We start from the raw sequence: 56,929 nt of genomic DNA, 5'->3' as shown, positions 1-56,929 counted from the left end.
TCGTGCTCAAACCCTCGGAGCAGGATCCCCTCACCCCCATGCGGCTGGCCGAGCTGTTCACCGAGGCGGGGGCGCCAGCGGGTATCCTCAGCGTGGTGCACGGGGGCGCCGAGCAGGTGGATGCGCTGCTCGCCCACCCGGACGTGAAGGCGGTGAGCTTCGTGGGCTCGCCCCGGGTCGGGGCTCACGTCTATCGCACCGCCACCGACCACCTCAAGCGTGCCCAGTGTTTCGTGGGCGCCAAGAACCACATGGTGATCATGCCGGACGCCAACAAGGCGCAGGTGCTGAGCAACCTGGTGGGGGCCGGGGTGGGCGCCGCCGGCCAGCGCTGCATGGCCATCAGCGTGGCGGTCTTCGTGGGGAGCGCGAGGGAGTGGATCCCGGAGCTCGCCGCCGAGTTTGCCAGGGTCAAGCCCGGTGTCTGGCACGATCCAGAGGCTGCCTATGGCCCCCTTATCAGCCCTGAGGCGAAAGTCAGGGTAGAGAGCCTGATTGAAGCAGGCATGGCCGAGGGGGCCCAGTGTCTGCTGGACGGGCGTTTTTGCGACGTGCCCGGCTACCCGGTGGGCAACTGGGTGGGGCCGACCCTGTTTCGCGGCGTGACGCCCGAGATGCGCATCTATAAGGAGGAGATCTTCGGCCCCGTGCTCGCCTGCCTGGAGGTGGAGAGCCTGGACGAGGCGCTCGCCCTCATCAACGACAACCCCTATGGCAACGGCACCGCCATCTTCACCGGCTGCGGCGCTGCGGCCCGCAAGTTCCGCCACGAGGTGGCGGTGGGTCAGGTGGGGATCAACGTGCCCATTCCGGTGCCGCTGCCCTTCTTCTCCTTCACCGGCTGGCGCGGCTCCTTCTACGGGGATCTGCACGCCTACGGCAAGCAGGCAGTGCGTTTCTACACCGAGACCAAGACGGTGACCGAGCGCTGGTTCGACGAGGACATCCCCAGCGGCCCCAATATGACCATCCATTTGCGGTGAGGCATGGCTGATGGGCGACGGCATGTCCGCCGGCGCCAACCACGACCATCCACCCGCGTTGAGCGTGGGGCAGATAGACAACAGACAAAGGACATAAGGAAGCGAACAAGATGGACTTTACCCTGACCGAATCCCAACGGGCCTGTGTCGACTCGGCCGGCGCCTTCGCCGATCTGGCGCTCAAGCCCCACGCCGCCCGCTGGGACAGGGAGCACGAGTTCCCCGTCCCCACCATCAAGCAGGCGGCGGCGCTGGGGCTGTGCGGCCTCTACACCCCGGAGCAATATGACGGCCTGGGGTTGAGCCGGCTCGACGCCAGCCTCATCTTCGAGCGCCTGGCCATGGGCTGCACCTCCACCACGGCCTACCTGACCATACACAACATGGTGAGCTGGATGCTGGGCAGCTGGCTGCCGAGTGAGGTGGCGGCAGAGTGGGTACCAAGGCTCGCCAGCGGCGAGCTGCTGGGCTCTTACTGCCTCACCGAGTCGGGGGCGGGATCGGATGCCGCCGCCCTCAAGACTCGTGCGGTGCGCGATGGCGACGATTACCTTATCGACGGCAGCAAGGTCTTCATCTCTGGGGCGGGCAGCACCCAAGTGCTGGTGGTGATGGCCCGCACCGGGGGCGAGGGGGCCAAGGGGATATCTGCCTTTATGGTGCCCGCCGATACGCCGGGTGTGAGCTACGGCAAGGCGGAGGAGAAGATGGGTTGGAACAGCCAGCCGACCCGGGAGGTGAATTTCAGCGCCGTGCGCATTCCCGCCCGCTACCGGTTGGGGGAGGAGGGGGAGGGCTTCAGGTTCGCCATGCAGGCGCTGGATGGGGGGCGCATCAACATCGCCAGCTGTTCGCTGGGCACAGCCCAGCAGGCGCTGGACGACGCCCTGGCCCATGTGCAGCAGCGCCAGCAATTTGGACACCCGATCAGCGAATTCCAGAGCGTGCAGTTCCGCCTCGCCGACATGGCCACCGAACTGGCCGCCGCCCGCCTGCTGGTGCGTCAGGCCGCCGCCAAGCTCGACAGCGGCAGCCCGGACAAGAGCGCCTGGTGCGCCATGGCCAAGCGCTTTGCCACCGACGTGGGTTATCGCGTCTGCGATGAGGCCCTGCAACTCTTTGGTGGCTATGGTTATATCCGCGAGTACCCGCTGGAGCGCTATCTGCGCGACACCCGGGTGCACCGCATCCTGGAGGGCACGAACGAAGTGATGCGGCTCATCATCGCCCGCCGCCTGCTGGGGGATCCCGGTTTGTCGCTGGAGTAGGGAGAGGCGGCTGCGCATCTTCGCCTCCTGCTGAGGGATGGCGGGCTGGCGTCAGGCTTTGTGAGCCAGCCGAATTTCGGCGCCATTCAACTCTGTCATCATGGCGGCAGGTTTAATGACAAGGACAGTGCAATGACAAGGATCAGACTCGAATATCACGGTCACGTGGCCTATATCACGCTCGACCACCCGCCTGCCAACACCTGGACCCTGGCCAGCCTGCAGGCCTTCTTGCAGATGATGGTGGAGCTCGACAGCCGCCCCGACGTGGTGGCCCTGGTGATCCGCGGGGCGGGTGACAAGTTCTTCTGCGCCGGCGCCGATCTCAAGATGTTTGCCGACGGCAATGTAGAGCACGCCCGCGAGGTGGCAGAGGCCTTCGGGCGCGCCTTCGAGGCGCTGACCCGTTTTCACGGGGTGAGCATCGCCGCCATCAATGGCTTTGCCATGGGGGGGGGCCTCGAGGTGGCGCTGGCCTGCGACATCCGCATCGCCGAGCAGCAGGCACTGCTGGGGCTGCCGGAAGCCTCGGTGGGCTTGCTGCCCTGCGCCGGCGGTACCCAGCGCCTCACCGAGCTGGTGGGGCCGGGCTGGGCCAAGCGGATGATCCTCTGCGGCGAGAAGGTGAGCGCCACCCTGGCCAACGAGATGGGGCTGGTGGAGGAGGTAGTGACCGAAGGGCACGCCTGGACGGCGGCGCAGCAGATGGCGCAGCGGGTTGAGCGCCAGAGCCCCAGCGCCCTGCGTGCCTGCAAGCAGCTCATCAATCAGGGGCGCAGCGGCCACAGGGACGCGGCGCTGCCCCTGGAGCGCAGCCTGTTCCTCGCCCTGTTTGACGATGCCAACCAGCGCGAGGGGGTGGCGGCCTTCCTCGAGAAGCGTGCCCCGCGCTGGCGCTATGACAAGAGCGCAGGAGAGTCCCATGACTGACCCCGTGCGTCTGGCAACCCATCCCACGGCGGACGGGCACCTCATTGGCATCCTGACCCTGGACAGCCCCGCCTCTCTCAATGCCCTGAGCCTTGAGATGATCCAGCGCCTGCAAGGGGCGCTCACGGCGTGGGAGCAAGATCCTGCCATTGTCTGCGTGCTGTTGCAGGGGGCCGGGGAGAAGGCGTTTTGCGCCGGCGGCGACATTCGCTCCTTCTATTACCGCCGGCAGGAGGAGAGCGAGCAGGCGCTCTTTGCCTATGCCCGCGACTTTTTTGAGCAGGAATACAGGCTAGATCACCACATCCACACCTACACCAAGCCGCTCGTCTGCGTGGCGGATGGCATCTGCATGGGGGGCGGTATCGGCCTCTTCGCCGGCGCCGATTTTCGGGTGGTGACCGAGAAGAGCCTGTTCGCCATGCCGGAGGTGACCATAGGCCTCTACCCGGACGTGGGGGCCAGCTGGTTCTTGAGCCGCATGCCCGGGCGACTCGGGCTCTGGCTCGGCCTCACCGGTGCCCGTTTCAACGGGGTGGATGCCCTGGGGCTGGGGCTCGCGGATCACGCCATGGCGAGCCGCGAGCGGGCCGAGCTGCCGGCGCGGCTCGCCGCCCTCGACTGGGCCGCACAGGGGGATCCACGCGAGCAGATAGATAGGCTGCTGGGCGGGCTGCACGCCGTGGCCCGCGAGCAGTTGCCGGCCCCCGTGATCCTGCCTCATCAGGCCAAGATCCATGCCCTGCTGGCCGGGCGCAGCCTGCAGGGGGTGCTGGACAGGCTGGACAGGAGCGATCTGGACGAGCCCGATCTGGCCCGGGCCCGCGACACCTGCCGCGCCGGCAGCCCCATCAGCCGCGCCATCCTCTGGCGCCAGTATTGGACGGCGCGCCGCCAGTCCCTGGCCGAGGTGTTTGCCGACGAGCTGGCGCTCTCGGTCAACTGCGTGCTCAAGGGGGATTTCGTGGAAGGGGTGCGGGCATTGCTCATCGACAAGGACAAGTCCCCCCGCTGGCAGCCGCCCCGGCCCGGCACCGAGTGGCTTGAGGATTTCTATCGCTGGCCCGAGGGGACAAATCCCCTGGCCTAGCGCTGCCAGGGGGCGCCAGCCGAGGGGCCGGATAACGAACGGAGCAAGGAGCAAAGCATGACAAGGATTGGATTTATCGGGCTCGGCAACATGGGAGGGCCCATGGCCGCGAACCTCGCCAGGGCGGGCCATGCAGTGCAGGTTTTTGATCTGGTGCCCGAGAGCCTGGAGCGGGCCATCAAGGCCGGTTGCATCGTCGCCGGGGATGCCCGCGAGGCGGTCACCGGCTGCGATCTGGCCATCAGCATGCTGCCGGCCGGCGAGCATGTGTGCGGGCTCTGGCTGTCGGAGGGAGGTGGCCAGGATCTGCTGGGGGCCTTGCCGGCGGGGGCCCTGGTGATCGACTGCTCCACCATAGACGTGGCCTCGGCCCGCGCCGTGGGGGCGGCGGCGAAGGCGCGGGGCATCCGCTTCCTCGATGCCCCCGTCTCCGGTGGGGTGGCAGGCGCCGCGGCGGGCACCCTCACCTTTATCGTCGGTGGCGAGCGCAGCGACTTCGAGGCGGCCAAGCCGGTGCTCGCCTGCATGGGGCAGAACCTGTTCCACGCCGGGGCGCTCGGGGCGGGGCAGATCGCCAAGATGTGCAACAACATGCTGCTCGCCATCCACATGGCGGGCACCGCAGAGGCGCTGGCGCTCGGGGTCAAGGAGGGGCTGGATCCGGGCGTGCTTTCCACCATCATGGGCAAGAGCTCGGGCAACAACTGGAGCCTGGAGCGCTACAACCCCTGGCCCGGGGTGATGGAGAACGCTCCGGCGTCCCGCGGGTATGAGGGGGGCTTTATGACCCGATTGATGGTCAAGGACCTGGGGCTCGCCATGGCGCTGGCCGAGCACGCCCACAGCGCCGTGCCCATGGGGGCGCTGGCCCGTAACCTCTTTAACCTGCATGCGGCGAAGGGGCAGGGCGCACGGGATTTTTCCAGCATCGTCGAACTCTATCTGGACAAGCCCGGGGAGACCTCGGGTCCGCAGTGACCTTGGGTTTCATCTTTGAGGGGGCATTACGTCATCCGGGTCCAGGCAACAAGGAGCCTTTATGGATATCACAGAGAAAGTCATCGCCATTACCGGGGCCGGGCGTGGGCTCGGCCGCGCCATCGCCCTGCGTCTGGCCAGTCAGGGGGCCGTGCTGGCCCTGGTCGACGTCAACCGCGCCGATCTGGAGGTGACCGAGGCCGAGGTGCGCAGCCGGGATGGTCGCTGCGCCCTGTTCGTCTGCAACGTGGCGAGCGAGCCCGAGGTGGAGGCGACCTTTGCCGCCATAGAAGAGCAATTGGGCGCCCTGCATGGCCTGGTCAACTGTGCCGGCATATTGCGGGACGGCATGCTTATCAAGGTCAAAGAGGGGGCGCTGGTGGAGAAGATGAGCCTGGCCCAGTGGCAGGCAGTCATCGACGTCAACCTCACCGGCACCTTCCTCTGCGGCCGCGAGGGGGCGGCATTGATGGCGAAAGGGGGGCAGGGGGGGGTCATCATCAACATCTCCTCCATCGCCCGTGCCGGCAACATCGGCCAGAGCAACTATGCCGCCAGCAAGGCGGGGGTCGCCTCCCTGGTGGTGACCTGGGGGCGGGAGCTGGCCCGTCACGGCATCCGGGTGATGGGCATAGCCCCCGGGGTCTTTGCCACCGACATGACGGCGGCCATGAAGCCCGAAGCGATGGCCCGGATGCAGCAGGCCATTCCGGTCGGCGCCCTGGGGCAGGGGGAGCAACTGGCCCAGACGGTGCAATTTATCCTCGCCAACGACTACCTGTCCGGCCGGATCATCGATCTCGACGGCGGTCTGCGACTCTGACCCCGGCGGCGATCCGCCCATGCCCCTTGCCACTGGCACAGGGGCATTTTTATGGCCGTTTGACCCAAAAGAGCTGGCTGGCGCCCTGCGCGACCCGTTGCATGGACATGCAAGGCTTCTTTGAAAAACAGGGCTGACATCATGGAAAACCGTGAAAGATCAACGGGTCTTTCTGAATTTGAACCAGCTCACAGGCGGGGTGAGTGAGTGCTGTAGAATTGCGCGCGGTCAAGGCGGTGCATGATTGGCACTGCGAAGGATTGCGGTCGGAATAGTCATGCAATATAGTTGCCGCCTTTTTCACGGGGTACGGATTTATCGCCCCTCCCATGTCGCGCGCTGTATGAATACGGATGCTCAGCCGCCGCTTAATAAAACAGGTTTGAGATGGACAAGAAACTAGGGCTCGGCGCCCTCATTTCGCTGGTGATCGGCTCCATGGTCGGTGCCGGGGTCTTCAGTCTGCCACAAAACATCGCAGCGCACGCCAGCGCCGGGGCCGTCGCCCTGGGGTGGGCCATCACCGGGATCGGCATGATCTGCCTCGCCCTGGTCTACCAGAACCTCTCCATGCGTCGCCCGGATCTCGACGGGGGCATCTTCAGTTACGCCAAGGCCGGTTTCGGTGATTTCGTCGGTTTCAACGCCGCCTGGGGCTACTGGCTCTGCCAGCTGCTGGCCAACGTCTCCTACGCCATCGTGGTGTTCAGCGCCCTGAGCTACTTCTTCGACACGCCGGACAACGTCATCTTCGGCGACGGCAACACCCCGGTCGCCATCACCCTCGCCTCCCTGCTCATCTGGTCGGTACACGCCCTGGTGCTGCGCGGCATCCAGGTGGCGGCCCTGGTGAACATAGTCACCACCATCGCCAAGATGGTGCCCCTCATCGTCTTCTGCGTCGCCGTCCTGCTCGCCTTCAACATGGAGACCTTCACCCTGGACATCTGGGGGCAGGGCAACACCGAGCTGGGTTCTGTGATGGATCAGGTCAAGTCCACCATGAAGGTGACGCTCTGGGTCTTCATCGGCATCGAGGGGGCCGTGGTGGTCTCCGCCCGTGCCCGTCATCGCAAGGACGTGGGCCGTGCCACCGTGCTGGCGCTGCTCGGCGCCCTGGCGCTCTACGTCATGGTGACCCTGTTTTCGCTCGGCGTCATGAACCAGCCGCAGCTGGCGGCCCTGAAGAATCCCTCCACCGCCATGATCCTGGAAGCCGTGGTCGGCCCCTGGGGCGCCTGGCTCATCAACATCGGTCTGGTGATCTCGGTGATGGGGGCCCTGCTGAGCTGGACAGTGCTGGCGGCGGAAGTACCCTATATCGCGGGCAAGACCGGGGTCTTCCCGGCCTGGTTTGCCAAGGAGAACAAGAACGGCTCCCCCCAGGTGTCGCTCTGGTGCTCCACCTGCCTGGTGCAGGCTTTCCTCATCATCATCTACTTCCAGAGCAGCACCTACCTGGCACTGGTCAACATCGCCACCTCGGCGGCCCTGGTGCCTTACGTCTTCTCCGGCGCCTATGGCCTCAAGCTGGCGCTGCAGGGCACCACCTACGAGCACCAGCCCCATCAGCGCAAGCGTGATCTGCTGCTGGCCCTGGTGGCCACTGTCTACGGCTGCTGGCTGGTCTATGCCGCCGGGGTGGAGTACCTGCTGCTGGTGGCGCTGCTCTACAGCCCCGGCATCTTCATCTACTGGAAGGCGCGCCAGCACCATGGCCTGCGCAGCCTCAACCGGCTGGAGCAGGGGATGACGGCGGCTCTGCTCGGTTGCGCCGTGCTGGCCTTCTACAAGGTGATGGACGGTACCATTCCCCTGCATTAATCGGCACAATAAAGAGATGGCGCAACGCCATCTCTTTTTTTATGGGCAATGGCGGTCAAGTTGACCGCCATTTAGCTATATAAGGAATTTTTATGCTGTTTGTGGGTTATCTGGTGTTGGGGGCCTTCGCGGGCATGCTGGCGGGACTGTTCGGCATTGGTGGCGGGCTCATCATAGTACCTGTGCTGGTGTTGAGCTTCCATGCCCAGGGGGTGGCCCCGGAGATCATCACCCACCTCGCGCTCGGTACTTCACTGCCCACCATGATCTTCACCGGCTTCAGCTCCCTGCGGGCTCACCAGGAGGCGGGGGCGGTCGACTGGGTGATGATCCGCCGCCTGGGCGCCGGCATGCTCATCGGCGCCTGGCTCGGCGGCATGACCGCCAACCTGCTGAGCGCCAGCACCCTCAACATCATCATCGGTTGTTTCGCCTGGACCATGGCGCTGCAGATGGGGCTCAATCTCAAGCCCAAGGCGGAGCGCCAGATGCCAGGGCCGGTCGGCACCGGTATCGCGGGCACTGTCATCGGCTGGCTCTCGGCGCTGTTTGGCATAGGGGGTGGCTCCATGACGGTGCCTTACCTCAGCTGGAACTCGGTGCCCATGCGCAACGCCGTGGCGGCCTCCGCCGCCTGCAGCATACCCATCGCCCTGGCGGGCAGCCTGAGCTACCTCTATGCCGGCTGGGGTCATGCCGATCTGCCCGAGTGGAGCGTCGGCTACATCTACCTGCCGGCCCTGCTTGGCATAGTGCTGACCAGCACCCAGTTTGCCCGCGTCGGCGCCAAGCTGGCCCATCGCCTCTCCCCCAAGCGGCTCAAGCAGGCGTTCGCCCTGCTGATGCTGCTGGTGGGCGCCAAATTCATGCTGTTTAGCTGATCCATTCGGCAGATTGTTGAAAAATAAGGCGAACGGTTCGTCTCCTGGCAGAAAGCCATTGCATTGGCAGGCCAGTTTGCCTATTCTCCTCGCCGGTGGTCCCATTGGTCCTCTCGCATTGATAACTCGTCAACCTGGTCAGGACCGGAAGGTAGCAGCCAAGGCGGGGGACTCGAGTGCCGGGATGTGGCTGGTGGGGCCACCACCTGTTTCTGCAATTCAATAAGTTAGCCTCCAATACCCCCTTCAGACCTCTTGGTAATCCACTTTGTGTGGATGGATCAGGAGTCTTCAAAGTGAATCTCTGGCTCAGTCCCCACGGCATCTGGTACTACCGGAGAGTCACCACGCTCCCCTGTGGTCGTCGTAAAGAGATCCAGAAATCCCTGCAAACTCTAGCCAAGCTGGCTGCCGTGCCGCGGTAACCAGGCTGCTCGCCCGTACTATCCCCTGTCATACCCTCACTCTCCTTCGTTTCGCCTCCGTCATCTGTCCATGTTTGCCGTTCAGGCCGTCAATGGCCTGCCTGTTTCCTCTCTCTGCAAAAGGTCGTCATGGACAGTTCCTGCATCCGGTGTCGGCCGCCATCGGCGCACCGCATGACGGGCATAAAAGATTGAATACAGCCCCCTGACACAGGGCTATTTCATTCGCCCCGGCGTTCGTCAATTTTGGTATATCCAAGGGATATCTTGTGCTTTGTGCTCCTTGCGTCGACCCCGTAATCTCGGGGGCGTCATCACTTATTGCCAAGGAAACAGCCATGTTGAAAACCATATTTAAATTGACGCCGTTGGTTGCCGCCATCATTGCAGGATATGCCAATGCAGGGGAAACCATACGGCTGGGTATCATGAGCGGAGAGGATGAAGATGTGTGGGCCGTTGCGTCGGCGCAGGCCAAAAAACAGGGGTTGGATATCGAGCTTATCAAGTTCAATGACTATATCTTGCCCAACGAGGCACTGGAAAATGGCGAAATAGATGCCAACGCATTCCAGCACAAACCTTACCTGGACAATCAGGTGAAGAGCCGCGGTTATCATATAGTGCCGGTCGGTAATACGGCGGTGTGGCCCATCGGCCTGTACTCGAAGAAATTCAATGCGGTCAGCGCCTTGCCGGAAGGGGCAATCATAGGGGTGCCCAACGATCCCAGCAATGAAGGGCGTGCGCTGCGGGTGCTGGCGTCGGCCGGAGTCATCAAGCTGCGTCCCGGCTCGGGCATATTGGCGACCACCACGGATATTATCGACAACCCCAAGAAATTGCAGATCAGGGAGCTGGATACCGGCATCATAGGACGCTCAGTGGATGATCTGGATGCCGCCGTGGTCAATACGGACTGGGCATTGAAATCCGGCTTGAGCCAGCAGCAACGTATTTATTCAGAGACCGCCAAAGAGAATCCTTACAATAATTTCATCGCGGTCAAAAGCGGTAATGAAAGCGCACCCTGGGTGAAAACTCTGGTGGCATCCTATCAGAATGAGGCCGTCAAGGCGGCGCTGGACAAATACTATAAAGGGACGGCAATTCCAGCGTGGTAATTAATGGACGGTGATCCATCACTAATGATTTATTGGTTATCGATGCTGCCTTCTATCGGGGCCGCCTTCTCACCGGAGCGCGGCCCCCTATATTGGGTGGCCGCGCAGTGCGGCCATCCAGCCAGATGACGACGATCCGGGCCGACTGTTGACGTGGCCCTTGCAGACATATGCATGAGCAGGATGCACCATGAAGTTTCGTTATTTTCCCCGCAGTGAAGAAGCCAATGGCTGGGCCGCCATCTTGCCCGAGCGGCTTCCCAGTGCGCCTTTGCAGGGGGTGGTCCAGGGGGACTGGGTGGTGGTAGGGGCGGGCTATGCCGGGCTGGCCTTTGCCCATGCGCTGGCCGAGCATCAGCCACAGGCCCGCATAGTGCTGCTGGAGGCGGGTGTGGTGGGGGACAACGCAGCCGGGCGCAACTCGGGGTTCGCCATCGACTTGCCCCACAATATCGGCAGTGGCACCGCCGAGCTGGCCAAGGCCAGCCACTACCGGCAGTTGCTGAAAGGGGGACTGGCCCAGCTGGCGCAGTGGGTCGGTCGTTATCGCATCGATTGCGACTGGCAGCAGAGCGGCAAGTATCACTGCGCCGTCAAGGCCGGATCAGCAGGGCTGCTCAAGCAATACGCCCGCGAGCTGGAGTCGCTCGGCGAAAGCTATGAGTATCTGGAGGGGGCGGCCCTCTCGGCCCGCCTCGGTACCGGCTTCTACCACTCGGCCATCTATACCCCCCATACGGTGTTGCTCAATCCGGCCGCCCTGGTGCGGGGATTGGCCGACAAGCTGCCGGACAATGTGTCCCTGTATGAACGTAGCCCGGCATTGCGGGTGGACAACACAGGCGGCGTTCGCATCACCACGCCCCATGGCGAGGTGGTAGCGGGCAAGGCCATGTTTGCCATCAATGGCGGTGCGGGTCAGCTGACCCCCTTTGCCGGCAAGCTCGCCTCCCTGGCGACTCATGCCACCCTGACCGAGCCGCTGACGCCCGAGCAGCGTGCCAGGCTGGGGGACATTGCCCCCTGGGGGCTGACCCCGGTCAACGCCATCGTCGGTGCCACCTTTCGCTACACCCGGGATCACCGCATCCTGATCCGCCAGCATGTCGCCCATGCGCCGACGCTGCACAGCGATGCCGGGGCCAGGGAAGCCATAGTGCGACGTCACCGCCAGCTGTTTCTGTCCCGCTTTCCCGAACTTGGGGAGCTGGCCTTCGCCCACAGCTGGTCCGGGCTCATCAGCGTGAGTCGCAACGGGGCGCCGCTGTGGGGCCAGTTCGGAACAGATCTCTACGCTGCACTGGGATGCAACGGGGCCGGGATCAGCAAGCAGACCATGGCGGGCAAGGCGCTGGCCGATCTGGTGTGCGGGGTGGAGAGCCCCTGGGGCGAGCAGATGCGCGCCCTGGGCACGGCAAACTATCTCCCGCCACGGCCCTTTCTGGATCTGGGGGTGCAGGGTTATCTCTGGAAAGAGCGGCTGCTGGGGGCGGGGGAATACTAGCGCCTGGCCACCATAAAGGCGTGTTATCGCGGGGCCTGTGCCTGGGTTGATCGGGCCCAGGCCCCGCGATGTTTTCACTCAAGGGGGGCGACGGGGATCTGCCGCTTGAAGGGGGTGGCTTTGTTGGCCTTGCGGTGTTCAGAGACCAGGATCAGCAGACGCTGCAGGGCGATGAAGCAAAACAGCAGCAGACCTATGATGATCTTGGTCCACCAAGAGCTGAGGGTGCCGTCGAAGTTGATGTAGGTCTGGATCAGCCCCTGGATCAGCACCCCGAACAGGGAGCCGAACACTGTGCCCACCCCGCCGCTCAGCAGGGTGCCGCCGATCACCACGGCGGCGATGGCATCGAGTTCCACCCCGACGGCGGCTAGCGGATAACCCGCCGAGGTGTAGAGCGCGAATACTATGCCCGCCAGGGTCGCCAGTGTGGTGGAGAGCAGGTAGATGCGGATGGTGGTGTGGCGCACCGAGATCCCCATCAGGGCCGCCGAGGTGGCGTTGCCGCCGATGGCGTAGACGTTGTTGCCAAAGCGGGTGCGGTTGGCGAGCAGTATGCCAAGCACCACCACCGCCAGCATGATGAGGGCCAGCAGGCTCAGGCGTCCGCCTCCCGGCACCTTCCACGACAGGCTCGACAGGTAGGTGAAGCTGGGGTGGTCGATGGGCAGGGACTGCTCCGAGATGAGGAAGCTGGCCCCTCGCAGGAAGAACATGCCCGCCAGGGTGATGATGAAGGCGGGGATCTTCAGGGTGTCGATGAGCCAGCCCATGAGGGCGCCGAAGCCCGCGCCGAGCACCAGCACCAGGGGGATGGCCAGCACGGGGCTGACGCCCAGCTTCCCGATGAGGGTTGCCAGCAGCACGCCGGTGAAGGCGATGACGGCTCCCACCGACAGATCTATGCCCCCCGAGAGGATGACGAAGGTCATGCCCACCGCCACTATGCCTAGGAAGGCGTTGTCCGTCAGTATGTTGCAGATGATGCGGGTGGACATGAAGGCAGGGAAGGAGGCCAGGCAGAGCAGATAGCCCAGCACGAAGACCATGATGGTCACCATCAGGGGGAGGTTGCGTTTAAACATGGCGAGTCCCTCGCTGGAACAGCTGGTTGAGGGCCGGCGACTGCATGACCAGCACCGCCAGCACCACCATGGCCTTGACGATCTGGTTCCACTGGGGCTGGTAGCCGGAGAGCAGGATACCTGTGTTCACCCCCTGGATGATCAGTATGCCGACCAGGGAGAGGGCGAGGTTGAAGCGCCCCCCCATCAGGGAGGTGCCCCCTATCACCACCGCCAGGATGGCGTCCATTTCGAGCCAGAGCCCGGCATTGTTGGCATCGGCCCCGCGGATGTCGGCGGCGACTATCATGCCGGCGACGGCGGCCATGATGCCGCTCAGCAGGTAGGTGGCGATCACCACCATGGGGGTGTTGAGCCCGGCGTTCTTGGCGGCCCTGATGTTGATCCCCACCGCCTCGATGAAGAGGCCGAGGGCGGTGCGCTTGGTCAGCAGCCAGAGCAGCAGCGCCATCCCCAGGGTGATGATGACGGGGGTGGGCAGATAGAAGAGGGCGCCGCTGCCGATCCAGGCCAGGGCCTCGTTATTGAAGGTGATGATCTGCCCCTCTGTGATGAGCTGGGCTATGCCCCGGCCCGCCACCATGAGGATCAGGGTCGCGACTATGGGCTGGATCTTGAACACCGCCACCAGGAGGCCGTTCCACAGGCCGCACAGGAGGCCCACCCCAAGCACGGAGGCGACAATGACCGGCAGGCTGTGACCGCCGGTGGCCAGGCTGGCCATGGTGGCCCCGCTGATGGCCATCACGGCCCCCACCGACAGATCGATGCCGCCGGTGGCGATCACCAGCGTCATGCCGAGGGCGAGCAGGGCCACGGGGGCGCAGCGGTTGAGGATGTCGATGAGGCTGCCAAACAGCCGCCCATCCTGAATATGGATGGCAAAGAAGTTGTCGGCGACCAGGGCGTTGATGAGCAGCACGCAGAGCAGGGCGGCGCACTGGGCCGTGCCCGTGGGCAGCGCTCTGCGGGGGCGCGCCGGCCCGCCAGGGAGGGGGAGAGTGGATGACGTCATATCAGGCCTCGCATGCAATGGCGTTCATGATGGCAGGGACGCTGAGGGCGTCCGTCGCAAGCTCTGCCACCTGTTTTCTGTCGCGCAGGACAATCACCCGATCGGCATAGCCCACCAGCTCCTCGAGCTCCGAAGAGATGACCAGCAGGGCCAGCCCGTTGGCGCAGAGGGATTCGATGAGGCGGATGATCTCGGCATGGGCTCCCACGTCTATGCCCCGGGTGGGCTCGTCCAGGATCAGGAACTGGGGCTTGGTGAGCAGCCAGCGGGCCAGCAACACCTTCTGCTGGTTGCCCCCGGAGAGAAACTGGATGGGCTGCTCCGGCCCCGGGGTCTTGATGGCCAGCTGCTCGATGAGGCGGGCGGTGATCTCGTCCTGCTCCTTGCGGGGCAAGGGACGCAGCCAGCCGCGCTGGGCTTGCAGGGCCAGCACCATGTTCTCGCGCACCGAGGCCGAGGCGATGATGCCGGCGCTCTTGCGATCCTCCGGGCAGAAGCCAAAGCCATTGGCGGCGGCCTGACGCGCACTGCGGATGGTCACCGGCTTGCCCCGCACCCGGCACTCGCCACTGTCGCTTGACACTATGCCGAACATCAGCTCGGCGGTTTCGGTGCGACCAGAGCCGAGCAGGCCGGCGAGACCCACTATCTCACCGGGCATGACGTCCAGGTCGAAGGGTGCTATGACCCCACGCTTGCCATAGCCCCTGAACGACACCATGGGCTGGTGGCTGCGCAGGGTCTTGCCGGCCCGCTTGAGGGCATTGTCGTCAAGCTCATGCCCCAGCATCATCTTGACCAGCTCCAGTTGTGGCAGCGCGGCGGTGTCGCGGGTGCCGACCAGCTCGCCGTTGCGAAGCACAGTGATGCGATCGCTGATGGCGTAGACCTGATCGAGAAAATGGGTGATGAAGATGAGGCTCACCCCCTTGTCCCTCAGGTTCCCCATCAGGGAGAACAGCATCTGCACCTCGCTGGCATCCAGGCTGGCGGTGGGTTCATCGAGGATCAGGATCCTGGCAGACAGGGAGATGGCCCTGGCGATGGCCACTATCTGCTGCATGGCGACCGAATAGTGACCGAGGGGCAGGGTGACATCCATCTCGAAGCCGTATCCCGCCATGATGGCCCGGGCCTGCCGGGTCATGGCGGCTCTGTCGATGAAACCGAAGCGGCGGGGCTCATGGCCGATGAAGAGGTTGTCTGCCACCGACATGTTGGGCAGGAGATTGACCTCCTGATAGACGGTGCCTATCCCCAGGCGCTGGGCATGGGCTGTGTCCCTCGGGGAGATGGGGACGCCATCGAGTTCGATGTGGCCCCCGTCGGGCTGATAGACGCCGGTGAGGGTCTTGACCAGGGTGGATTTTCCGGCGCCGTTCTCGCCGAGCAGCGCCATGATTTCCCCCCTTCGCAGGGAGAAGTCCACCTGGTGCAGGGCACGCACCCCGGGAAAGGCCTTGCAGATCCCGCGGGCGTTCAACAGGACATCCTGAGTGTTTTCTGACATGAATAGGGGCTCTCCGATATAACGCGCCATATCGCAACCCAGCCGATATGGCGTGTTATTTGACTGGCTGGCTCAGCGGGCGAGCGGTATTAATAACCCATGTCTTTTTTCAGCTCGAGCTGGGCCTCGGCACTGTCAGGCTCGAACAGAATAGACGCCGTCTTGATATGTTTGGGGGGCAGGGCGCCATCCTTTTTATAGGCCAGCAGGGCATCGAAGGCGGGGCCTGCCATATTTGGCGTCAATTCCACCGAGGCATTGGCTTCACCTGCCATCATCGCCTTGAAAATATCCGGCACCCCATCGATGGAGATGATCTTGATATCCTTGCCCGGTTTCAGCCCTGCCTCTTTAATGGCCTGGATGGCGCCGATTGCCATGTCGTCGTTGTGGGCGTAGACGGCGCAAATATTCTTGCCGTTATTTTCCGCCTTGATGAAGCTCTCCATCACCTCCTTGCCCTTGCTGCGGGTGAAGTCGCCGGACTGGGTGCGGATGATCTTGATGGTGGGCACGGCCGCGACGGTGTCGAGGAAGCCCTTCTTGCGATCCAGCGCCACGCTGGCCCCCACTGTGCCTTGCAGTTCCACCACGTTGCAGGGCTTGCCATCCTGCTGCTTGATGAGCCACTGGGCCGCCACTTCCCCCTCGTGGACGCTGTCTGCGGCGACCCCGGTCATGAAGAGGGCGTCATCTTTCACCGTGATGTTGCGATCCAGCAGGAACACAGGGATCTCGGCCTCTTTCGCCTCCTGCAATACCGGATCCCAGCCGGTCTGCACCACGGGGGCAATAAAGATGGCATCCACTCCCTGAGCAATGAAGGAGCGAATGGCCTTGATCTGGTTCTCCTGTTTCTGCTGGGCATCGGCAATTTTCAGGGTGATGCCGCGTTTCTGTGCTTCCGTCTTGGCGACCGAGGTTTCCGCCGCCCGCCAACCGGATTCAGAGCCTATTTGAGAGAAGCCCACCGTCATCTCGGCAGAATATGCAGAGGCAGAGAGAATAAGGGTGCTGATAATGCCCGCCAGTTTCACTTTTTTATACATGTGACACTCCTTTGTGATGCATGGTGAAATAAACCGGAACGCGTCAGGTTTTTATTGTTCGGGTCAAGGTTATAGGCTCTTGGGTTTAACGACGGGAGGTGGCTCACAGAAAATTTTCAGCAGCATGATGCTTCATACAAACAGCAGACAAGTTCATATATGGCGCAATGCATATGCTGATTTCTCTGCATATTTATTTCGGCAACCATGGTGTCCAGCGTCATGCCGCTTTGTCGTCGACATTTCCCCGCAGACGGGAGTGCCTGTCAGCTGTCTGGGGCGCGGTGACCAGGTGAGGCGGCAGTGGGCGGGTCCTCTCCCCTGAGGTGGGCAGCCAGTGCGGCTGCTCACCTCAGGCCCCGGCCTCGGCGAGAAAGGCCCGCATGGCCGGGGTGACGCTGTGTTTTCGGGTGATGAAGGCGATGGTGCCTGCGCTCGCATCGCTCAAGGGGTGGCAGGGCAGCTTGAAGAGCTGCTGGGCGGTGGCGGCGATGCCGGCGCTGACCACGGCGCAGCCCAGCCCGTGGCTCACCCCGTTGGCCAGGTGGAACAGGGAGTCTGTCTCCAGCACCACCCGCAGGCTGAGCTGCTGGCGGGCGGCGGCTTCGTCGAGGTAGCGGCGAAACTGCATGGTGGCGCTTGGCAGTATCAGGGGGAGATCCTGCAAGTCCGCCAGCCTCAGGGGCTGGCTCGGGGCGAGGTGCGGGGGCAGGGGCCCCAGCAGGGCCATGGGGTTGGGGTGGCGAAGCTGGACGTCGAGGGAGCGGCGCTGATGCTCGGTGAGTAGCTCGTCAAAGCCAAGGCCGATGTCGGTCTGGTGCAGATCCAGCTGCTCGAGCAGAGTGGCGTGGGTCATCACCGACAGGCGCAGGCTGACCTTGGGGAAGGCGTCGTTGAAGCGCTTGAGCAGCGGCATGATGTCGATGCTCGACTGGGGCACCATGCCGATGCGCAGGGCCCCCGAGAGCGCGCCGCCAAACAGGCTCAACTCCTGGCGCATGGCGTCCTGCTCCCGCAACATGCGCTCGGCGTGGCGCAGCACCACTTCCCCCGCCTGGGTCAGCGCCACGAACTGGCTGTTGCGCACCACCAGCTCGGTGCCGAGGGATTTTTCCAGGGCCGTGATGCTGGCGGACAGGGTCGGCTGGGTGATGAAGCAGGCCTTGGCCGCCTTGGCGAAGTGGCGGTGCTGGGCCAGCTCGTAGAAATAGTGCAACTGCTTGATGTTCATCGAAGAGGGGCGATTGGCATGGAGGATGGCTGACAAAGTTAATCAATCGACATCGTTATGGCAATAGAGGTTATCTATCGGTGAATAGAATTGTTTCATTGGTTTTGGGGGAGCGACTTATCTAAACTTGAGGCCCGAATACAGCTTATAAGCGTCTCGCATGATCCCATTCAATTCACGGTTGCCCAGGCTGGATGAGCTGGTGGAAGAGGTGGCCGTGTCCGTCAACATCAACGGCATCAACCACGCCGTCATGATGGCCACCCCGGATGATCTCGACGACTTCGCCATCGGCTTCCTGTTTGGCGAAGGTATCATTCAAGGCAACCACGATGTGCACGACATCCAGATCACCCCCTCTGAATACGGCGTGGTGCTCGATATCACCATCGCCAACCGCTGCCTGGCTGCGCTTGGCCAGCGCAAGCGTCGCCTGGCCGGGGCGAGCGGCTGCGGCATCTGCGGGGTGGAGGCCATCGAACATGCGCTGCCCGAGTTGACCCCGCTGACCCCGGGCACCCCCCTGGATACCGAGCGTCTGCGGGACTTGCGTGAGCGCATCGCCCCCTGGCAGAGCAAGGCTCGCCAGAGCGGCGCCCTCCATGCCGCCCTGGCGCTGAATGATCGCGGCGAGATCCTGGCCTGCCGGGAAGACATAGGCCGCCACAATGCCCTGGACAAGCTCATCGGCATGCAGCTGCGCCAGCCGGTGCAGGCCGCCACCCTGGTCATCACCAGCCGCTGCGGCAGCGAACTCATTCACAAGGCGGTGCAATTTGGCGCCGCCCACCTCATCAGCCTTGCTTCTCCCAGCCAGCTCGCGGTGCGACTGGCCCTGAAATACAACCTGACCCTCATTCATGTGCCCAGATCCGATGCCCCGGTCTGCTATGCCAGCCCCGGGCCCCGGGATCAATTCGGAGACTCCCATGTCCAGTCATATTGAGAAACCGGCCAAGGCCGGCGGCTTTTCCTCCCTGCAGTCCACCTTCAAGCAGGTGCTGCAGAGCCAGAAGACCCGGCAAAACATCAAGAACCTGCTGCGGGTCAACCAGACCGACGGCTTCGACTGCCCCGGCTGCGCCTGGGGTGACAACAAGCAGGGGGCCTTCCAGTTCTGCGAGAACGGCGCCAAGGCGGTGGCCTGGGAGTCCACCGGCAAGACGGTGGGGGCGGCCTTCTTTGCCGAGCATTCGGTGCGCCGCCTCTCTGCCCAGAGCGACTACTGGCTCGAATACCAGGGACGGCTGACCGAGCCCCTGCGCTACAACCCGGCGACCGATCACTACGAGCCGATAAGCTGGGATCAGGCCTTTGCCCTCATCGCGAACAAGCTCAAGAGCCTGGCCAGCCCCGACGAGGTGGAGTTCTACACCTCGGGACGCGCCAGCAACGAGGCCTCCTACCTCTATCAGCTGTTCGGCCGCCTCTATGGCACCAACAACTTCCCCGACTGCTCCAACATGTGCCACGAGGCGAGCGGGGTGGGGCTCATCCAGTCTGTCGGGGTGGGCAAGGGCACAGTGGTGCTCGATGACTTCGACGCCGCCAAGGCCATCTTCGTCTTCGGCCAGAACCCGGGCACCAACCACCCGCGCATGATGAACGCCCTGCGCAAGGCGGCGCGCCAGGGTTGCCAGATAGTCACCTTTAACAACCTCAAAGAGGTGGCCCTCGAGCGCTTCGCCAGCCCCCAGAGCCCGGCAGAGCTCTTGACCCCGGCGGCCACTCGCATCAGCCACCAGTACCTCACGCCAAAGCTTGGCGGCGATATGGCGGCCATTCGCGGCATGGCGAAATACATCCTGGAAGAGCAGGGGGGCCGTATCGATCTCGCCTTTATCGAGCAGCACACGGCGCACTTTGACGACTACCTGGCCCAGGTGAAGGCCACGGAGTGGGCGCAGATAGAGGCGCAATCCGGGCTGGATCGCGAGGCGATCACCCGGGCGGCGCAGATCTTCGCAAGCAGCGAGAGCGTGATCAGCTGCTGGGCCATGGGGATCACCCAGCACAAGCACTCGGTCGACACCATTCGCGAAATCGTCAACCTGCACCTGATGTGCGGCCAGATTGGCAAGCCGGGGGCCGGGCTCTGTCCGGTGCGCGGCCACAGCAACGTGCAGGGCAACCGCACCATGGGGATCAACGAGAAACCCAATGCCGCCTTTATCGACCGCCTGGAGCGCCGCTTCCCGGTGGGCCTCAAGCGCACGCCGGGGCACAACGTCTACGAGGCCCTCAAGGCCCTGCACGGCGGCAAGAGCAAGGTGCTCGTCTGCCTCGGTGGCAACCTGGCGGCCGCGGCGCCGGACACCGACTTCACCTATGAGGCGATGCGAAGGAGCGAGCTCAACGTGCAGATCAGCACCAAGCTCAACCGCAGCCATCTGATGGTATCCAAGGATGCCCTGATCCTGCCCTGCCTCGGCCGTACCGAGCTCGACACCCAGCGCGCCGGGGTGCAGAAGATCACCGTGGAGGACACCTTCAGCATGGTGCACGCCTCCACCGGGATGAACGAGCCGGTCTCGCCGCTCTGTCTCTCTGAAATCGACATAGTCGCGCGCATGGCCGAGGCGACACTCGGCAGCGAGCGGGTGGACTGGCTGGCCCTGCGGGACGACTACGCTCTGCTGCGCAACCTCATCGCCGAGACCATCGCCGGCTTTGACGACTTCAACCGCCGCATCGAGGAGCCCAGCGGCTTCCACCTGGAGAACAGTGCCGCCCTGCTGCGCTGGAACACCCCAAGCGGGCGCGCCGAGTTTCGGGCGAGCCGGTTGCCGGACTCCATCCTGCCCCAGTGCACCAGCCATGCCGAGCAGATGGTGGACGAGCCCGTGCTGCTGCTCCAAAGCCTGCGCTCCCACGATCAGTACAACACCACCATCTACGGCATGGACGATCGCTACCGCGGCATCAAGGGGCGGCGCAATGTGGTCTTCATGAACGAGGAGGATGCCCGTCGCCTGGGGCTGGCCGAGGAGCAGCAGGTGGACATGACCGCCATCTGCAACGACGGGCGCGAGCGGGTGGTGCGCGGCTTTAGCGTCATCTTCTACGAGATCCCCAGGGGCAACATCGCCGCCTACTACCCGGAGACCAACCCCCTGGTGGCCATCGAGAGCATAGGGGAGGGCTCCTTCACCCCCACCTCCAAGTCGGTGCCTGTGCTGGTGACCCCAAGCCAGGCACAGGCCGCCAGCCTCGCCGTCAATCTGTAAGCGTCCGCGCTCCGAACCCCTGCCCAGGCAGGGGTTTTTTCATGCCAGGTATTCGCCCGGGCCTCTCGTTTGGCGAAGCTGTACGGCGATTGTATGGCGCACCATCTTGCTGTGGTCGGGGTCGGGGGATGCCGCTATGCTGCGGCCCTCTTCCGGCCCCTGATGCAAGGCGACCGGCAACCTGAACCCCGACGTGCCTGCCGAGCAGGGTGGCCCAGCGCCGCCGCTTTGCCGTGCGCTACCCTGTGCGGAACCCACAGATGCACCATGCAATCTCCCCCCTGATGGCCAGCCTGGCCTTTATCCTGGCGGCCAGCCCCGCGATGGCGGCGGATCCCGCCAAGGAAGAGGCGCAGACGCGTCGTGACGAGCGAAAGGCAAAGGCGACCAAGGCGGGCGAGCGATCCCCCTGGCTGTTCGTGCCCCTGCTGAGCTCCAGCCCCAAGCTGGACACGGCGGCGGGCCTGATGGTGGGTTACCTGCACCGGTTCGATGAAGGCTCGCGCCCCTCGCTGTTCACCCTGTCCGGCAAGTACACCACCTCGGCATCCCTCATCACCAGCGCCTTCGCCAAGACGTCGTTCGGGGCGGATCACCACCGCATCGTCGGTGGCGTCATCCTTGGCGACATCAACAACAGCTATCAGGATTACCTCGGCACCGGCCATGCCCTCGAGACCGAGGACCACTTCCGCTCCGCCTTCCTGCGCTACCTCTATCGGGTGGAGGGGGACTGGTTCGTCGGTGGCATGGCGGCCTACTCCAACTACGAGGTGCAGGGACAGGATCTGGAGTCGGATCAGATCCTGGACGAGCTGGGGCTGGCGGGCTTCACCTCGGGGGGGCTGGGACTGGTGGTGCAGCACGACTCCCGGGACAGCGACTTCAGCGCGACCCGGGGGTGGTATTTGAACGTCAACAACCTGGCCTACCGGGAAGGACTGGGGGGAGAAGCGGATTTTGACATCTACCGGGTCGACTATCGGGGCTACTGGAGTCACGGGGATGGCCATGTGCTCGCCTGGCGCAATCGCAACCAGTTCTCCCACAACGCGCCGAGCGGCTCCTATTCCCCCATCTATCTGCGTGGCTACACCCCGGGGGAGTACCTGGGCCAGCACATGTCGGCGGTGGAGGTGGAGGAGCGCTACCAGCTCGCCGAACGCTGGACCCTCACCGCCTTCGCCGGGGTGGCCTGCCTCTACGGGGACGCCGTGAACGGGGAGTCCCTCGACTGCTCCGACCGCGACAACGTCTATCCCGCCTGGGGGGCTGGGGTGCAGTATCTGCTCAAGCCGGAGGCGGGCATAGTCGCCAACCTCGAGTATGCCATGGGCAAGGACGACAACGGGGGCATCTACCTCAAGATGGGCTACAGCTTCTGACGCCGGGGCGCCTCAGGCACCGGCCACCACCACGCAGTTGCGGCCCCTGTGCTTGGCCTGATAGAGCGCCTTGTCCGCCTGCTTGAGCACGGTACCGAGATCGCTGGCACTCCCGGGCCAGTGGGCAACCCCGAGGGAGATGGTGATGCACCCGGCCTGCACCATCTCGTGGTTCGCCACCGTCATCCGCAGCCGCTCGGCGATCCGCTGCGCCTGCACCAGGGAGACCCCGGGCAGCAGCAGCAGGAACTCCTCGCCGCCGCTTCGGCACAGGGCGGCATCGGCGCGCAGATCCTGCTGCATCAGGGTCGCCAGGGCGACGATGACGGCGTCCCCGACGTCGTGGCCGAAGCTGTCGTTGATGGCCTTGAAGTGATCGATATCGAGGCTGATGACCGCCAGCGGCCGGGGCTGCGCCTGATAGCCGTCCAGTATCTGCTGCATGGCCCGCCGGTTGAAGAGGCCCGTCATGGGATCGGTGTGACTGTCGGTGTGCAGCTGGTCAATCTTGGTGTTGAGCAGCCCCAGCCCCTTGAGGATGGCCTGTTTGAGCTGGGCCGCCTCGAAGTACCAGGCGCGGATGCTGGAGATGTTGGAGACCGCCTCCTGCTGATCCATCAACCTGGCCCGGTTGGCCAGTTGCCGCAGGGGCCGCGAGATGACGGTGGCTGAGAGCCAGATGACGAAGAGGATGAAGAGGGTGACCGGGATCATCCCCTTCAGGATGTCGAGCATCTGCTGATCCAGCCCGGCCAGGGTGGCGTTGGTGGGGCGCTGGGCCACCACCCCCCAGCCTGCACCGGCCACGGGAGCAAAGCCCGTCAGCATCTCTATCCCTTGGGAGTTGAGCACGGCTTGCGCCCCCTGCTTCCCTTGCAACACCTCGTCCACTACCGCATTGTCACCAATCTTCTGGCCGATACGCTTGGGGTTGGGGTGGTAGATCAGGGTCTTCTGCCGGTCGACCACGTAGAGGTAGGAGCCATCCTGATAGTAATGCTGGCCCAGCAGGCTGGAGAGCACGCTGGCGGACTGCAGGTAGATGCTGCCGGCGACAAAGCCGAGAAAGCGCCTGTCCGCCGAAAACACCGGGTAGGAGAGGCTGATGAGGTAGTTGCCAGAAAGGGAGACGAGAGGGTCTGAAATGAGCGGCTGCCGGCTGGCCAGACTCTGGCGGGCGCTGGCAGAGGTGAGCTTGGCCCCCTTCACCTTCAGGGTCTCGGGGGAGACGGCGACTATGGTGGACTCGGTGTTCACGACGGCCACCGAGTTGAAGGTGTTGGTGCGCTCGCGCAACTGGGCCGCCTCCAGCTCCAGTCCCTTGACGTCATTGGCCTGCAGCAGCGGCGCCAGCTGGGTGGCGCTGTAGGCAAGCTGCCCCTGGGCTTCGCTCAGCATGGCCGCGGCGGAGGCGGCCAGCTTGGCGGCATAGACCCGGTTGGCCTCAAGGGTACTGTCGATCAGCAGTTGTCGCTGTGCCTGATGGATGGCGTAGAAGCTGTTGCCGAAGGTGGCCAGCACGCCGAGCACGGCCAGGGCCAGGATGAGGCGATGGAGATCAAACCTCAGCAGCCAGTGAGATAGCATCGGAGAAACGAGTCCTTGTCGGTTGGCGCCGGGCGCCGGGGCCATGGTGCAATTTTACGGGGGCTGGCTGCTCAAAAGCTACCGTTAATGTGGTTCTCGAACGATTCCGTGTTGTGAACGACGGCCATGGCCGCGTCATGACTCTGCACCGCCCTGATCACCCAGGACGGTGAGGGCGGGATCACCGAGCTCGGCCACCGTCTGCCAGAAGGGGGCGATGAGGGGGTTATCCCCTCCCGGCGGGCGAATGAGCCCTATGATCCAGCTCGCCTCGGCCTCCGCCAGGGGCAGGGTGATGACATCCGGGTGCTCTATGGTGGTGGAGGAGGGCACCAGGGTCCAGGCGATGCCCGCCGCCGCGGTGGCGATGCCGGCGGCGAAGTCGTTGACGTACTGGATCTCCCCAAAGCGCAGCCCGCTCTGGGCCAGGTAGTGCACGAACTGATCGTGGAAGGAGGGGGCCTTGTCCCGGCGCAGTATGGCGAGGGGCTTGTCCAGCAGATCCGAGAGCCCGCTCACCCCCTGGTAGCCGGCGGGCAGCACGGCGACGAAATGGGCGCGCACCACGGGCAGCACCTGCCAGCCCTTGGGGGCGGGCAGGCGGCAGAAGCCGAGATCCAGCCTGCCCTCGGCGAGCGCCAGCAACTGGTGATGGGTGGAGAGATCGTTGAGCTCTATGCCGACCCCAGGGCGGTTGGCCCGAAAACGGGCGATGGCCGCAGGCACCAGCAGCTTGGTGGCGACCCCGAAGCCGATGCGCAGGGTGCCGCCATTGCCCGCCAGCACGTCGCGGGCGGTGCGACCGAGCTGCTCGCTCTGGGCCACCAGGGCGCAGGCATCCCCGTAGAGGGCGCGCCCGAGGGGGGTGAGCCGGGTGCTGCTGGCGTTGCGCTCGAACAGCTCGCCGCCAAATTCCCCCTCCAGCCGCCGGATCTGCTTGCTCAGGGCCGACTGGGTGATGTGCTGGCGCGCCGCCGCCTGACCGAAGTGCAAGACCTCCCCCAGGGTGACGAAGGCCTTCAGATCCCGCAACTCCATCACGACTCCTTCATTCCTGATTGGAATATTGAATGTCAAAAATTGTCATTGGACGGAATTCTAGAACTGTTCGATGCTGATGCCAATTCGTTTTGACCCCCGCCCATGCCCCAAGGGGAGAGGCGGCACCATCCTCAAGCAGCAGGAGACAAGCCAGATGCACCATCCCAAGTTCAACGACTTCCCCGCGGATTTCCTCTGGGGGGCCGCCTCTGCCGCCTACCAGGTGGAAGGGGCCTGGAACGAAGACGGCAAGGGCCCCTCGGTGTGGGATCTCTTCACCAAGTTGCCGGGCAAGACCTTCGAGGGCAGCAACGGGGACGTGGCGGTGGATCACTACCACAGGGTGGAAGAGGACGTGGCGCTGATGGCCGAGATGGGGCTCAAGGCCTATCGCTTCTCGGTGAGCTGGCCGCGCATCTTCCCAAGCGGGCGCGGTGAGGTGAACGAGGCGGGGCTCGCCTTCTACGAGCGGCTCATCGACGCCCTGCTGGCCCACGGCATAGAGCCGGTGCTGACCCTCTACCACTGGGACCTGCCCCAGGCGCTGCAGGACGAATACGGCGGTTGGGAAGACAGGCGCATCATCGAGGACTTCGAGCGCTACTGCGTCACCCTCTATCAGCGCTTCGCCGGCAAGGTGAAGTACTGGGTCTCTTTGAACGAGCAGAACTACAACCTGACCAACGCCTACCAGCTCGGCACCCATCCGCCCGCAGTGCAGGACAGGAAGCGCTTCTTCGCCGCCAACCACATCGCGTTCCTGGCCAACGCCCGGGTCATCAAGGCGTTCCGCCAGCATGTGCCAAACGGTCTCATCGGCCCGAGTTTCGCCTACTCCCCGGCCTATCCGGCCTCCTGCGCCCCGAGCGACATGCTGGCGTTCGAGAATGCCGAGGAGTTCACCAACCTCTGGTGGCTGGATGCCTACTGCTTCGGTCGCTACCCCCAGGCGGCGCTCGCCTACCTGAGAGAAACCGGCGAGGCGCCGGAGATACTGCCAGGGGATCTCGAGTTGCTGCGAGAGGGCACCCCAGACTACATAGGCGTCAACTACTACTACACCCTGACCTTCACCGATAATCCCCTCGGCGGCCAGACCATGCAGCGCATCAACACCACGGGGCAGAAGGGCACAACGCCATCGAGCGGCGTTCCCGGTCTCTACAGGACCACCCCCAACCCGCACCTGGAGACCAGCAACTGGGACTGGGCCATAGACCCCACCGGGATGCGCATCGCCCTGCGCCGCCTCTCGTCCCGCTACGGCCTGCCGCTGATGATCACCGAGAACGGCCTCGGCGAGTTCGACAAGCTGACTGCGGACGGCCGGGTACAGGATGACTACCGCATCGCCTATCTGCACAGCCACCTCAAGGCGTGCCAGGAGGCGATGCAGGACGGGGTCGAGCTCATCGGCTACTGCGCCTGGTCCTTCACCGACATCCTGAGCTGGCTCAACGGCTACCAGAAGCGCTACGGCTTCGTCTATGTGGAGCGCGACGAGCAGGGGGGGTCCCTGCGCCGCATCAAGAAGGAGAGCTTCCACTGGTACAGCCAGGTGATCGCCTCCGGTGGCAAGACGCTCTAAGGCGCCCATGCGCCCATGCGCCCAGCGCATGTTCTGCCAAATAAAGAAGGCCCCCTCAACCGAGGGGGCCTTCTGTTTTTGTGTTGTTGGGGCAAGGCGGCCTAGATAAACATGCCCCCAGAGGCCTCGATGCGCTGGGCGGTGATCCAGCGGTTGTCGTCGGAGAGCAGGGCGGCGATGACACCGCCAATGTCGTCGGGCTGGCCGACTCTCCCCAGCGCCGTCTGGCGCGCGAGGAAGGCGTTGACCCCCTTGTCGTCGCGCACCACGCCGCCGCCAAAGTCGGTCTCGATGGCGCCGGGGGCCACCACGTTGACCGCGATGCCGCGAGGGCCCAGCTCCTTGGCCAGATAGTGGGTCAGCACCTCCACGCCCCCCTTCATGGCGGCATAGGCGGCGTAACCCGGCATGGCGAAGCGGGTGAGGCCGGTGGAGAGGTTGATGATGCGCCCGCCGTCACGGATAAGTGGCAACAGCCTCTGGGTCAGGAAGAAGGTCCCCTTGAGGTGGATGTTGAGCAGGGTGTCGAACTGCTCCTCCGTGGTCTGCTCGAAGCTCGCATGAATGCCGATGCCGGCGTTGTTGACCAGGTAGTCGAACTGCGGCCGTTGCCACTCCCGGGCGAGCAGCTGCTTCACCTCCTCTGCGAAGGCGACAAAGGAGGCGCTCACCCCCACATCCAGCGCCAGGGCATGGGCCTGGACCCCGCGGGCCCGGGCCTCTGCCACCACGGCGGCCGCCTCGTCGGCCTGGCTGCGGTAGGTGATGATGAGATCCACCCCCTTGGCCGCGAGGGCGAGGGCGCTGTGTTTGCCAAGGCCACGGCTGGCGCCTGTGATGAGGGCTATGGGTCTGGTCATGGTGTGACTCCTGTCTGGGTGAATGACAAGGGCTCGGTGCGAGCCGACCGGATCACTGTATTGTTCCTTTAATGCCGGATAAATAGCGTGATAATGAAATCACTGTTCCGCTTGAAGAGACAATCAGGTCATGGATCAACTGGATGCGATGAAATTGTTCGTGCGGGTCGCCGAACTCGAGAGCTTTACCCGCTGCGCCGAGCAGCTGGGCATCCCCAAGGCGACCCTCTCCGCCGCCATCCGCCGGCTGGAGGAGCGCATGGGCACCCGGCTCCTGCTGCGCACCACGAGACGGGTGCAGCTCACCACGGATGGCCAGCTCTGCTACGCCAGGTGCCGGGATCTGCTGGCGGACATGGAGGAGTTTGACGGTCTGTTTCGCCAGGGGGGCCAGATCTCGGGGCAACTGCGGGTAGATATGCCAAGCCGGATGGCGCGCCATCTGGTGATCCCGGCGCTGCCCGCCTTCCTGGCGCAGCACCCCGACTTGCAGCTGATGCTGAGCAGCACGGACAGGCGGGTGGATCTGGTGCGAGATGGCTTCGATTGCGTGGTACGGGTCGGGGCGCTGGAGCCCTCCAGCCTGGTGGCGCGGCCGCTCGGCCACTATCGCCAGATCAACTGCGCCAGCGCCGCCTACCTGGCCCGTCACGGGGTGCCGCAGACCCTGGCAGATCTGGCCGGGCACCGGCTGGTCCATTATGGGTCGGGGCAGGGGCGCAGCGAGCCGGGCTTCGAGTACCAGCAAGAGGATGGCAGCCGCGCCCTCTTGCCGATGGCGGGGGCCCTGATGGTCAATGACAGCGAGACCTACCTGGCGGCGGCGTTGGCGGGGCTTGGCATTATACAGATGCCGAGGGTAGGGGTGGAGGGGCTGCTCGGGCGCGGCGAGCTGATAAGCCTGCTGCCCCGGTGGCAGGCGCCGCCGCTCCCCATCCACGCCCTCTATGCCCATCGCCGCCAGCTGGCGCCCAGGGTCCAGCTCTTCATCCACTGGCTGGCGGACCTGCTCGCCGGGGCCCTGGCCGGGGAGTCAGAGCCGGCTGCGCCTTGAGCGGTATTCGCTGGGGGAGAGGGCGAACGCCTCCTTGAAGAAGCGGGTGAAGCTGCTCTGGCTGGCAAACCCGAGGCGCCCGCCCACCTCCTGCAGCTGCAGGCCGGGATCCTGCAGCAGACGGCAGGCCTCTTCTCTTCTGACCTGCTCCAGCAATCCTGAGAAGTGGCACCCCTCCTCGCGCAGGTGGCGGTTGAGGGTCCAGCGGGTCAGCCTGAGGGCCTCGCAGATCCCCGCCAGCAGGGTGGGGGAGTCGACGCTCTCCTGCCAGAGCCGCTGGCGGATGAGCCCGAGCACCCGCTCCCTGTAGTGGCTGCTCGGGCGCAGCAACCGCATCTGGCCGTCGAGCTCCCCCAGCAGCAGGGGTTGCAGGGGGCCGTTGCAGCCCCCGTGGGCGAGATCGAGCAAGGCCGCGGGGAAGCGCAGCTCAAAGCCTTCTCCCCGTTGCAGCCGATCCCCCAACCAGGCCCCCAGCTCGCGCCACAGCCTGGGCCGCACCGGGGTGGGCAGCACCAGTCGGCCCTGGCCTGGGTGGTAGAACTGCAGCAGGGCATAGAGGTGACCGAGGTTGGCCAGGCTGCTCATGGCGATCACGTCCGGGTGATCGGACTCCGAATGGTAACTGAGCCTGGCCTGTCCCTCTTCCTCCCGCAGCAGTATCCGGTCGCACTCGCCGATGAGGGGGCGGTAGGCGAGGAAGAAGTGCAGGGCCTGGCGCAGGGTGGCAGCGTTGCAGCACAGGCTCGCCAGCGGCAGGTAGTCGGCGAAGAGCCCCGAGAGCGAGGGGGGCGACCACTTGTGGGCCATGTCCACATGGGGGGCGACCTGGGTCAGCAGCCGGAAGTGGCGCTGGGCGTCGATCCGCCCCTGTGGGAGCAGCAGCTCTTCTTTGGCAATACCGGCACCTTGCAGGAGCTGGGCCGGATCCCGTCCCTGTCTCTGCCAGTGGTTGAGGCAGTGCAGGGCTATCCGGTTGGAGACTGTCTTCACGGCGAAAATCCTTGTCGGCGGTGGCCCACCATCATCCGCCAACGGCCATGAATTGCCGTGAGCCAGGTTCGGCTTCATGTTTCAGAAATGTAACCAAGGGTAACCCTGCAACCCTTTTCACACTTTTTGAACTTGCTCCCAACCGGCAATTCCCTGCACCCGCAGGGCAAGTGAGGCGGGCCGATTTTGCATAGAGTGGCCACTCCTACACACAAGGAAGATAACAATAATGAAACACCACTCGCTCTCCCGAACCCGCGTCGCCCTCGCCATAGGGGCCCTGCTGTTGGCAGGGTGCAATGACAACGACTCCACCCCCAAGCCGGCGCAGCCCACCCTGGGCCACCGTACCGTCACCCTCATCGAGCAGGACGGCCTGCAATTCAAGGATCTCGATGGCAGCGGTGCCCTGACCCCCTATGAAGACTGGCGCCTCGGCGCCGCCGAGCGGGCCCGGGATCTGGTGGGCAGGCTCTCCCTGGCCCAGAAGGCGGGCCTGATGATGCACGGCACCCTGGTGCTGGACGCAGACGGGCGGGTCAACCTCACCGCCATGGACAAGATGCTGCGGGAGGATGGCGTCAATACCTTCATCACCCGCATGGCGGGGGATCCGGCGGCCATCGCCGACGACAACAACCGGCTGCAGGCCCTGCTGGAAGGGGTGGGGCTCGGCATCCCCATGACGGTGAGCACGGATCCCCGCAACCACTTCACCCATGATCCCAACGCCACCAGCATAGGCGCCGGGGCCTTCTCCCAGTGGCCCGAGACCCTGGGTCTCGCCGCCATCGGCGATGCCGCCCTGGTGCAGCGCTTTGGCGACATCGCCCGCCAGGAGTACAGGGCCGTCGGCATTCACGAGGCCCTCTCTCCCCAGGCGGATCTCGCGACCGAGCCGCGCTGGGGCCGCATCAACGGCACCTTCGGTGAAGACAACCTGCTCGCCAAATCCCTGGTCAAGGCCTACATCGAGGGCTTCCAGCAGGGGAGCGACGGGATCGGCCCGGAGAGCGTGGTCACCGTGGTCAAGCACTTCGCCGGGGCCGGTCCCCAGAAAGATGGCCTGGATGCCCACAACCCCTGGGGCAAGGAGCAGGTCTACCCGGGCGGCCAGTTCGCCTATCACCTGGTGCCGTTCGAGGGGGCCTTCGAGGCCAGGGTGGGGGCCGTGATGCCCTATTACGCCCTGCCCGAGGGGCTGACCCATGAAGGTCAGGCCATCGAGGAGGTGGGCTTTGGCTTCAACCGCCAGATCCTCACCGACTTGCTGAGGGGCCACTTCAAGTTCGACGGCGTGGTGCTGAGCGACTGGGGCATAGTCAACGACTGCAACGCCCGCTGCGAGCAGGGGCTGACCCAGGATGAGGTAACGGCGGGGGTCAGCCCCTGGACTGTGCCCTTTGGCATGTCCTGGGGGGTGGAGAAGCTCACCAAGGCCGAGCGCTACGCCAAGGCCATCGACGCCGGGGTGGATCAGTTTGGCGGCGTGGAAGATCCCGCCCCCCTGCTGGCTGCGGTGCAGAGCGGCCTGGTGACCGAGGCGGCCATCACCACCTCGGCCGAGCGGATCCTGGAGCAGAAGTTCGCCCTGGGACTGTTCGAGAACCCCTATGTGGATACCCAGGCTGCGGTGGCTCTGGTGGGCAAGGCCGAGTTCCAGCAGGCCGCCCAGGCCGCCCAGGCGGCGTCCCACGTGCTGCTGAAGAACGAGGGATCCCTGCTGCCGCTCAAGGCGGACGGCAAGCGGGTCTACCTGCACAACGTCAATGCCGAGGTGGCCGCGGCCAACGGCTACACCGTAGTGACTGAGCTGGCTCAGGCCGATCTCGCCATAGTGCGGGTCAACGCCCCGGGTGAGCAGGATCCCCGCTTCCCGTTTGGCAGCATCCACTTCGGTCAGCTCGGCTTTGCCAGTGCCGATCAGGTGGTGCAGGAGACGGCCCACGAGGGGGTCTACCGCGGGGCGGACGAGTACGCCGCCATCCAGACCATCACGCAGGCCGGGGTGCCCATGGTGCTCTCCGTCTATCTGGACAGGCCCGCCATCCTGACCGAGGTGGCACCGGCGGCCCAGGTGCTGCTCGCCAACTTCGGTGCCCTGGATCAGGCGCTGTTCGACGTCATCAGCGGCAAGGTCAAGGCCAGCGGCAAGCTGCCCTTCGAGCTGCCCTCCAGCTGGCAGGCGGTGCAAAACCAGCACCCGGACGTGGCGAAGGACTCCGCGAACCCGCTCTACCCCTATGGTGCCGGTCTGGCCTATTGAGGCGAGCCCGACATCCATGATCACCAAGGCGCCTGCGGGCGCCTTTTCCATTGCCGCCATCGACAATCCCGGTTTGGCGCAAGGGGCTGGCTTGGGCATAATGACGCCCCATCAGGGTTGCCGCGCCTCGCGACCGCGAGACGGGCGCACCCAGCAAGCGCGCAGAGGAGATGAGATGAAATTTATCGGAGCCCACGTCAGTGCGGCCGGCGGGGTGGAGAACACCATAGCCCGCGCCCAGGCTATCGGGGCCAACGCCTTCGCCCTGTTCACCAAGAACCAGCGCCAGTGGCAGGCGGCGCCACTCTCCGAGGCCAGCATCCGCGCCTTCAAGGCGGCCTGCGAGAAAGCCGGTTTTCGCCCCGAGCAGATCCTGCCCCACGACAGCTACCTCATCAACCTGGGCCATCCCGACCCCGATGCCCTGGCCAAGTCCCGGGATGCCTTCCTGGACGAGATCAGGCGCTGCGAGCAGCTCGGGCTCTGCTACCTCAACTTCCACCCCGGCAGCCACTTGAAGCAGATCCCCGAGGCGGCGAGCCTGAAACTCGTTAGCGAGTCCATCAACTGGGCGCTGGAGCGAAGCCAGGGGGTCACGGCGGTGATCGAGAACACCGCCGGCCAGGGCACCAACCTCGGCTGGTCGTTCGAGCACCTGGCCACCCTGATCGAGGGTGTGGAGGACAAGAGTCGGGTCGGGGTCTGCTTCGACACCTGTCACGCCTTCGCCGCCGGTTACGATCTGCGCACCCCGGCATCCTGCGCCGCCGTGTTCGCCGACTTTGACCGCATCGTCGGCTTTGAGTACCTCAAGGGGATGCATATCAACGGTGCCAAGTGTACCTTCGGTAGTCGGGTCGATCGCCACCACAGCCTGCGGGAGGGGAACCTGGGGGAGGCGGTATTCCACCACATCATGAACGATCACCGTTTCGACGGCATTCCGCTTATCCTCGAGACCATAGACGAGACTCTCTGGAGTGACGAGATACGTTGGCTGCGCAGCCTGCAGCTCGATCAGGCTGCAAGCTGACGGGCCGGTGAGGCTGTGCTTGACCACATCGTGAATGACGCAGGTTTCGACGGCATTCCGCTTATCCTCGAGACCATAGACGAGACGATCTGGGGCGACGAGATAAGTTGGCTGCGCAGCCTGGCCAGGACCTGAGCCGCAGAGCAGCCTGAGCAGAGACCGGTGCCGCGCCTTCCCTCGCCATAAAGGGGGGGGAAGGGCATTACCCATACGAGGAGACGAGATGCAATCACAGGGAACAGCGCCACTGCTGCGCTGGGGGATAGCCGGGGCGGGAGCCATTGCCAGGCGTTTTTGCCGCGACGTCAATCTGTACGCCAGGGGCGGGCGCGTGGTGGCGATCGCCGCCCGGGATCAGGGGCGGGCCGACGAGTTCGCCCGTGATCAGGGGCTGGCGCTGGCCTATGGCAGCTATCAGGCCCTGGCACAGAGCCCCGAGGTGGATGCCGTCTATGTGGCGGTGATCCACCCCGAGCACGCCGCCCTGATCAGGCAGATGCTGCTGGCGGGCAAGCACGTGCTGGTGGAGAAACCGGCGGTGACCCGGGTGGCGGAGTGGGACGCCCTGGTGGCGCTTGCCCATGAGCGCGGCCTGCTGCTGCTGGAAGCCATGAAGGTGATGTGCTTCCCCGCCATGCGGGCCCTGTTGCAGCGGCTGCCCCTGCTGCCCGCGCCCCGCAGCCTGCGCGCGGCGTTCGGCTCGGCCCCGCCCCGGGTCGGCAAGCTGTTCGATCCGTCCCTGGACGGCGGCGCCGCCTGGGATGTGGGGGTCTATCCGCTCTGGCTCTATGCCGCCTTCTGCGAGCGGCTGGGGCTCGCGACCCAGGCCCCCGAGGTGGCGCTGGACAGGGCGCCGGGGGAGGTGGATCTCGCGGCCCGCTTCCGCTTCGGCGGCCCCTTCTCGGCCGAGCTTGGCGCCTCCATCGTCGAGGATCTCGACCGGGACGCCTGGCTCTCGGGGGAGGCGTGGACCCTGGTCATCGAGGGCAAGTGGTGGAACCCCCAGCACATTCGCTGGCAGGGGGATACGCCCCCTGCCGCCTGGCCGGCGGACATCTACCTGCCGGTGCAGGGGGGCGGCATGCAGCACGAGGCGGATCACTTCGCCGATTGCCTGCGCCACCGGCTGCTGGACTCCCCCTGGGTGCCCCATGCCCTGACGCGGCGGGTGCTGGGCTGGGTCGAGGCGGGGTTGCACCGGGGGGGCTGATGGCGCCGCACGTCATCCTGCAAGAGATCCCCGCAACACATTTCCGCAAAACAGAGGGCGCCACGGCGCCCTCTGTTGTTTGACCCTGATCGCCCTTCAGGGGGCGGGCAGGGTCTGGGCGCGGCAGAAGGCGAGGAAGCGGCGCAGGGCCGCGGAGTGGAACTTCTGCTTGTGCCAGACGAGGGAGAGCTGGCGGGGGAAGCTCTGGCTCGGGGTGAGCGCCACCAGACGGCCGCTGTGCAGGCGATCGGAGACCGCGAGGCGGGAGATAAAGGAGATGCCGAGCCCCTTCTCCACCGCCAGCATCACCGCCTCCAGGGTGTTGAGCTCGAGCCCCGCCTGCCAGCGCGGCAGCCTGGGCTGGATCTGCTGCTCGAACTGCTCGCGGCTCCCTGACTGGGGTTCGCGCAGCACCCAGGTTTCGCCTGCGAGCAGGGAAAGGGGGAGCTCCAGCTGCCCGGCCAGGGGGTGCTGGGGTGGGGCAATGATCAGCATCTCGTCTTCGAGCCAGGGCTCGCTCACCAGATCCGGGTGATGGTTCTCCCCCTCGATGAGGGCCAGATCCAGCTCGAAGTGGGCGAGGGAGTGGCACAAGAGGTGGGTGTTGGCGATGGTCACTCTGGGGGCGGCGCCCAGCGCCTGGGCGCTCCCCGCCAGCAGGGCAGGCAACAGATAGTTGCCTATGGTCTGGCTGGCACCCAGGCGCAGCTGGCCGCTCGGCTCGGCGTCCGGGCCAAATAGCTGCTCTATCTCCTGCATCCGGGTCAGCAGCTCCTCGGCGGCCGGTTGCAGCAGGCGCCCCTCGCTGTTGAGCTGAAGCCTCGGATGCACCCGATCGAACAGCGGGGTGGCGAGCTGGCGCTCCAGCTCCTGCAACGACTGGGAGACGGCCCCCTTGCTGAGGCAGAGCTCGCTGGCCGCGCCCCCCAGGTTGCCGTGGCGGGCTATGGTGGCGAACACCTTGAGTTGTTGCAGGGTCAGCTTCATGTCGTTTGATTTTCCTAAACGCTTAGTTCAATTCATTTAGATATCGTAAACGATAGACCCTCTTTATCCTATGCACATCGTCATCAAGTAAGAGGGTACCAGTCATGATCGCACGCACCCGTCGCTCCCTTGCCGCCGCCCCGACCCCCATGGCCGGGCTGGCACTCGGGATCGCCAGCCTCGGCTGGTGTTGGGAAAATGCCGGTCAGTTCGATGGCCGCCTGCAACTGCTGGGGGCCGCCATCGCCGCCGTGCTGCTCCTCGTCCTCACCTTCAAGTTCCTGCTGCACCCGCGTCTGCTGTGGCAGGATCTCGCCCACCCCGTGGTGGGCAGCGTGGTGCCCACCTATGCCATGGGGACCATGGTGGTCTCCAAGGCGGTGGGGCTGCTGGCCCCGACCCTGGGCCAGGGGCTCTGGCTGTTTGCGGTGATCATTCACCTGGCCTTCCTCGCCACCTTTGTCTGGCACAGGGCCAAGGCGTTTGAGATCCACCACATGGTGCCGAGCTGGTTCGTGCCGCCGGTGGGGATCATAGTGGCCGACGTCGCCTACCCGGGTGGCCCCTTCGCCGCCCTGGCCAATGGCCTGCTCTGGTTCGGCATGGCCTGCTACGGTCTGATGCTGCCGCTGATGCTCTATCGCCTCATCTTCAGCCACGAGGTGCCGGATGCCGCCAAGCCCACCATCGCCATCCTGGCGGCCCCCGCCAGTCTGTCGCTCGCCGGCTACCTCACCGTGAGCCAGGATCCCTCCCTGCTGCTGGTGGCCGTGCTGCTGGGGATAGCCGTGCTGATGACAGGCATCATCTACCTGGCCTTCATCAAGCTGCTGCGCCTGCCGTTCTCGCCGGGCTATGCCGCCTTCACCTTCCCCCTGGTGATCGGCGCCACCGCCCTGTTCAAGGTGGGTCAGCTGCTGTCGCAGTGGCCAGAGGCGGCCCACTATGCGGCGCAGATCAATCAGCTGGCCTATCTGGAACTCGGTGCGGCGACCCTGATCGTCGGTTATGTGGCGCTGCGCTACCTGATGTTCTTCCTGCCCCTGGGCCAGACTGACATGCTGGAGCAGCCCCTGCGCCGCTAAGGTAGCAGCCGGTCTCGACCAAGAGCAGACCCCGCCTGGCGGGGTCTGCTGCATCCGGCGCCAGTACAAGGGATGAGCGGCGCTCACTGACTAGGGGTCAGGGGCGCTGTCAATCCGTGAAAAGGCTCAAATAGTCGTTCATTCAGGTGATATTAAGGTGGTTTTCACTGGTATTACCTGTCAGGATTGCCGCAAGTGCCCACTTCTACTCTTTGATAGTACCCATGTCCTCCCAAGATCCCGTGTTTGACTCCGCCTTCCAGACCCGTTTGCTGCACCCGCGTTACTGGTTTAGCTGGCTTGCCCTCGCCGTGCTCGGCGTGCTTGCCTATGTGCCGCCCCGTTTGCGTGACAAGCTGGCGGACGCCCTGGCGCCCCTGGTGCTCAAGATTTCGAAAAAGCAGGTTTACATCGCCAGAACCAACCTCGCCATCTGCTTCAAGGAGCAGAGCGAGGCAGAGCGGGACGCCATACTGATGACCTCGATCCGGGTCGGCCTCAAGAGCCTGCTGGGGTTTGGCGAGTTCACGGTGCGCAGCCCCGAGTACCTGATGAAGCGCATCCAGGTGAGCGGATGGGAACACGTTGAGGCCGAGCAAGCCGCCGGCCGCCCGGTGATCCTGGTGGTGCCCCACAGCTGGCCCATCGATGCGGCGGGCTACTACTTCTCCCAGCGGGGCCTGCCCATGTGCACCATGATGAAGAGCGCCCGCAACCCGGTGTTCGACTGGCACATCAACCGCGAGCGCGCCAAGAATGGCTGCCGCGTCTATGAACGCAGCGCCGGCATCAAGCCGGTGATCAAGGCGGTGAAATCGGGCCTGAGCTTCTTCTACCTGCCGGATCAGGATCATGGGCGCGAGGCGAGCCTGTTCGTGCCCTTCTTCAAGCATCCCAAGGCGACCCTGCCGGCCCTGCCACGGCTGGTCAAGCTGACCGGTGCTCGCGCCGTGCCCGTGCTGGCCTGCTATGACGAGGCGGCGCACTGCTACCGGCTGGAGATAGAGGCCCCCTTCGCCGACTACCCGAGCGATGATCTGGTGGCCGACACCTGCCGCATGAACGACAGCGTGGAGCGGCAGCTGACCCGCCACCCGGGTCAGTACATGTGGTTCCTCAAGATCTTCGATACCCGCGAGGATCAGGAGGGGGAAGACGGCCTCTACGAAGAGGGGATACGTCGCATCCGCAAGGGACTCAGCCCTCATTCCTGAACCGCAACTTAATGCGCGATTGCAAGTGGCCCCATGTGGGCCACTTTTTATTTCTAACTAGTCTGATCAGTGACTTGGAAACCCGCCTTGGGGGATCCCGGGTAGAAAAAATTGTCAGGATCACTAAAATGACGGTCTGTTTTGATGATTCGATGGCGACCATGTCCGCACAAGATCCGGTGTTTGACACCTCCTTTCATCTGCGTCTGCTGCACCCCCGTCTGTGGGGCAGCTGGCTGGCACTTGCCTTGCTCTCCCTGCTGGCCTGGATCCCGGCCCGCTACAGAGACAAGCTGGCAGATGCCCTGGCCCCCCTGTTGCTGCGCTTCTCCAGGAAGCAGGCCTACATCGCCGAGACCAACCTCAAGATCTGTTTCCCCGCGCTGGACGCGGCCGGGCGCGAGCGGCTGCTGCTCAAGTCCATTCGGGTCGGTCTCAAGACCTTCATGGGCTTTGGCGAGCTCACCTGGCGCAGTCCCGCCTTCCTGAAAGGGCGCATCAAGGTGCGTGGCTGGGAGCATATAGAGGCCGAGCTGGCCGCCGGACGCCCCATGATCTTCGTGGTGCCCCACACCTGGGCGGTGGACATGATAGGCCGCTACCTGACCGATGAGGGGGTGCCCCTGTGCACCATGATGAAGAGCCCCAAGGATGCGGTGTTCGACTGGTACATCAACCGCGAGCGCAGCAAGGGGGGGCGTGTCTATGAGCGCAGCGTCGGCATCAAGCCGGCCATCAAGGCCCTGCGCGGCGGCGACAGCTTCTTCTATCTGCCGGACCAGGATCACGGCCGGGAGGCGAGCATCTTCGTGCCCTTCTTCGGCCACCCCAAGGCGACCCTGCCGGCCCTGCCCAAGCTGGTGAAGCTGACCGGCGCCCGGGCGGTGCCCATCCTGGCCTGCTATGACGAGGATCTGGGCTGCTACCGGCTCGAGGTGGAGCCGCCGTTCGACCCTTATCCCACCCCGGATCTGGAGGCGGACGTCAACGCCATGAACCGCATGGTGGAGCAGCAGCTTGGCCGCTTCCCCGAGCAGTACATGTGGTTTCTCAAGATTTTCGAGACCCAGGCGGATAATGAAGGGGAGGATGGCCTCTACGAGGAGGGGATCCGGCGCATTCGCCAGGGTCTGCCCCCCGAGCCTTGAACGACAGGGCTCCCTTGCGGGCCGTTTTGACGGCCAGGGAGAGGCGGCGGGCGCAGGGCACACCGGGCCACCCCCGGCAAGTGGCCGGTGGGGGAGCAAAGCGGGGCCCTGTCTGGCCTCCCGTCACGCGCAAACAGGCGCAAACAAGGTGCAAATAAGGTGCAAATAAGGTAAAAGGGCGGTCATGAAAATTCCAAATCGAATCCAACCTCTGGTTGATGACGGCCTGGTCGACGATGTCATCAGCCGGCTGATGAGCGGCAAAGAAGCCGACGTCTATGTGGTGCGCTGCGGCGACGAGATCCGCTGCGCCAAAGTCTATAAGGAAGCCTCCAAGCGCAGCTTCAAGCAGGCCGTGGTCTATCAGGAAGGGCGCAAGGTGCGGGGCAGCCGCGATGCCCGCGCCATGGAGAAGGGCTCCAAGTACGGTCGCAAGCAGCACGAAGAGGTGTGGCAGAACACCGAGGTGGACGCCCTGTTCAAGCTGGCCGCCGCCGGCGTGCGGGTGCCGACCCCCTATGTCTGCCTGGACGGCGTGCTCTTGATGGAGCTCATCACGGACGCCGACGGCAACGTGGCGCCCCGCCTCAACGACGTGGCGCTCTCGCCCGAGCAGGCGCTCATCGATCACGGCAAGGTGATCCGCTACGTGGTGCGCATGCTCTGCGCCGGCCTCATCCACGGGGATCTCTCCGAGTTCAACGTGCTGGTGGACGAGCAGGGCCCCGTCATCATCGACCTGCCCCAGGTGGTGAATGCCGCCGCCAACAACCAGGCCAGGGCCATGCTGGAGCGGGACGTCAACAACATGCGCAACTACTACGGCATCTATGCCCCCGAGCTGCTCAAGACCCGCTATGCCAGGGAGATGTGGGCCCTGTTCGAAGATGGCAAGCTCGGCCCGGAAACCGAGCTGACCGGCCTGTTCGAGGAGAGTGCCGAGGCCATCGATGTGGATGGGGTGCTGCACGAGATCGAGAGCGCGCAGGAAGAGGCCATGGCCCGTCGTGCCAGGCTGAAGGCGGAGCAGGAAGAAGAGTTCTGACGAGAGCCCGGATCCCGTTGATGAAAAAGAGCGCCATAGGCGCTCTTTTTCATTGGGGCGACGGGCCGGTCTAGCGTCCCGTCAGGGGGGGGGCCTTGAGGCGGGGGCCGGGGTAACCCTTGACCTCGCCGAAGCGGGGATGGCCGCTCTCCCAATCCGCGGCTGCGGTGCGAATGGCCTCTGGACTGAAGCTCACGAAGTTCCACCAGATCTGCAGCGGCTCGGAGAGGGGCTCGCCGCCGATGAGCAGCAGGCGAGTGTCTGGGCCGAGTGTCACCCTCAGCTCCCGGGTGCCCGGCGGCAGATAGAGGAGCTGCTCTGGGGCGAGCGCTTCCCCTGCTATGGTCGCCTCTCCCTGCAAGGGGAAGAGTCCGTGCTCGAAGGCGGGATCCAGCGGCAGCACAATGTGCCCGCCATGGGGCGAGTGCAAGTCCAGCCCTAGGATAGGGGAGAAGCTGAGGGTGGGGGCTTGGCGCCCGGCATGCTCGCCGATGAGCAGGGTCAGGGTGGTCTCGCTCTCCTGCCAGCTGGGCAGCAGGGGGTAGTGATCGAAGCGGGGCTGGGTCTCCTGGTGCGCCTGTGGCAGCGCTATCCAGAGCTGGGCGGCGTGCAGGTCGGGGTTGCCCGCCAGGGACTCCTCGGTGTGGGCGATGCCGCGTCCGGCGGTCATCAGATTGACCTGACCCGGGCGGATCACCTGCTCGCTGCCCAGGCTGTCACGGTGCAAAATCTCCCCCGCCAGCATCCAGGTGAAGGTCTGCAGGGCGATGTGGGGATGAGGCCCCACGTCCAGCCCGGGGGCGTCGGGGGCGAAGCGGGTCGGCCCTATGTGATCGAGAAAGCACCAGGGGCCTATGGTGCGCCGCTCCTTGACCGGGAGGGCGCGGGCCACCGGGATACCGCCCACGTCGGTGAGGCGGGAGGAAATGCGTTGCCACTGTTGTGTCATGTCGTGCTCCTTGCTGGGCGGTGATCCTGCTGCATCAGGATAGTGCATCCCTCGCGCTCGCCGAGAGGGATGGGGGCTAGCGGCGGCGGCCTCCGCCCCCTAAGTTGCGCATGGGGGTGAAACCAGGCCTTATCGCCGGTCTGACGGTGGGGGCGTGCACCGGGGGGGTCATGGTGCGGGGAAGGTGCGGTCTGGTATCCACCCTGGGCTGGGTCCCGGGGGTCAAGAGGCCGCCGTCGGCCTTGGGCTGTGTCCCGGGTGTCAGCAAGCCATTATCCACCTTGGGCCGCGGCGTAGGTAGCAGCATGCCATTATCGCCACTGGGGAGAGTACCGACTCTGTAGTCCAGTGGTGAGCGCGGGCCCTTGTCCGGATTGCTGACGCTGGTTATGTTCTGCCGGTTGTCGCGCAGGGCCTGCTGCTGCTCCGGCGTCATGGCATTCCAGCGGCCCGCCAGCTCCCCCCGCAGGGCGGCCACGTCTGGCTGGCCATTGTTCTCCTGCCAATCCTGATACTTATCCTTGATCTCCTGTTGGCGCTTCGGATCGAGCCCGCTCCACCACTTCTTGATCAGCTCATCGAACTCCCCCTGGTTGTCGCAGCACCAGGGATAGTAGTCATTCCAATAGCCGTAATAGTCGTCATACCACCAGTAAGAGTCGCCATAGTGACTGCCGTAATAGCCGCCGGAGCCAAGCCCCACGCTGGTGCCTGACGAGGAGGTGTTGCTGCAGCCCGCAAGGCCCAGGGCCAGCAAGGGAATGAACAGAGCGATGCGCATGATGCCCCCGGTGCCATAAAAGGAGACGATGGACGGATGATACCCTGACTATGCACCAATCTGGCCCTGGATGGCAGACTCGACCCCCATCAGCGGGCCGCCCCATGGCGCGGGATAATGGCGGCCGGGTACTGTATGAACTTACAAGAGTCCCATCCCAAGGCCGATCCCCTGTTGCCCATGACTAAGACCCAGCCCCCCATTCCCGCCCCCCCGCCTCGGCACACTCGACCAGATGACGGCGCCAGGTGGCATTCGAAAGGGGTCGGCTCTGGTGGGTGCTGCATCCTGAGGGCGGTGCCGGCCATCTAATCGGCTGCCACGCTCGGCAATGCCATGACGCAGGCCTCTCGGCCCAAATGGGTCAGCAGACGGCGCACATCGTCGAGGCGGATGATCAGGGTGGCGGTGTTGACCAGCGGGTGGCACTGCACCTGCTCGGCCTGCCAGATGGTTTCGTCCACCACCAGCTCCACGGCATGCTCGCTATCGCGCACCATGGCGAGCAGGGTCACCGAACCCGGGGTGAGGCCGAGCACTGCATCGAGCCGCTTTGGGGAGCCAAAGCTCAGCCGCTTGACCCCGAGCCGTGCCGCCAGTGCCTTGAGATCGACCCGGCTCTCCTCCGGACTCACCACCAGAAACAGCCGCTCGCTTTTTGGGTCGCGCAAAAAGAGGTTTTTGGTCTTGGCGGCGGGCAGGTCGGGCAGCAGCCTGCTCGCCTCCTCGCAGGTAAAAACAGGGGGGTGATCGATACGCTGGTAGGGGATGGCGAGCCGATCCAGCAGGGAATAGATTGCCACAGTGACTCCTTTCGTCTTTCGTCGGCGAAGCGCGGTGATAAAGAAGCGCGGTCATAAAAGGGTTGATGGGGATGACGACGGGATCGAGCTTACCAGTTTGACTCCCGCCCCGCAGCCTGGCGCGACGATTGCGAGCAGGCACTGTATGAACGTACAATAGTCCCATCCCAAGGCCGACCCCTTATTGCCCATGACCGCGACCCAGCCCCCCGTTCCCGCCACCCCGCCGCTCGACGGTTTTATCCTGACCCGCCACGGTCGGGACGTGCGCGGCCGCGACGGGCACGCCGCCACCACCGAGATCGTGATGTGGCTCTGGAGTGCGCAGGGGCCGGTGCGGGTGGTGGTGCCGGGGCAGGAGCCGGTGTTCTTTCTGCCACAGAGCCATATGGCAGAAGCCGCCGAGCTGTTCAAAGGCGCCGGGGTGAGGGGGCGGTTTCGCCGCCTGCCGATGCACACCTTCGATGGCCGCCCCGTGGTGGGCTGCTATTTCGCCACCTTGAGCGCCTTTCACCGGGCCATCGAGCTGCTGCTCATTCGCGGGCTGGAGCACTTCGAGGCGGATATCCGGCTGCCGGAGCGCTTCCTGATGGAGCGCTTCATCACCGCTGGCGTGCGCTTCGATGGCCGGGCGGTGAAGAAGGGTGGCAGGCAGGGCTACTGGGAGGTGAACGAGGCACGCTGCGCGCCCCAGGCGGTGACGCCCACCCTCTCCTGGGTGTCGCTGGATGTGGAGTGCGCCATGGACGGGGCGCTCTTCTCGGTCGGTCTTTACAGCGAGCAGGATGCGCGGGTCATCATGATAGGCACCCCGGAGGCGGATGCCGACAGCTGGGGCACCAAGGTCGAGTGGGTGACGGATGAAAGCGCCCTGCTTGGCGCGCTGGAGAGCTGGTTCAGCCTGCACGACCCCGATCTGGTGATTGGCTGGAACGTGGTCAATTTTGACTTTCGCCTGCTGCTGCGCCGCGCCGAGCTGGGCAAGCGGCGGCTGCGGCTCGGACGGGGGCGCGAGCTCTGCTTCTGGCGCTCATCCCGCAACGATCCCCAGACCGGCAACGTCATCATCCCCGGGCGCATGGTGCTGGACGGCATCGATACCCTGAAAAGCGCCACCTGGCAGTTTGCCAGCTACAGCCTGGATGCGGTGGCGAGCGAGCTGCTTGGCCGCGGCAAGGATATCGAGGATGTGGCCAATCGGGGGGAGAAGATTACTGAACTGTTCCACTCCGACAAGGAGGCGCTGGCCCGCTACAACCTGGAAGACTGCAAGCTGGTGTGGGAGATCTTCGACTACTGCCACCTCATCCCCTTTGCCATCGAGCGCGCCTCCCTCACCGGGCTGGAGCTGGACAGGGTAGGGGGCTCGGTGGCCGCCTTTACCAACCTTTATTTGCCTCGATTGCACCGCGGTGGCTACGTGGCCCCCAATCTGCCCGCCGACGGTGGGCTGGCGAGCCCCGGCGGCTATGTGATGGACTCCAAGCCCGGTCTCTATCGCCACGTGCTGGTGCTCGATTTCAAGAGCCTCTACCCCAGCATCATCCGCACCTTCTGCATCGATCCCATGGGGCTGGTGGAGGGGTTGCAACATCCCGATCACGCCATTCCCGGCTTTCGCGGCGCCCTGTTCTCCCGCGAGCGGCACTTCCTGCCGGATCTCATCGCCACCCTGTGGGCGGCGCGGGACAGAGCCAAGGCGGCTAGCAACAAGGCGCTATCCCAGGCCATCAAGATCATCATGAACTCCTTCTACGGCGTGCTGGGATCGGGGGGCTGCCGCTTCTATGATCCCAGGCTGGCATCATCGATCACTTTGCGTGGTCACAGCATCATGCAGCAGACCCGGGAGTGGATAGAGGCGAAGGGGTTCGAGGTGATCTATGGCGACACCGACTCCACCTTTGTTCACCTGAACAGGGAGACCAGCCCGCAGCAGGCCGAACAGATTGGCCGCGAGCTGGCCACCATGATCAACGACAACTGGACGGCGCTGATCAGGCGCGAGTTCGATCTGCCCTGTTATCTCGAGATCGAATACGAGACCCACTACCGCCGCTTCCTGATGCCCACCATCCGCGGGCTGGAGAAGGGGAGCAAGAAACGCTATGCCGGCCTGGTCGGCGGCGAGGGGCAGGAGGGGAGTGAGCAGCTGGTGTTCAAGGGGCTCGAATCTGTGCGCACCGACTGGACCATGCTGGCCAAGCAGTTTCAGACCCGCCTCTATGAGCTGGTGTTTCACGATGAAGATCCCAGCGGCTATGTGCGCACCATGGTGGATGAGACCCGGGCCGGTCGTCACGACGATCTGCTCATCTACCGCAAGCGGCTGCGCCAAAAACTCGAGGAGTATCAGAAGAATGTGCCGCCCCATGTGCGGGCGGCGCGCCTGGCGGACGAGGAGAATCTGCGCCGCGGGCTGCCTCAGCGTTATCAGCATCGGGGCTCCATCGCCTATCTGATGACCCTGAGCGGCCCCGAGCCGCTGGAGTACAGGCGCAGCGCCATCGACTACGAGCACTACATCGACAAGCAGCTCAGGCCCATCGCCGACGCCATCCTCCCCTTCATCGGCGAGTCGTTCGACCGGATCTGCGGCCAGCAGCTGGATCTCTTCTAGCGAGCCAGCCCCACAGCCGGGGCTGAGCCGGGTCAGGCTGACCGGGAGGGCAGGGCGACAAGGCAGAATCAAAAGGCAGAATGCAAAAAGCCCGCTCAAGGAGCGGGCTTTTCTAATTTGGTGCGTCCTAGTGGATTCGAACCACCGACCCCCACCATGTCAAGGTGATGCTCTAACCAGCTGAGCTAAGGACGCAGGGTGCGCAATGCGGCTTTTTCATTTGCAGGGGAGTGGTGGGTTTAATTGGATTCGAACCAACGACCCCTACCATGTCAAGGTAGTGCTCTAACCAACTGAGCTATAAACCCACATCTGCGTTCAACTCGATTCGAACCAACGACATCGCCTACACCATGTCAAAGTACTGTTCTAACCAACTGAGCTATAAACCCACATCTGCAATTTATTCAAACTGTTATGGTGCGTCCTAGTGGATTCGAACCACCGACCCCCACCATGTCAAGGTGATGCTCTAACCAGCTGAGCTAAGGACGCATAACAGTGTCGTGATGGTGCGTCCTAGTGGATTCGAACCACCGACCCCCACCATGTCAAGGTGGTGCTCTAACCAGCTGAGCTAAGGACGCATCGCGAAAAGTGGTGGGTTTAATTGGATTCGAACCAACGACCCCTACCATGTCAAGGTAGTGCTCTAACCAACTGAGCTATAAACCCGCTTTTCATCATGCAAGGGAACACGACGTCGCTTGCGTGGTCGGCATACTACCCATGCCCCCAAAGGCTGTCAACAAGGGACATGCACAAAGGAGACTGTTTGCCCAGTTCTTGCGCAGCCTGTTGATTTTGCAGGCGAGCCGCGCCATTGAGCGGCGTCGTGGCGCCCTTTATTGAGCCCGGGAAAGCGCGGTGCAGGCCTCCGGGCTCGCGAATCGGCCATAGATGAGACGCAGCCGCGCCCCCAGCATCAGGGCGGCGCCGGTCAACCCGACGATGAAGCCGACCCAGAAGCCCTGGGGCCCCATGCGCGGCACCACCCAGTCGGTCAGTCCCAGGATCATGCCGGTGGGCAGCCCCATGCCCCAGTAGGCGACTATGGTGATGTAGAAGATCGCCTGGGTGTCCTTGTAACCGCGCAGGGCGGCGGCGGCCACCACCTGCACCGAGTCGGAGGTCTGGTAGATGGCGGCGAAGAACAACAAGGTAGCCGCCAGCGTGATCACCTGGATGTCATCGGTATAGATCTCCGCGATGGGCTGGCGCAGCAGCACGGTGAGGGCGGCGGTGGCGGCGGCCACCGCCATGCCCAGCATCAGGCCGGTGCGGGCGGCGACCCGGGCCTGATCCGGCTGACCTTCCCCTATGCTGTGGCCGACCCGGATGGTCACGCCGACACCAATGGAGAGCGGCAGCATAAACACCAGGCTGGAGAAGTTGAGCGCTATCTGGTGGCTCGCCACCGTCTCGGCGCCGAAGGGGGCCAGCATCAGGGCCACCACGGTGAACAGGGTCACCTCGCAGAAGATGGCCATGGCGATGGGGAAGCCTAAGCGAAACAGCCGCCAGATCCGGCTGCCGTTGGGGCGCGCCAGCTGGGCGAACAGGTTGATCTTCTTGAAGTGGGGGGAGAGCTTCACGTAGGCGATCATCGCCAGCAGCATGGCCCAGAGCACGATGGCGGTGGCCACGCCGCAGCCGACCCCGCCGAGTTTCGGCATGCCGAAGTGGCCGTGGATGAAGATGTAGTTGGCGGGGATGTTGACCGCCAGCCCGACGAAGCCGATCACCATGGTGGGCATGGTGTGGGAGAGCCCCTCGCTGAAGTTGCGCAGCACCTGGAACAGCACGAAGGCGGGCAGGCCCCACAGGATGGCGTGCAGGTAACCGGCGGTCTTCTCCGCCATCACGGGATCCACGTCCATGAACTGCAGCGCCAGCGGGCTGAAGTAGAGCGCCACCATGGCGATGGGGGTCACCATCAGCGCCAGCCAGAAGCCCTGGTGCACGGCCGGGCGGATCTCGTCCCGTTTACGGGCCCCGTTGAGCTGGGAAACGATGGGGGTGAGCGCCATGATGATGCCCTGCACCAGCAAGATGATCGGCAGCCAGAAGCTGGAGGCCACCGACACGGCGGCGAGATCCACGGCGCTGACCTGACCCGCCATCACGGTATCGACGAAGTTCATGGCGATCTGGGCCACCTGGGCCACCAGTATGGGGCTGGCTAGACGAACGAGCTGCTTCGCCTCGGTCCAATAACGTTGCACTGACACCTCCGAGTGGATCAGATAAAAGAGAAAAGAACGGGTAAATGAGAGGGGCTTTTATCTCCTGCCGGGAGGAGACAAAACGCGGGGGTGTCATTCTAGCCTGAAAATCCGCCAACGGGGAAGGTTGGCGGTGCATTTCTACCCGGGATCAGGCGTCCTCGTGATCGCTGATCAGCAGGTTGGCGGCGGCGTAGGCGGCCTGCTCGCGAAGGTCCGCAGGCACCCTGTCGTCGCTCGCCACGGCGTTGAGCGCCCGTATGCTGGCGGCGATGGCCTGGGGCACATAGCCCTGTTCGCCGGAGCCAATCTGGTTGTAGGCGATTCGAATGGCTTCACAGCATTGATATACCTGCATTTTTGTTTCCTCGTTAAGCCTGGATTGAAGGGGGTCACTATAACGATCGGGGCCCGCCTTGTCAGCCGGCACCCTTGTCTTGCACTGTGGCCGGGGGTAACCTGCCGACAATTTTATTACAGCGTGGAGATGAGACATGTTCACCGGCATAGTACAGGGAACCGCCGAACTGGTGGCCATCGAAGAGCTGCCCAACTTTCGCACCCATGTGATCCGCATGCCGAGCCCGGCCTGGGGCGAGGGGCTGGCGCTCGGCGCCTCCGTGGCCCACAACGGTTGCTGCCTGACGGTCACCCGCATCGAGGGGGAGCTGGTCAGCTTCGATCTGATGCAGGAGACCCTGCGCCTGACCAACCTCGGTGCGCTGGCGGTCGGGGACAAGGTCAATGTTGAGCGGGCCGCCCGCTTTGGCGACGAGATCGGCGGTCACGCCATGTCCGGCCACATCATGGGCACGGCCGAGGTGACCTCTGTCATCGACACCCCCAACAATCGCCAGCTGTGGTACCGCCCCGCCCCCGAACTGATGAAATACGTGCTGACCAAGGGCTACATCGGCATCGACGGCATCAGCCTGACCATAGGCGAGGTGCGCGAGAACGACTTCTGCGTCAACCTCATTCCCGAGACCCTGGCCCGCACCAACCTGGGCTGGGTCAAGGCGGGCTGGCAGACCAACATCGAGATCGATCCCCAGACCCAGGCCATAGTCGACACCGTGGAGCGGGTGCTGGCGGCGCGCCAGTAGTGGTATCACCGCCCTGGCACTGTGCCGTGTCAGGGCGATGATCGCACCTTTCATCTGTTCTCTGCCTGCTCGATGATGCATCGACAACATTCAGAAGCCGGGCGGGGATGATCGCATTCCAACGGTTTATCTGATCCCTGTTTCAGCCAGGCTGGATCCTGGACCAGATGGAATACATGGCGGGCAGGAACACTAGCGTCAGGATAGTGCCCGCAAAGGTGCCGCCGATCAGGGTGTAAGCCAGTGTTCCCCAGAACACCGAATGGGTTAGCGGAATAAAGGCGAGGATAGCGGCCAGTGCAGTCAGAATGACCGGACGAGCACGCTGCACTGTCGCTTCAACGAGCGCATGGAAAGGGTCTAGCCCGGCCTGCTCGTTTTCACGGATCTGCCCGATCAATATCAGCGTGTTGCGCATCAGTATGCCCGACAGTGCAATCAAGCCGACCAGCGCATTGATGCCGAAGGGCTGCTGGAACAGCAACAGTGTCGGCACCACGCCGATCAGGCCCAGCGGACTGGTCAGGAACACCATGATCATGCCCGCCATCGAGCGCACCTGCAGGATGATGATGAGCAAGGTGATGGCCAGCATGATGGGGAAGACAGGCAACATGGCCGCCATTGCCTTGCCTGACTCCTCGATGGATCCGGCCTCTACGATGCTGTACCCAGCTGGCAGTGCAGCGATGAGGGGTTGCAATTGCCGGGTGATCGCCGTCGATACGTCTGGGGGCTGCAAATTGTCGGCGATATCACCCCGTACCGTGATGGTCGGCACCCGGTCGCGTCGGCGCATGACCGGCTCTTCCATGCGAACATCTATCTTGCCCACTTGCGACAACGGGATCCGTTGCCCATTGGCGCCGACCAGTGTGAAATCGCCAATCCTGGCCGGATCGAGCCGGTTCTTGCCCGCCGATCGCGCAACGACCTGTACGGTGCGAATGTCTTCCCGCACCGCAGTGACCGGTATGCCGCTGAGCAGGAATTGCAGTTGTTGCGCCACCGAGCTTGAGTCCAGCCCAAGCGCTTGCAGTCGATCCTGCTGCAAGGTGAAGTGCAGCGTCGGCACCCGTACGCCCCAGTCGGTATTGACCGTGCGCATCAGTGGACTGGCGCTCATGAGCTGTTGCACGTCAGCCGCAATGTTGCGCAGCACAGCCGGATCCGGCCCTGCCACCCGGTAGGCCACGGGGAAGGGGGAGTAGGGGCCGAACACCAGCTGGGTGACGCGCACCCGTGCCTCGGGGGCCAGTCCCTCGGCAATGGCTTGCCGCAGACGGTGTTTCAGGGCTTCGCGTTCGGTCTGGTTGTCCGTACGCACCACTATCTTGGCAAACGACGGATCGGGCAGCTCTGGTCCCATCGAGAAAAAGAAACGGGGTGCACCCTGGCCGACGTAGGCGGTGACGATCCTGGCCTCCTCCTGCCTGGCCAGCCAGGCTTCCACCTTCTCCGCCGCCAAGCTGGTCTGGGTAATCGAGGTGCCATAGGGCATCTGCACTTCTATCAGCACTTCAGGGCGGTCCGAGATCGGGAAGAACTGCTTCTTCACCAGGCTCATACCCAGCACAGATGCCACGAAGAGCGCGATCACCGAGCCTGCCACTAGCCACTTGCGGGCGATGACGTTGCCCAGCAGTTTGCGAAAGCGGTGATAACGCGGCGTGTTGTAGATCCCATGGTGGCCGCCTTCGACTTTCTTGACAGCGGGTAACAGCTTGACCCCGAGGTATGGGGTGAACACCACGGCCACTACCCAGGAGGCAATGAGCGCTATGCCCACGATCCAGAACATGTTGCTGGTGTACTCACCCGCCGAGGAGCGCGCAAAGCCATTGGGCATGAATCCGACGGCCGTGACCAGAGTGCCCGAGAGCATGGGCGCCGCGGTATGACTCCAGGCGTAAGCAGACGCCGCGATACGGTCATAGCCCTCTTCCATTTTCACCACCATCATTTCGATGGCGATGATGGCGTCATCCACCAGCAACCCCAGGGCCAGGATCAGTGACCCCAGGGTGATGCGGTCGAAGTTCTTGTCGGTCGCGAGCATCACGGCAAAGACCACGGCCAGCGTCAATGGTACGGCCGCGGCGACCACGACACCGACACGCCAGCCCATGCTGACAAAACTCACCAGCATGACCACGAGTACCGCCGCGAAAAACTTGATCATGAACTCATCGACCGCCGAACTGATGTTGACGGCCTGGTCGGTGACCTTGCTCAAGCTCATGCCCAGCGGTTGTTCGGTGTTGATGGCGGTGATTTCGTCATCCAGGGCCTCGCCCAGATCGAGCCCGTTCCAGCCGTCGCGCATCACAACCCCCAGCAGCAGTGCAGGTTCGCCGCCGCTGCGGATGATGAATGTCGCCGGATCTTCATAGCCCCGTTTCACCGTCGCGATATCAGATAGCGTCAGCGTGCGTCCCTGCGCCACGACGGGGGTGTCGCGTATTTTTTGCAGCTCGTCAAAGGCGCCGTCCAGGCGAATGAACACCTCTGGCCCCCTGGTTTCGATGGCGCCGGCGGGCGTCAAGGCATTCTGGCCGTTCAGGGCCGTGAACACGTCTTGCGGGCTGACCCCTAACGTGGCCAGGCGCTCATGGGAAAACTCGACATAGATACGCTCAGGCTGCTCGCCAACGATGTTGACCTTCTTCACTCCGGGCACGTGCAGCAAGCGCTGGCGCAGCATTTCCGCATCCCGGACCAGCTCACGCTGCGGTACGCCCCTTGCCTTGAGAGCGAACAGGGCAAAGGTCACATCGGAATATTCATCGTTGAGAAATGGCCCCAGCACGCCGGGTGGCAGATTGCGCACTTCGTCGCCGACCTTTTTACGGGCCTGATAGAACTCATCCTGCACTGCCGATGGTGGGGTGTTATCTCGCAGGGTCAGCGTGGTGAAGGCAAGCCCCGGACGGGTGTAGGTTTCGCTGCGGTCATACCAGCGCAGCTCCTGCAGCCGCTTTTCGATCTTCTCGGCGACCTGATCCTGCATCTCCTGCGCGCTGGCGCCGGGCCAGGCGGTGATGATGGTCATGACCTTGATGGTGAATGAGGGGTCCTCGGCCCGTCCCAGCTTGAAGAAGGCCGTGATCCCGCCCAGCGAGATCAGCATGATCAGAAACAGCGTGATGGCCCGTTCGCGCACTGCAAGTGCCGACAGGTTGAAGCGACGTTCGCTCATGGACGTGCACCCTCTGTTGTCACATCGGCAGAGGGGACGAGCGTGCGCACCAGCTCCCCTTCATGGAGCAAGTGCGCGCCCATGGCGACCACCAGATCGCCTTGCCGGAGCTGGCCTGAAACCTGGGCAGCGTCACTGTCAAGGTTTAACACTGTGACAGGGTTCCAGGAGACCTTGGTGGGGTGGCCATGAACACGCCACACCCCAGGGCCTTGACCGGTATCGAGCAAGGCGCTGATCGGGATCTGAACACCCGCTCTTGCTGCCATCGGGTCCTCTGTCAGATGGAGAGTCACAGTGGAGCCCAAAGGTGCATCCTGAAGCGCTCCAGTCAGCACATATCGTGCTTCAAATGTGCGAGTGCCCGGGTCTGCTGCGTCGGAAAGCTGCCTCAACGTTGCCGCGGCTGTGCCATCGCCCCTTCCGAAGAGGGTTGCCTGGCCCCGGGAACCCAATGGGGGGCGCAATGTTTCTGGCAATTGAATGACAGCTTCACGGGCCCCCGCGTGGGCAATGCGCACGACGGCTTGCCCGGCGTTAACGACTTGCCCTGGCTCCGCCAGGGTGGCCACTACAGTGCCATCAACATCGGCGACCAGGTCTGTATAACCGGTGGCATTACGGGCCACTTCCGCTTGCGCTTCGGCGGCTCGAAGTTCGGCTTTAGCCGTGTCCATCGCCGCCTTGGCCTGATCGTAGGTTGAGACGGAGATGGCGCCCGTGCCACGCAAATTCCGGTAACGGGCTTCCTCTTCCGCGGTTTGTTTCGCTCTTGCTCTGGCCGCCACAACGGACTCCTGTTGTGCGTGCGCGGCGAGTTTCAGATCAACAGGGTCAATACGCATCAGCAGTTGACCTCGCTTGACGGTTTGCCCTGTGTCTACGAGGCGCTGCAGCACCTTGCCAGAGACGCGAAAACCCAAGTCACTCTCAACGCGAGCCGCGACGACTCCGGTAAAAGCGCGTGATTCAACCTCAGCATCATGGACCGCGACGGTGCGCACCAGGGGTACTTGCGTACGTGGATCAGAGGGTGGTTGCTCACCACAAGCCGTCAGGGCCAGCGGTAACGCAGTGATAATTGCCAGTATGCTGTGACGAGACATGCACAAGCCTCCATGAAGAACGGTTCAGGAGGCAATGTAATTCAAGTGACCATTTCGGTCAATGGTCACTATTGTGTTATGGCGCGAGGCTGCGCAGCACCAGGTTAGACAGCTGGGTCGGCGCCTTGTCAATGCAGTCGAAGTTGTGTTGCAGCATGAGGGGGTTTAAATAGGGCCTCATGACAAGATAAATTGCCGCAGTTATTTCATCCAACGGGGTTTTTCGCTCAAAGTCACCGGTTTTACGCCCCTCCTGCAGGATATCTTGCAGTAATGCCTGGATGTTCTGCTCATAGACGAGAGTGGCTTGCCAGCGCTCGGCCGCGGCTGAAGCCGCTATTTCATAGAGATTTCGATCGGCGGAGAACAAGCGACAACTTGCCTTGATGATCTCTTGAAACATCCGGCGCAGCTTCTCGGGCGGCTGATCAACCTGTTCAATCGCTCTGCGAACCTCGCCTTCAATATCGGCCAGGCAGTTTGCACAAATACTCTCGCCAATCGCCTGCTTGGATGCGAAGAACTTGTATATATATGCCTTTGAAAATCCTATTGATTTTGCCAGATCAGACACTGTGGTCTTGCCATAGCCGTAGCGGCTGAAATGCTCGGTGGCTGCAACCAGAATCTGATCCCGTACATCGTGATCGACAGGGCCTCGATTCAGCGCAGGAGTGCTGTTTTCTTCACTCATCATCTTTTTCTCTGACTGCCATACAGGGGATTTGGAATGTTAACGCGCCATGGTCAGATTGACAACGAGTGACCAATCTGAGATTTGGTTTTGGTTGTTATCTGCAATCAGAACATGTTTCCAAAGCACTCTTCATCGTGTCTGCCATGGTCAGCTTGCTGGCCGGCGCGTTGCTTGGCCTGACGTTACCCTTCGGTACTCTCCGCTCCTGGGCACTTCATATGGGCAGTTCTCCTGAGCAATCAGCGACGATGACAAATGCAGCTGGCAACAGACAGGGGCTTGACCTGAGTAGTAAGAAGGCAGGAGGAATTGGGCAAGAGCGGTGGGGGGCGCTTCGGACCAACCTGCAGCGCTGGCAGCTGTTAAAACGCTAATAAAAACAATGCCAGTCAGACTTGGCTGACTGGCATTTTACCCGTTGGGTGGCCTGTGTTCCGGACATCAATTGTTCAGGACATAGATTCAAAACATCTGCTCGTCGTCCGCATCCACAAACAGCTGCAGACAGTCGCGGGCTTCGTCCCGGTGCAATCGCAGGTGGATCGGATTGCAACAGGCCATGCAGTCCTCGTAGAACTCCTGATCCCCCTGGCTGGCATCCAGCTCGACCCGGGTGTGGTGGCCGCAGTGGGGGCAGACGATGCGCTTGCTGGTGTACTCGATCATGGTGACCTCCTCGGGCCCTTGGGCCGTCTCTGTTCCCTGATTCTAGTCGGCAAGAGGCGGCGCAACCGCGAGCGGGCGCACGTTTATGACAGGGATCAGGGATGGGCCGAGCCCCGACGTCTGACCCGGCGCCCCCCTGGCTCCTGTGTAATCAAGCCACCCAGCGGGCCAGCATGTCGGCATCCAGCTCGGCGAGCGAGGATAGCTGGTGATCGGCGATGGCCAGACGGGGATCGCCGACCAGGGCTGGGCGCATGGAACGATAGGCGCCCCCAGGTAGACTACTTGACCCAGCGGGCCAGCATGTCTGCATCCAGCTCGGCGAGCGAACGCAGCTGGTGATCGGCGATGGCCAGACGGGGATCCCCCACCAGCGCCGGGTCCGGCACTATGAGCGCCTGCATGGACGCCGCCTTGGCTGCCAGCAGGCCGGTGAAGCTGTCCTCGATGGCCAGACAGTGCACAGGTTCGACGCCCAGCTTCTCGGCGGCGTGGATATAGACGTCCGGGTGGGGTTTGCCAAAGCGCTCCACCTCGGCGGAGTGGACCGCCATGAAGCGATCCTGGATGCCGAGCTTGCCGAGCACCGCCTCCACCATGGTGAAGGGGGAAGAGGTGGCCAGGCCAATCTTGAGACCACGGGCCTCGATGAGGTCGAGAGCCTCCAGCACGCCGGCCTTGGCCTGACCCTCCTGCAGGATGAGTGCTATGACCTGATCCAGGATGCGCTGCACCACCTCTTCCTGAGTTGGGCCGCTCCAGGGACGCAGGCGATACCAGTGGGCCACCAGCTGATCGATGCGCACTCCTATGGTGGAGTTGCAGTCTTCCTCGGTGTGGAAGTGGCCCAGCTCGGAGAAGACGGCCATCTGGGCCCGTTGCCAAAAGGGTTCCGAGTCGATCAGAACACCATCCATATCGAAGATCACGGCAGCTAACATCTTGTACTCCTGACTAATTTGAAGGGGGATTATAAGCCTGACGGGCAAATGCAAAAGGGGCATTGCCATGCCCCTTGCGCCCGATCACATCGGCAAACGTTTGTTTTGCTGTAACAAAGAGAGGGATCTAGAAGAGCACCTCGACCCGGGCGGCGACCGCCTTGGCCTTCTCCACCGCCTCTTCGCACTCTTGCCCACGGGCCAGCGCCACGCCGAGACGGCGGCGACCGGCGATCTCGGGCTTGCCGAAGAGGCGCAGCTGGGCGCCCGGCACCAGGGCCAGGGCCTCGCCAATCCCCTGATAGCGGATGTTCTGGCTGTGGCCTTCCCGCAGCACCACGGCGGAGGCACTCGGCCCGAACTGGGTGATGGTGCCGATCGGCAGCCCAAGGATGGCCCGCACGTGCAGGGCGAACTCGGAGAGATCCTGGGAGATCAGTGTCACCATGCCGGTGTCATGGGGGCGGGGAGAGACCTCGCTGAACCACACCTCGTCACCCCTGATGAAGAGCTCGACCCCGAACAGGCCATGGCCACCCAGGGCCTCGACCACCTTGGCGGCGACCTCTTTGGCGCGGGCCAGGGCCAGCTCGCTCATGGCCTGGGGCTGCCAGGACTCGCGGTAGTCACCGTCTTCCTGACGATGGCCTATGGGATCGCAGAAGTGGATGCCGTCCACGGCGCGCACCGTGAGCAGCGTTATCTCGTACTCGAAGGGGACGAAGCCTTCGACGATCACCTTGCCACGGCCGGCGCGGCCCCCCTCCTGGGCATAGGTCCAGCTCTCGTCCAGCCTGGCAAGGTCGCGCAACAGGCTCTGCCCCTTGCCGGAGGAGCTCATCACCGGTTTCACCACGCAGGGCAGGCCGATGGCCTCGACGGCGGCGACGAACTCCTCCTTGCTCTGGGCGAAGCGGTAGGAGGAGGTGGGAAGGCCCAGCTCTTCGGCGGCGAGGCGGCGGATCCCCTCCCGGTTCATGGTGAGCTGGGTGGCGCGGGCGTTGGGCACGACCCTGACCCCTTCCTGCTCAAGCTCTGCCAGGGTATCGGTGGCGATGGCTTCGATCTCGGGGATGATGAGGTCGGGTTTGACCTCGGCCACCAGGGCGCGCAGGGCGGCCCCGTCGAGCATGTCCAGCACGTGGGCGGCGTGGGCGACCTGCATGGCGGGGGCATTGGCGTAGCGGTCGGCGGCGATCACTTCTATGCCAAGGCGTTGCAGCTCGATGGCGACTTCCTTGCCGAGTTCGCCTGAGCCGAGCAGCAGGGCACGGGTGGCAGCGGGGCGGGTGGCGGTTCCAAACATCTGATCTCTCCTGATGTCCATGGTCAGGGTTGCTGACCCGAGTGAGTAAAAAAAGAGGCACGCATGGCGTACCTCAGGAAACGGATTTGTGGGCGCGCTGCTCCAGATGGGTCAGCAGCGTGATGGCGCCTATGATGATGGCGGCGCCGAGCCACAATCGGCCGGGAGGCGCCCAGCCAAACACCAGCCAGCCCGCCAGTACGTTCATGGGCAGCTTGGCAAAATCGAAAGGTTGCACGAAGGAGGCCTCGGCCACGCTGTAGGCACGGGCGATGGACATCTGGGCCAGGGCCGACAGCACCCCTGAGGCCGCCACCAGCAGCCACTGGGCTTGGCTTGGCCACTGCCACTCCGGCAGGGCCAGCATGGCGTTGAAGGGGGTGCTGAAGATGAGCAGGTAGACCACTATGGTGTGGGACGATTCGCTCGCCGCCTGATAGCGGACAAGCAGGGAGTAACCGGCCCAGAACAGGGCGGCCGCCACCGGCAGCAGGGAGGCCCAGCTGAAGTCATCGGTCCAGGGAGCCAGGATCAGCATGGCCCCGACAAAGCCCGCCAGGGTGGCCAGGATGCGCGCCCGGCTCACCTGCTCCTTGAGCAGCAAGGCGGAGCCGAGGGTGGCGAACAGGGGGGAGGTCATCAAGAGCGCTATGCCCTGCCAGATGGGCACGGGCACCGCCAGCGCCCAGAGCCAGAATTGGATGCCGATGACCGCCAGGGCGACCCGCAGCAGGTGCAGCCGCAGCTGGTTGGTCATCAGGGATTGGCGCAGGCCGTGGCGAATGAGCCAGGGCAGCAGGCAGATCAGGGCGACCAGGTACTGGTGAAAGGCGACCTGGGTCGAGGGGAGGCCGAGCTTGAAGCTGACGAACTGGCTCAGGCTGTTGACGGCGGCAAAGCAGAGGCCTGCCACCATCATCCAGACTGCACCGGCAAAGGGGGAGTGCCTGCGGGAGGGTGCCATGGGATCCGGGTCACTTAAAAAAAGTGCGGCGGATCATAACGGCAATCGTTTGTTCTGCCAAGGCCGGGGTGCTTGGTGAGTACCTTGCTGGCGAGGAAGTGCGCAAGCATCAAAATATTTGAATAA

The 56,929-nt window shown here is 63.9% G+C and carries 48 protein-coding genes, 5 tRNA genes and 1 other RNA gene (1 of these 54 only partly in view); 27 read left to right on the top strand and 27 right to left on the bottom strand.

Features of this window, described 5'->3' with window-relative positions:
* From ACB030_RS04145 to ACB030_RS04090, 12 genes are all read left to right on the top strand, one after another.
* A protein-coding gene (locus ACB030_RS04145) for a CoA-acylating methylmalonate-semialdehyde dehydrogenase (protein ID WP_371158241.1) crosses the window boundary here: on the top strand, positions 1-983 show its 3' portion. 529 nt of this gene lie to the left of the window's left edge; the window shows 983 of its 1,512 coding nt (coding positions 530-1,512); its start codon lies off the left edge, out of view; the stop codon is at positions 981-983.
* A 110-nt stretch (positions 984-1,093) separates the two neighbouring features.
* Positions 1,094-2,251, top strand: coding sequence for an acyl-CoA dehydrogenase family protein (locus ACB030_RS04140; protein WP_371158239.1), 1,158 nt, complete (start codon positions 1,094-1,096; stop codon positions 2,249-2,251).
* 132 nt (positions 2,252-2,383) lie between these two features.
* On the top strand, positions 2,384-3,181 hold the full coding sequence (locus tag ACB030_RS04135; protein WP_371158237.1) for an enoyl-CoA hydratase: 798 nt from the start codon (positions 2,384-2,386) through the stop codon (positions 3,179-3,181).
* Positions 3,174-4,271: an enoyl-CoA hydratase/isomerase family protein gene (locus ACB030_RS04130; protein WP_371158235.1), complete on the top strand. Its 1,098-nt coding sequence runs from the start codon at positions 3,174-3,176 to the stop codon at positions 4,269-4,271. The genes ACB030_RS04135 and ACB030_RS04130 overlap by 8 nt, the downstream gene beginning before the upstream one ends.
* 57 nt (positions 4,272-4,328) lie before the next feature.
* A complete protein-coding gene (gene mmsB / locus ACB030_RS04125; RefSeq protein WP_371158233.1) occupies positions 4,329-5,249 on the top strand; it encodes a 3-hydroxyisobutyrate dehydrogenase in 921 nt (306 codons plus the stop codon).
* A 61-nt stretch (positions 5,250-5,310) separates the two neighbouring features.
* Positions 5,311-6,072, top strand: a complete 762-nt coding sequence (locus tag ACB030_RS04120; RefSeq protein ID WP_371158231.1) for an SDR family oxidoreductase — start codon at positions 5,311-5,313, stop codon at positions 6,070-6,072.
* A 387-nt stretch (positions 6,073-6,459) separates the two neighbouring features.
* Positions 6,460-7,896: an arginine-ornithine antiporter gene (arcD, locus tag ACB030_RS04115; protein ID WP_371158229.1), complete on the top strand. Its 1,437-nt coding sequence runs from the start codon at positions 6,460-6,462 to the stop codon at positions 7,894-7,896.
* Positions 7,897-7,988: 92 nt separating this feature from the next.
* Positions 7,989-8,777, top strand: a complete 789-nt coding sequence (locus ACB030_RS04110) for a sulfite exporter TauE/SafE family protein (protein WP_371158227.1) — start codon at positions 7,989-7,991, stop codon at positions 8,775-8,777.
* Positions 8,778-8,879: 102 nt separating this feature from the next.
* Positions 8,880-8,976, top strand: an RNA gene (gene ffs / locus ACB030_RS04105) — signal recognition particle sRNA small type.
* 97 nt (positions 8,977-9,073) lie between these two features.
* On the top strand, positions 9,074-9,202 hold the full coding sequence (locus ACB030_RS04100) for a hypothetical protein (RefSeq protein ID WP_371158226.1): 129 nt from the start codon (positions 9,074-9,076) through the stop codon (positions 9,200-9,202).
* 338 nt (positions 9,203-9,540) lie between these two features.
* Positions 9,541-10,326: a MetQ/NlpA family ABC transporter substrate-binding protein gene (locus ACB030_RS04095; RefSeq protein ID WP_371158224.1), complete on the top strand. Its 786-nt coding sequence runs from the start codon at positions 9,541-9,543 to the stop codon at positions 10,324-10,326.
* A gap of 190 nt (positions 10,327-10,516) precedes the next feature.
* On the top strand, positions 10,517-11,830 hold the full coding sequence (locus ACB030_RS04090; protein ID WP_371158222.1) for an NAD(P)/FAD-dependent oxidoreductase: 1,314 nt from the start codon (positions 10,517-10,519) through the stop codon (positions 11,828-11,830).
* A 74-nt stretch (positions 11,831-11,904) separates the two neighbouring features.
* Here the strand turns inward: ACB030_RS04090 and yjfF are convergent, their stop codons facing one another.
* From yjfF to ACB030_RS04065, 5 genes are all read right to left on the bottom strand, one after another.
* On the bottom strand, positions 11,905-12,915 hold the full coding sequence (gene yjfF / locus ACB030_RS04085; RefSeq protein WP_371158220.1) for a galactofuranose ABC transporter, permease protein YjfF: 1,011 nt from the start codon (positions 12,913-12,915) through the stop codon (positions 11,905-11,907).
* Positions 12,908-13,930: a galactofuranose ABC transporter, ATP-binding protein YtfT gene (gene ytfT / locus ACB030_RS04080; RefSeq protein WP_371158218.1), complete on the bottom strand. Its 1,023-nt coding sequence runs from the start codon at positions 13,928-13,930 to the stop codon at positions 12,908-12,910. Before ytfT ends, yjfF begins: the two co-directional genes overlap by 8 nt.
* A 1-nt stretch (position 13,931) precedes the next feature.
* On the bottom strand, positions 13,932-15,440 hold the full coding sequence (gene ytfR / locus ACB030_RS04075) for a galactofuranose ABC transporter, ATP-binding protein YtfR (RefSeq protein ID WP_371158216.1): 1,509 nt from the start codon (positions 15,438-15,440) through the stop codon (positions 13,932-13,934).
* Positions 15,441-15,529: 89 nt separating this feature from the next.
* Positions 15,530-16,489: a galactofuranose ABC transporter, galactofuranose-binding protein YtfQ gene (gene ytfQ / locus ACB030_RS04070; RefSeq protein ID WP_371158214.1), complete on the bottom strand. Its 960-nt coding sequence runs from the start codon at positions 16,487-16,489 to the stop codon at positions 15,530-15,532.
* Between the two features lie 352 nt (positions 16,490-16,841).
* Positions 16,842-17,720 (bottom strand): LysR family transcriptional regulator, encoded by an 879-nt coding sequence (locus tag ACB030_RS04065; RefSeq protein ID WP_371158275.1) that lies wholly within the window; start codon positions 17,718-17,720, stop codon positions 16,842-16,844.
* 160 nt (positions 17,721-17,880) lie between these two features.
* Here ACB030_RS04065 and fdhD point away from each other — a divergent pair, with 160 nt between their 5' ends.
* From fdhD to ACB030_RS04050, 3 genes are all read left to right on the top strand, one after another.
* The gene (gene fdhD / locus ACB030_RS04060) at positions 17,881-18,666 is read left to right on the top strand and encodes a formate dehydrogenase accessory sulfurtransferase FdhD (RefSeq protein ID WP_371158212.1); all 786 of its coding nucleotides are present in this window, start codon (positions 17,881-17,883) and stop codon (positions 18,664-18,666) included.
* Positions 18,650-20,947, top strand: coding sequence for an FdhF/YdeP family oxidoreductase (locus tag ACB030_RS04055; RefSeq protein ID WP_371158210.1), 2,298 nt, complete (start codon positions 18,650-18,652; stop codon positions 20,945-20,947). The genes fdhD and ACB030_RS04055 overlap by 17 nt, the downstream gene beginning before the upstream one ends.
* Before the next feature lie 260 nt (positions 20,948-21,207).
* On the top strand, positions 21,208-22,332 hold the full coding sequence (locus ACB030_RS04050) for a hypothetical protein (RefSeq protein WP_371158208.1): 1,125 nt from the start codon (positions 21,208-21,210) through the stop codon (positions 22,330-22,332).
* A 12-nt stretch (positions 22,333-22,344) separates the two neighbouring features.
* On the opposite strand, the gene ACB030_RS04045 is transcribed toward ACB030_RS04050, so the two are convergent.
* Both ACB030_RS04045 and ACB030_RS04040 read right to left on the bottom strand, forming a co-directional pair.
* Complete coding sequence (locus ACB030_RS04045; RefSeq protein WP_371158206.1) at positions 22,345-23,919, bottom strand: diguanylate cyclase; 1,575 nt, start codon at positions 23,917-23,919, stop codon at positions 22,345-22,347.
* Positions 23,920-24,054: 135 nt separating this feature from the next.
* Positions 24,055-24,957, bottom strand: coding sequence for a LysR family transcriptional regulator (locus tag ACB030_RS04040; protein WP_371158204.1), 903 nt, complete (start codon positions 24,955-24,957; stop codon positions 24,055-24,057).
* Positions 24,958-25,114: 157 nt separating this feature from the next.
* Here ACB030_RS04040 and ACB030_RS04035 point away from each other — a divergent pair, with 157 nt between their 5' ends.
* Complete coding sequence (locus tag ACB030_RS04035; protein ID WP_205641666.1) at positions 25,115-26,548, top strand: glycoside hydrolase family 1 protein; 1,434 nt, start codon at positions 25,115-25,117, stop codon at positions 26,546-26,548.
* Positions 26,549-26,649: 101 nt separating this feature from the next.
* Here the strand turns inward: ACB030_RS04035 and ACB030_RS04030 are convergent, their stop codons facing one another.
* Positions 26,650-27,408 carry an SDR family NAD(P)-dependent oxidoreductase gene (locus tag ACB030_RS04030; protein ID WP_371158201.1) on the bottom strand — a complete coding sequence of 253 codons (759 nt, stop codon included), beginning with the start codon at positions 27,406-27,408 and terminating at the stop codon, positions 26,650-26,652.
* A gap of 130 nt (positions 27,409-27,538) precedes the next feature.
* Here ACB030_RS04030 and ACB030_RS04025 point away from each other — a divergent pair, with 130 nt between their 5' ends.
* Complete coding sequence (locus ACB030_RS04025) at positions 27,539-28,462, top strand: LysR family transcriptional regulator (RefSeq protein ID WP_371158199.1); 924 nt, start codon at positions 27,539-27,541, stop codon at positions 28,460-28,462.
* On the opposite strand, the gene ACB030_RS04020 is transcribed toward ACB030_RS04025, so the two are convergent.
* Positions 28,442-29,452, bottom strand: a complete 1,011-nt coding sequence (locus ACB030_RS04020) for a helix-turn-helix domain-containing protein (RefSeq protein ID WP_371158197.1) — start codon at positions 29,450-29,452, stop codon at positions 28,442-28,444. The two genes, ACB030_RS04025 and ACB030_RS04020, sit on opposite strands and share 21 nt — an antisense overlap.
* 229 nt (positions 29,453-29,681) lie before the next feature.
* Here ACB030_RS04020 and ACB030_RS04015 point away from each other — a divergent pair, with 229 nt between their 5' ends.
* The 3 genes from ACB030_RS04015 (at position 29,682) to ACB030_RS04005 (ending at position 33,961) form a co-directional block, all read left to right on the top strand.
* Positions 29,682-31,718: a glycoside hydrolase family 3 protein gene (locus tag ACB030_RS04015; RefSeq protein ID WP_371158195.1), complete on the top strand. Its 2,037-nt coding sequence runs from the start codon at positions 29,682-29,684 to the stop codon at positions 31,716-31,718.
* Positions 31,719-31,893: 175 nt separating this feature from the next.
* On the top strand, positions 31,894-32,751 hold the full coding sequence (gene nfo / locus ACB030_RS04010; protein WP_371158193.1) for a deoxyribonuclease IV: 858 nt from the start codon (positions 31,894-31,896) through the stop codon (positions 32,749-32,751).
* Between the two features lie 223 nt (positions 32,752-32,974).
* Positions 32,975-33,961, top strand: coding sequence for a Gfo/Idh/MocA family protein (locus tag ACB030_RS04005; protein WP_371158191.1), 987 nt, complete (start codon positions 32,975-32,977; stop codon positions 33,959-33,961).
* A gap of 96 nt (positions 33,962-34,057) precedes the next feature.
* On the opposite strand, the gene ACB030_RS04000 is transcribed toward ACB030_RS04005, so the two are convergent.
* Positions 34,058-34,948: a LysR substrate-binding domain-containing protein gene (locus ACB030_RS04000; protein ID WP_371158189.1), complete on the bottom strand. Its 891-nt coding sequence runs from the start codon at positions 34,946-34,948 to the stop codon at positions 34,058-34,060.
* Positions 34,949-35,052: 104 nt separating this feature from the next.
* Here ACB030_RS04000 and ACB030_RS03995 point away from each other — a divergent pair, with 104 nt between their 5' ends.
* From ACB030_RS03995 to ACB030_RS03980, 4 genes are all read left to right on the top strand, one after another.
* Positions 35,053-36,033 (top strand): TDT family transporter, encoded by a 981-nt coding sequence (locus ACB030_RS03995; protein WP_205641833.1) that lies wholly within the window; start codon positions 35,053-35,055, stop codon positions 36,031-36,033.
* A gap of 224 nt (positions 36,034-36,257) precedes the next feature.
* Entirely contained in the window at positions 36,258-37,247 is a 990-nt protein-coding gene (gene lpxM / locus ACB030_RS03990; protein WP_371158187.1) for a lauroyl-Kdo(2)-lipid IV(A) myristoyltransferase, read from the top strand.
* Positions 37,248-37,399: 152 nt separating this feature from the next.
* The gene (locus tag ACB030_RS03985; protein ID WP_371158273.1) at positions 37,400-38,395 is read left to right on the top strand and encodes a lauroyl-Kdo(2)-lipid IV(A) myristoyltransferase; all 996 of its coding nucleotides are present in this window, start codon (positions 37,400-37,402) and stop codon (positions 38,393-38,395) included.
* Positions 38,396-38,579: 184 nt separating this feature from the next.
* Positions 38,580-39,440: a PA4780 family RIO1-like protein kinase gene (locus ACB030_RS03980; RefSeq protein WP_005324946.1), complete on the top strand. Its 861-nt coding sequence runs from the start codon at positions 38,580-38,582 to the stop codon at positions 39,438-39,440.
* 70 nt (positions 39,441-39,510) lie between these two features.
* Here ACB030_RS03980 and ACB030_RS03975 read toward each other — a convergent pair whose 3' ends face one another.
* The 3 genes from ACB030_RS03975 to ACB030_RS03965 form a co-directional block, all read right to left on the bottom strand.
* Entirely contained in the window at positions 39,511-40,389 is an 879-nt protein-coding gene (locus tag ACB030_RS03975) for a pirin family protein (RefSeq protein ID WP_371158184.1), read from the bottom strand.
* A 76-nt stretch (positions 40,390-40,465) separates the two neighbouring features.
* Complete coding sequence (locus ACB030_RS03970; RefSeq protein WP_371158182.1) at positions 40,466-41,170, bottom strand: hypothetical protein; 705 nt, start codon at positions 41,168-41,170, stop codon at positions 40,466-40,468.
* A 308-nt stretch (positions 41,171-41,478) separates the two neighbouring features.
* Positions 41,479-41,973, bottom strand: a complete 495-nt coding sequence (locus ACB030_RS03965) for a prolyl-tRNA synthetase associated domain-containing protein (RefSeq protein ID WP_371158180.1) — start codon at positions 41,971-41,973, stop codon at positions 41,479-41,481.
* Positions 41,974-42,163: 190 nt separating this feature from the next.
* Between ACB030_RS03965 and ACB030_RS03960 the strand changes: the two genes are divergently transcribed.
* The gene (locus tag ACB030_RS03960; protein ID WP_371158178.1) at positions 42,164-44,593 is read left to right on the top strand and encodes a DNA polymerase II; all 2,430 of its coding nucleotides are present in this window, start codon (positions 42,164-42,166) and stop codon (positions 44,591-44,593) included.
* A 118-nt stretch (positions 44,594-44,711) separates the two neighbouring features.
* Here ACB030_RS03960 and ACB030_RS03955 read toward each other — a convergent pair.
* The 7 genes from ACB030_RS03955 to ACB030_RS03925 form a co-directional block, all read right to left on the bottom strand.
* Positions 44,712-44,788: transfer RNA gene (locus tag ACB030_RS03955), tRNA-Val, on the bottom strand.
* A 36-nt stretch (positions 44,789-44,824) separates the two neighbouring features.
* Positions 44,825-44,901: transfer RNA gene (locus ACB030_RS03950), tRNA-Val, on the bottom strand.
* Between the two features lie 110 nt (positions 44,902-45,011).
* Positions 45,012-45,088, bottom strand: a tRNA-Val gene (locus ACB030_RS03945).
* 15 nt (positions 45,089-45,103) lie between these two features.
* A tRNA-Val gene (locus ACB030_RS03940) sits at positions 45,104-45,180 on the bottom strand.
* Positions 45,181-45,191: 11 nt separating this feature from the next.
* Positions 45,192-45,268 (bottom strand) — tRNA-Val (locus tag ACB030_RS03935).
* 170 nt (positions 45,269-45,438) lie between these two features.
* Positions 45,439-46,818, bottom strand: a complete 1,380-nt coding sequence (locus ACB030_RS03930) for an MATE family efflux transporter (RefSeq protein ID WP_371158176.1) — start codon at positions 46,816-46,818, stop codon at positions 45,439-45,441.
* A gap of 151 nt (positions 46,819-46,969) precedes the next feature.
* Positions 46,970-47,176, bottom strand: a complete 207-nt coding sequence (locus tag ACB030_RS03925; RefSeq protein ID WP_005324956.1) for a YaeP family protein — start codon at positions 47,174-47,176, stop codon at positions 46,970-46,972.
* A 136-nt stretch (positions 47,177-47,312) separates the two neighbouring features.
* Between ACB030_RS03925 and ACB030_RS03920 the strand changes: the two genes are divergently transcribed.
* Complete coding sequence (locus ACB030_RS03920) at positions 47,313-47,924, top strand: riboflavin synthase subunit alpha (RefSeq protein ID WP_371158174.1); 612 nt, start codon at positions 47,313-47,315, stop codon at positions 47,922-47,924.
* 142 nt (positions 47,925-48,066) lie between these two features.
* On the opposite strand, the gene ACB030_RS03915 is transcribed toward ACB030_RS03920, so the two are convergent.
* The 3 genes from ACB030_RS03915 to ACB030_RS03905 all read right to left on the bottom strand — a co-directional run bounded on the left by ACB030_RS03915 (position 48,067) and on the right by ACB030_RS03905 (position 52,926).
* On the bottom strand, positions 48,067-51,123 hold the full coding sequence (locus ACB030_RS03915) for an efflux RND transporter permease subunit (protein WP_371158172.1): 3,057 nt from the start codon (positions 51,121-51,123) through the stop codon (positions 48,067-48,069).
* Entirely contained in the window at positions 51,120-52,229 is a 1,110-nt protein-coding gene (locus ACB030_RS03910) for an efflux RND transporter periplasmic adaptor subunit (RefSeq protein WP_371158170.1), read from the bottom strand. The genes ACB030_RS03915 and ACB030_RS03910 overlap by 4 nt, the downstream gene beginning before the upstream one ends.
* A gap of 76 nt (positions 52,230-52,305) precedes the next feature.
* Positions 52,306-52,926 (bottom strand): TetR/AcrR family transcriptional regulator, encoded by a 621-nt coding sequence (locus ACB030_RS03905; RefSeq protein WP_371158168.1) that lies wholly within the window; start codon positions 52,924-52,926, stop codon positions 52,306-52,308.
* A gap of 65 nt (positions 52,927-52,991) precedes the next feature.
* Here ACB030_RS03905 and ACB030_RS03900 point away from each other — a divergent pair, with 65 nt between their 5' ends.
* Entirely contained in the window at positions 52,992-53,300 is a 309-nt protein-coding gene (locus ACB030_RS03900; RefSeq protein ID WP_371158166.1) for a hypothetical protein, read from the top strand.
* Positions 53,301-53,388: 88 nt separating this feature from the next.
* Here the strand turns inward: ACB030_RS03900 and ACB030_RS03895 are convergent, their stop codons facing one another.
* From ACB030_RS03895 to ACB030_RS03880, 4 genes are all read right to left on the bottom strand, one after another.
* Entirely contained in the window at positions 53,389-53,592 is a 204-nt protein-coding gene (locus ACB030_RS03895; RefSeq protein ID WP_005301298.1) for a CPXCG motif-containing cysteine-rich protein, read from the bottom strand.
* A gap of 281 nt (positions 53,593-53,873) precedes the next feature.
* Positions 53,874-54,533, bottom strand: coding sequence for a hexitol phosphatase HxpB (gene hxpB / locus ACB030_RS03890; protein WP_371158164.1), 660 nt, complete (start codon positions 54,531-54,533; stop codon positions 53,874-53,876).
* Between the two features lie 127 nt (positions 54,534-54,660).
* Complete coding sequence (gene purT, locus ACB030_RS03885; RefSeq protein ID WP_371158162.1) at positions 54,661-55,839, bottom strand: formate-dependent phosphoribosylglycinamide formyltransferase; 1,179 nt, start codon at positions 55,837-55,839, stop codon at positions 54,661-54,663.
* A gap of 73 nt (positions 55,840-55,912) precedes the next feature.
* Entirely contained in the window at positions 55,913-56,803 is an 891-nt protein-coding gene (locus ACB030_RS03880) for a DMT family transporter (protein ID WP_371158160.1), read from the bottom strand.
* Between the last annotated feature and the right edge of the window lie 126 nt (positions 56,804-56,929).

Origin of the sequence: Aeromonas sp. S16(2024), assembly GCF_041403065.1 — a bacterium.
In the GTDB taxonomy this organism is placed as follows: Bacteria; Pseudomonadota; Gammaproteobacteria; order Enterobacterales; family Aeromonadaceae; genus Aeromonas.
This window is presented reverse-complemented; position numbering and strand designations above follow the sequence as displayed.

Excerpts from the sequence above, each read along its gene's own strand:
- ACB030_RS04140 (WP_371158239.1), top strand. The coding sequence starts at position 1,094 with ATGGACTTTACCCTGACCGAATCCCAACGGGCCTGTGTCGACTCGGCC.
- ACB030_RS04135 (WP_371158237.1), top strand. The coding sequence starts at position 2,384 with ATGACAAGGATCAGACTCGAATATCACGGTCACGTGGCCTATATCACG.
- ACB030_RS04130 (WP_371158235.1), top strand. The coding sequence starts at position 3,174 with ATGACTGACCCCGTGCGTCTGGCAACCCATCCCACGGCGGACGGGCAC.
- mmsB (WP_371158233.1), top strand. The coding sequence starts at position 4,329 with ATGACAAGGATTGGATTTATCGGGCTCGGCAACATGGGAGGGCCCATG.
- ACB030_RS04120 (WP_371158231.1), top strand. The coding sequence starts at position 5,311 with ATGGATATCACAGAGAAAGTCATCGCCATTACCGGGGCCGGGCGTGGG.
- arcD (WP_371158229.1), top strand. The coding sequence starts at position 6,460 with ATGGACAAGAAACTAGGGCTCGGCGCCCTCATTTCGCTGGTGATCGGC.
- ACB030_RS04110 (WP_371158227.1), top strand. The coding sequence starts at position 7,989 with ATGCTGTTTGTGGGTTATCTGGTGTTGGGGGCCTTCGCGGGCATGCTG.
- ACB030_RS04095 (WP_371158224.1), top strand. The coding sequence starts at position 9,541 with ATGTTGAAAACCATATTTAAATTGACGCCGTTGGTTGCCGCCATCATT.
- ACB030_RS04090 (WP_371158222.1), top strand. The coding sequence starts at position 10,517 with ATGAAGTTTCGTTATTTTCCCCGCAGTGAAGAAGCCAATGGCTGGGCC.
- yjfF (WP_371158220.1), bottom strand. The coding sequence starts at position 12,915 with ATGTTTAAACGCAACCTCCCCCTGATGGTGACCATCATGGTCTTCGTG.
- ytfT (WP_371158218.1), bottom strand. The coding sequence starts at position 13,930 with ATGACGTCATCCACTCTCCCCCTCCCTGGCGGGCCGGCGCGCCCCCGC.
- ytfR (WP_371158216.1), bottom strand. The coding sequence starts at position 15,440 with ATGTCAGAAAACACTCAGGATGTCCTGTTGAACGCCCGCGGGATCTGC.
- ytfQ (WP_371158214.1), bottom strand. The coding sequence starts at position 16,489 with ATGTATAAAAAAGTGAAACTGGCGGGCATTATCAGCACCCTTATTCTC.
- ACB030_RS04065 (WP_371158275.1), bottom strand. The coding sequence starts at position 17,720 with ATGAACATCAAGCAGTTGCACTATTTCTACGAGCTGGCCCAGCACCGC.
- fdhD (WP_371158212.1), top strand. The coding sequence starts at position 17,881 with ATGATCCCATTCAATTCACGGTTGCCCAGGCTGGATGAGCTGGTGGAA.
- ACB030_RS04055 (WP_371158210.1), top strand. The coding sequence starts at position 18,650 with ATGTCCAGTCATATTGAGAAACCGGCCAAGGCCGGCGGCTTTTCCTCC.
- ACB030_RS04050 (WP_371158208.1), top strand. The coding sequence starts at position 21,208 with ATGCACCATGCAATCTCCCCCCTGATGGCCAGCCTGGCCTTTATCCTG.
- ACB030_RS04045 (WP_371158206.1), bottom strand. The coding sequence starts at position 23,919 with ATGCTATCTCACTGGCTGCTGAGGTTTGATCTCCATCGCCTCATCCTG.
- ACB030_RS04040 (WP_371158204.1), bottom strand. The coding sequence starts at position 24,957 with ATGGAGTTGCGGGATCTGAAGGCCTTCGTCACCCTGGGGGAGGTCTTG.
- ACB030_RS04035 (WP_205641666.1), top strand. The coding sequence starts at position 25,115 with ATGCACCATCCCAAGTTCAACGACTTCCCCGCGGATTTCCTCTGGGGG.
- ACB030_RS04030 (WP_371158201.1), bottom strand. The coding sequence starts at position 27,408 with ATGACCAGACCCATAGCCCTCATCACAGGCGCCAGCCGTGGCCTTGGC.
- ACB030_RS04025 (WP_371158199.1), top strand. The coding sequence starts at position 27,539 with ATGGATCAACTGGATGCGATGAAATTGTTCGTGCGGGTCGCCGAACTC.
- ACB030_RS04015 (WP_371158195.1), top strand. The coding sequence starts at position 29,682 with ATGAAACACCACTCGCTCTCCCGAACCCGCGTCGCCCTCGCCATAGGG.
- nfo (WP_371158193.1), top strand. The coding sequence starts at position 31,894 with ATGAAATTTATCGGAGCCCACGTCAGTGCGGCCGGCGGGGTGGAGAAC.
- ACB030_RS04005 (WP_371158191.1), top strand. The coding sequence starts at position 32,975 with ATGCAATCACAGGGAACAGCGCCACTGCTGCGCTGGGGGATAGCCGGG.
- ACB030_RS04000 (WP_371158189.1), bottom strand. The coding sequence starts at position 34,948 with ATGAAGCTGACCCTGCAACAACTCAAGGTGTTCGCCACCATAGCCCGC.
- ACB030_RS03995 (WP_205641833.1), top strand. The coding sequence starts at position 35,053 with ATGATCGCACGCACCCGTCGCTCCCTTGCCGCCGCCCCGACCCCCATG.
- lpxM (WP_371158187.1), top strand. The coding sequence starts at position 36,258 with ATGTCCTCCCAAGATCCCGTGTTTGACTCCGCCTTCCAGACCCGTTTG.
- ACB030_RS03985 (WP_371158273.1), top strand. The coding sequence starts at position 37,400 with ATGGCGACCATGTCCGCACAAGATCCGGTGTTTGACACCTCCTTTCAT.
- ACB030_RS03980 (WP_005324946.1), top strand. The coding sequence starts at position 38,580 with ATGAAAATTCCAAATCGAATCCAACCTCTGGTTGATGACGGCCTGGTC.
- ACB030_RS03975 (WP_371158184.1), bottom strand. The coding sequence starts at position 40,389 with ATGACACAACAGTGGCAACGCATTTCCTCCCGCCTCACCGACGTGGGC.
- ACB030_RS03970 (WP_371158182.1), bottom strand. The coding sequence starts at position 41,170 with ATGCGCATCGCTCTGTTCATTCCCTTGCTGGCCCTGGGCCTTGCGGGC.
- ACB030_RS03960 (WP_371158178.1), top strand. The coding sequence starts at position 42,164 with ATGACCGCGACCCAGCCCCCCGTTCCCGCCACCCCGCCGCTCGACGGT.
- ACB030_RS03925 (WP_005324956.1), bottom strand. The coding sequence starts at position 47,176 with ATGCAGGTATATCAATGCTGTGAAGCCATTCGAATCGCCTACAACCAG.
- ACB030_RS03920 (WP_371158174.1), top strand. The coding sequence starts at position 47,313 with ATGTTCACCGGCATAGTACAGGGAACCGCCGAACTGGTGGCCATCGAA.
- ACB030_RS03915 (WP_371158172.1), bottom strand. The coding sequence starts at position 51,123 with ATGAGCGAACGTCGCTTCAACCTGTCGGCACTTGCAGTGCGCGAACGG.
- ACB030_RS03910 (WP_371158170.1), bottom strand. The coding sequence starts at position 52,229 with ATGTCTCGTCACAGCATACTGGCAATTATCACTGCGTTACCGCTGGCC.
- ACB030_RS03905 (WP_371158168.1), bottom strand. The coding sequence starts at position 52,926 with ATGATGAGTGAAGAAAACAGCACTCCTGCGCTGAATCGAGGCCCTGTC.
- ACB030_RS03895 (WP_005301298.1), bottom strand. The coding sequence starts at position 53,592 with ATGATCGAGTACACCAGCAAGCGCATCGTCTGCCCCCACTGCGGCCAC.
- hxpB (WP_371158164.1), bottom strand. The coding sequence starts at position 54,533 with ATGTTAGCTGCCGTGATCTTCGATATGGATGGTGTTCTGATCGACTCG.
- purT (WP_371158162.1), bottom strand. The coding sequence starts at position 55,839 with ATGTTTGGAACCGCCACCCGCCCCGCTGCCACCCGTGCCCTGCTGCTC.
- ACB030_RS03880 (WP_371158160.1), bottom strand. The coding sequence starts at position 56,803 with ATGGCACCCTCCCGCAGGCACTCCCCCTTTGCCGGTGCAGTCTGGATG.